Genomic DNA, 56,114 nt, shown 5'->3' with positions numbered 1-56,114 from the left:
CGCCGCAGGATCGACTCCGCCGACCACGTGGCGGCGGCGGTCCGCGAGTCGCCCGCGCGGTCCGGGTGCATCAGCGCGGCCTCGGACCCGGTCTTGGTCACCAGGGCGTCGCGGTAGAAGCCCGCCAGGTCCACCAGGGCCATGTCGAGCGAGTCGCGCTGGGTCCGGGTGGCCCGCGACTTCTGCCGCTTCTCCAGGTCCTTCAACGCGCCCTTGGCGCCACGGGTGGCGGCCGCGGTGCCCTTGCCGGTGCCGCCGGCGCCCATCGCGGTCTCCAGGGCCTCGCGCTCGGCCTCGTTGCGCGCCTCGTTGGCCGTGGAGGCGTCCTCCTCCGCCGCCTTGATCAGCTCGTCGGCGCAGGTGAAGACGTCCGCGGGCCGGCGCAGCGCGAGCGGGATCCGCAGCACGGACTCGCGGCGGGCGCGGGACTGCTCGTCGACGGCCAGCCGCCGGGCCCTGCCGACGTGCCCGCCGCACACCGAGGCCGCCCACTGCGCCATCTCCGGCGGGACCCCGTCCACGTGCTCCAGCGCCGAGGCGATGGCCGCGAGCCGGGGCGAGCCCAGCGACACGAGCCGGCACCGCGAGCGGATGGTCACCGACACGTCGTCGGGGTGGTCGGATGGCGCGCACAGCAGGAAGACCGTGCGCTCCGGCGGCTCCTCGACGGCTTTGAGCAGGGCGTTCGCGGCGCCTTCGGTCAACCTGTCGGCGTCCTCGATGATCACCACCTGCCAGCGTCCCGACGTGGGGCGGCGGGCGGAGATCTGCACCAGCGACCGCATCTCGGCGACCGAGATCGACAGGCCCTCCGGCGCCACGACCCGCACGTCGGCGTGGGTGCCGTGCAACGTCGTGCGGCAGCCGTTGCACTCGCCGCAGCCCGGGCGGTCGTCGGTCACCACGCACTGCAACGCGCCGGCGAACGCGCGGGCGGTGGACGAACGGCCGGAGCCGGGCGGGCCGGTGAAGAGCCAGGCGTGGGTCATCACGCCGGGGGCGGGAGTGCCTCCCGCGACGATCACGGCCGCGGCTTCGGCCGCCGCGGACAGGGTCGCCACCGCCTCGGGCTGGCCGACCACCTCGTCCCACACGCTCATGGGTCCAGTCTCCCAGCGGGCGGACGGGTCACAGCGTCGGGGCGGCGGCTTCGGGGACCGGGCGCTTGCGCGTCGCGAGCAGCGGGAGGACGGCCGAGCGGACCCGGTCGGCGATGGCGTCCGCGTCGCCCTCCGCCTCCACCACGACGTAGCGGTCGGGGTCGGCGGCGGCCATCTCGCTCAGCAGCCGCTGGACGCGCCAGTGGTGCTCCAGGCCGATCGCCCTGCCGTCGGCGTTGGGGCGGTCGAGCAGGATCGTGAGGTCGGGGCGCAGGCGGCCGGTGGCCCAGTCGACCAGGCCTTCGAGCTCCTGGTGCTCCAGCGTGGAGGTCGCGCTGAAGTGCGCCAGCGGCGAGTCGACGTAGCGCTCCATCACGACGACGGAACCCTCGTCCAACGCCGGACGCACCTGCCGTTCGACGACATCGGCACGCACCGCGGCGGCCACGAGGGCCTGCGCGCGCACGCCCGCCAGTTCGGCGGAGGACAGCATCGTGCGCAGACGGCGTTCGTCGTGCTCGGGATCGGCGGCCAGCAGCACGTCGAGGCCCTCCGCGCGCAACGCCGCGGCCAGACGGCGGGCCTGCACGGACGTGTCCTCACGGGTGTCGCCCTCGACCGCGATCAGCAGGCCCTTGGTGGACCGGCGGCCGCGCAGCGCCGCGAACAGCGACGACAGCACCGGCTCCTCCCGGCGGTCGTCCATCTGCCGGTACGCGACGAGGCCCAGGACGATCGCGATCGCGGCGCCGCCGAGCATCACCGGACGGGTCGCGTCGACCTCCATCGGGTGGCCGAAGACGCTGATCGTGCGCTTCTGCAGCAGCGCGACCAGCAGCGGGGCACCGGCCGAGGCACCGAACAGCACGACCTTGAGCAACGACTGGATCAGCGCGACCGTGCGGCCGCGCATGTCGTCCTCGACCTGCGAACCCACGATCGTCAGGCCGGTCAGGAACGCCACGCCGGCGCACGCGCCGACCAGCATCACCATCAGCAGCGCGATCCACAGGTGCGGGGCCAGCGCGACCAGGACCAGCGTGACGCCGGCCCCGACGATCGTGACGCCGAACAGGCGGTTGTAGGCCAGGCGGCGGGCCAGGCGCGGCGCCGTCGCCATGCCGATCGCCAGACCGGCGAACACGGCCACGAAGAGCAGGCCGAACGTCGACGCGCCGCCCAGCAGCGACTGGGCGTAGAGCTTCGCCGTCGCGATCACGACACCGGCCGCGGCGAACGCGCCGATCATGCCGATGACGAGGCCCCTGACCAGCGGCGTCCGGCCGGCGAACCGCAGGCCGTCGCGGAACATCGCGACGAAGCCGGGCTTGTCGGCGTCGATCTCCTTCTTCTGCGCCGCCACGCGGCCGGAGAGCTCGGGCAGCCTGGTCGCGATCAGGATCGCGGACGTGAAGTAGAGCAGGCCGTTGATGATCACCGCGATCGTCGCGATGCGGAACTCGAGGTTCCCGCCCTGCATGTTCAGGTAGCCGGGGATGCCCGAGATCAGCGAGTACAGGCCGAAACCGCTGATGGTGGAGATGCCGTAGGTCATCACCAGGCCGAGCTGGTTCGCCGACTCGACCTGGTCGGGGCGGCGCAGCAGGTTCGGGACCGCCGACTCCTTGGCGGGGATCCAGAGCATCGCGCAGCAGCCCACCAGGAAGTTCGCCACGAACAGCCAGACCGGCGAGCCGATCAGCGCGATCGAGATGAACAGCGACCCGCGCAGGACGTCGCAGACGACCATGACCTTGCGGCGGTCGAACTTGTCCGCGAGCACGCCGCCGATGGGCGCGAAGAGGATGCCGGGCAGCAGCTGGGTGAGCACCACCAGCGACAGCGCGAACGACTGCCACTGGTAGCTGTTCATCATCTCGGAGACGAGGCCCGTCAGCGCGAGCAGTGACAGCCAGTCACCGACGCTGCACAGGTACGTGACCAGCCACAACCTGCGGAACGGCCTGATGGCGAGTACCGAGCGAAGCCGGTGGACCGTGGACACGCTGGACTGGGCCTGCCCTGCCTGGCCTGCCTCGGTCACCGGTGTGTCCGCGTCCTGAATTTCAGTCACCCCTATCAGCCCAACCCCGTGCGGTCAGCGTAACCGGATGTGGTGGGTGAAGTCGGCGGACTCTCAGCGTTACCCGCCGAAGATCGCCCCGAGGATGACCAGCAGCACCAGGACGAAGAACCCGATCACGATCAGGCAGCCGATGAACGCGGCCACGCCGCTGGCGGGTTTGACCTGCTGTTGTTGTTGCGGCGCAGGCACTTGCGCCATCGGAGCCCACTGCTGCGGCGGTGGGCCCGGCTGCCGCTGGGGAGCTCGCTGCTGCCGGCCGCGCGGGCGGCCCCGCTCCTGCTGCATCTGCGCCCAGAGGGCCTGGCGCACGTCCTCGGCCGGCTCCGGCGGTGTCGGCACGGACACACGTGACGTCGGAGACGCCGCCGTCCACTGCGGAGCGACCCACGTGGAGGCGGTCACCAGACCCGCCAACGGGTCGGGGTACAGCCGGGGAGGCGGCGGGGCCTGTGTCCCGTCCGGACCGAATTCGGAGTTCGGCACCGCCACCTCCTGGCAGCTCAGCTCTTGGACTTCGCGGGAGCCTTCTTGGCCGCGGGCTTCTTCGCGGTCGTCGTGGCCTTCTTGGCCGGGGCCTTCTTCTTGACCGGCCCCTTGGCGCGCTTCTCGGCCAGCAGCTCGGCCGCCCGCTCGTCGGTGATCGACTCGACGCTGTCGGTCTTGCGCAGCGACGCGTTCGCCTCACCGTCGGTGACGTACGGGCCGAACCGGCCTTCCTTGATCACCATCGGCTTGCCGGACACCGGGTCGTTGCCCATCTCGCGCAACGGCGGTGCGGCGGCCGCGCGACCGCGCTTCTTCGGCTCCGAGTAGATCTTCAGCGCCTCTTCGAGCGTGACGGTGAAGATCTGCGACTCGTCCGTGAGCGACCGCGAGTCCGTGCCCTTCTTCAGGTACGGGCCGTAACGGCCGTTCTGCGCGGTGATCTCGGCGCCCGTCTCCGGGTCCTTGCCGACCACGCGGGGCAGCGAGAGCAGCTTCAGCGCGTCGTCGAGCGTCACCGAGTCGAGCGCCATCGACTTGAACAGCGAGCCGGTGCGCGGCTTCGGGGCCTTCGCCTTCGACTTCGCCGTGCCGTTCTCGGCGGGCTCGGGCAGCACCTCGGTCACGTACGGCCCGAAGCGGCCCTCCTTGGCCACGATCTCGTTGCCCGAGACCGGGTCGGTGCCCAGGGACCGGCCCTCCTGCGGCGTCGAGAAGAGCTTCTCGGCGATCTCGCTGGTCAGCTCGTCGGGCGCCAGGTCGTCCGGCAGGTTCGCGCGCTGCGCGGCCTCGTCGACCTCGCGCTCCAGGTACGGCCCGAACCGGCCGACCCTGACCACGACCGTGCGGCCCTCGTCGTCGCTGAACAGCGGGATCGAGTTGACCGCGCGCGGGTCGATGTCCTCGACGCCCGTGCCGACCAGCTTCTTCAGGCCGCCGGAGCGGCCGATCGAGCCGTCCGGGCCGACGCTGCCGCCGAAGTAGAAGCCGGACAGCCAGTTCGTGCGGCCCTGCCGGCCCGCGGCGATGCCGTCGAGCTCGTCCTCCAGCGCGGCGGTGAAGTCGTAGTCGACCAGGCGGCCGAAGTGCTGCTCCAGCAGCCCGACCACGGCGAACGCGACCCAGGACGGGACCAGCGCCGCGCCCTTCTTCCACACGTAGCCGCGGTCCTGGATGGTGCTGATGATCGACGAGTAGGTGGAGGGGCGGCCGATGCCGAGCTCCTCCATCGTCTTGATCAGCGACGGCTCGGTGAAGCGCGAGGGCGGCGAAGTGGTGTGGCCGTCCGCGGACAGCTCCGCGATCGTCAGGTCCTGGTCCTTGACCAGCTGCGGCAGGCGCGACTCGGCGTCGTCGGACTCACCGCCCGCCTCGGCGTCGACGGTCTCGACGTAGGCCTTGAGGAAGCCCGCGAACGTGATCGTGCGGCCGGACGCGGCGAACGTGACCTCCTGGCCCGTCGCGGCCGTGCCCTGGATGCGCACGCTGGTCGTGTTGCCCCGCGCGTCGGCCATCTGGGACGCGATCGTGCGCTGCCAGATCATCTCGTAGAGCTTGAACTCGTCGGAGTCGAGCTCGGAGGCCACCTGGCCGGGCGTGCGGAAGACCTCTCCCGCCGGCCTGATCGCCTCGTGGGCCTCCTGCGCGTTCTTGACCTTGCGCGTGTACTGGCGCGGCTTGTCCGCGACGTACTGGGCGCCGTAGAGATCGGTGGCCTGCGTGCGGGCGGCGTTGATGGCCGTCTCCGACAGCGTGGTGCTGTCGGTTCGCATGTAGGTGATGTAGCCGTTCTCGTACAGCTTCTGCGCCGTGCGCATCGTGCGGTCGGCGGAGAAGCGCAGCTTGCGGCCCGCCTCCTGCTGCAGCGTCGAGGTCATGAACGGCGCGTACGGCTTGCGCGTGTACGGCTTCTCCTCGACCGAGGAGACCTTGACCGGCGCGTTCTGCAGCCCGGTCGCGATGGCCCTGGCCTGCGCCTCGTCCAGCACGACCACCTCGGCCCTGCCGGTGAGCTTGCCGTCGGAGCCGAAGTCGCGGCCGGTGGCGAGACGGGTGCCGTCGACGGCGACGAGCCGTGCGCCGAACTGGCGCGGCGTGGCCTTCTCACCGGCGTCCATCTGCGCGGAGATGTCCCAGTAGCTCGCGCTCACGAACTTCATGCGCTCGCGTTCGCGCTCCACGACCAGCCGGGTCGCCACGGACTGCACGCGGCCCGCCGAGAGCTTCGGCATGACCTTCTTCCACAGGACCGGGCTGACCTCGTAGCCGTAGAGGCGGTCGAGGATGCGGCGGGTCTCCTGGGCGTCGACCAGGTCCTGGTCGAGGTCGCGGGGGTTGGCGGCGGCGGCCTGGATCGCGGACTCGGTGATCTCGTGGAACACCATCCGGCGGACCGGGACCTTCGGCTTGAGCGTCTCCAGCAGGTGCCACGCGATGGCCTCGCCCTCGCGGTCACCGTCTGTCGCGAGGTAGAGCTCGTCGACGTCCTTCAACGCTTCCTTGAGCTCGGTGACCAGCGACTTCTTGTCGGCGGAGACCACGTAGAGGGGCTCGAAGTCGTGGTCGACGTCGACGCCGAGCCGGGCCCAGGCCTGGCCCTTGAACTTGGCGGGGACGTCGGCGGCACCGCGCGGCAGGTCCCGGATGTGTCCCCTGGAGGACTCCACGACGAAGTTGGCGCCGAGGTAGGAGGCGATCTTGCGCGCCTTCGTGGGCGACTCGACGATCACCAATCGCCGGGTCGCACCCGCTCCTCCGCTGCTCTTTCTCGTTCGTGTCGATCCAGCCACTCGCCGTCCCGCTCTCTTCCAAACCCGGTTCCCAGGCCCGCCAGTGTTGCCCAGCGTCGGCCGAAAAGCACACCATCCGCGCCGCCTGTACGACGAGACAGAGTGACACAACCATGCCTGACGGCCCGTTCAGGCCGCCGGCCAGGTGCTGCACGCCACCCCGTGCGGAGGGCTTCCGACCAGCTCAGCGAGCCGCGCCAGCCTCCGCCGGCCCGTCACCCGCAACGCCGGAGCCCCCACCAGGGTGCACGGAAGTCCGGATGCGAGCAGGGCATTTTGCAACGGCAGGTGTGTCTGCGGCGCGTTGGGGTCCAAACCGAGGAGGTACGCGGACTCCATCCAGCTGCCGGCCGCTAGTGCCCACACGCGCAGCACTGCTCCGTTCAGCTCGAACTCGTCCGGCACGGTCTTGGTCGATCCGTCCAGCCAGCGGGCGGCCAGAGGGGTGAGATCGGTGCGGAACGGCGTGCGGACGAACCGCGTGCCCTCCTCGTTCACGCACAGCTCGGACGTGACGCCGCGCTCGTCGCACGCCTGCTTGAGCGGCCGGTAGCGCCACTCGTCGCGCAGCTCGACGTACACGCGGGCCGCCGTGCCGCGCGCGAAGCTGACGGCCTGGCCCGGCCCGCAGAGGAAGCCGGCGAGGTCCGCCTTGGCCGGCGTGCGCGCCTCGGCCGAGAAGAAGGACAACTGCCCCACCACGGCCCACAGGGTAGAACAGACGTTCGACTGTGACCAGTGGTGCGCTTGGGACTGCGCCGAACGAGCGGTCAGCTCTGGCTGCCGGTCTGCAGCTCCTGGCACGACTTCGTCTTGCCCATCGCGGCCGCGTACTTGGGCGACTTCTCGAGCGCGTCGAACGTCGCCCGCAGGTCCTCCGGCTTGCTGACCTGCGACGTGTCGGCCAGGACCTTCTCGGCGGCGTCCCAGAACCCTGCGTCGGGCTCGAGCGCCTTCACCGGGGCCTCCGCGGCCGCGTAGGACCGCGCGGACTCCCCGACGTACTTCGTCAGCCGTTCGTGGACGTCCTTCAGTTCGTCGGAGGGCGGGCCGAGTTCGCCGAGCTTCTTCCCGGCGGCGGTGAGCGCGGTGGAGTTGGCCGTGACGAGTTTCAGGTAGGCGGTCTTGACCGCCGCCGGGTCGGCCGGGTCCTGCGCCGTGAGCTCCTGGCCGGCCTTCTTGCCGGGCAGCAGGCCGGTGCAGAACGCGTCGACCCAGCCGGCCTGGGCGTCGGAGAGCGGTTCGTCCTCGTCCGAACCGCAGCCGGCCAGGACCAGGGTGGCCAGGACGGCTGCGGTCAGTCGTCGTGCGGTCATGAGGTCGGTGCCGAGGACGCCGAGAGTTCCAGGTCCTTGCAGTTGCCCGCCTTCTGCGCGGCCGCGGCGAGGCCCGTCTCGCCCAGCTTGCGCTGCACGTTGGAGGCCTGTGCGTCCATCTCCGAGGCCTTGGTGGCCATCTCGGTGAAGGCGGTGACGATCTGCGTCTCGTCGGCCGCCGAGTCGACCCTCGACTTCGCGTCCGCGAGCAGGGTCCTGACCTGCCCCAGGCCGCTCTCGGCCGTGCCGACCAGCTCCTTCGACTTCGGGTGCGGACCGTCCTCGAGCGCCTTGAGCTCGTTGATCGACTTCTCGACCGAGGACACCTTGGTGCCGAGCCAGTCCGACAGGCCGGACTTGAGCGCGGCCTGGTCGGTCAGGTCGAACTTCGGCTCGTCGGCCAGGAGCTTCGAGGTGGGGCCGACCGCGGCGCAGACCTTGTCCATCCACGCGACGACGTCGGCCTCGCCGGGAGCCGACGAAGGCGTGGACGAACCCCCGCCGGTGCAGGCGGTGAGCGTGAGCAGGCACCCGGACACGAGTGCGGCGGCTGTGCGGCGCATCAGCTCGTGGGCGTGACGTTGAGGCGCTGCATCTCCTGGCACTTCGGTGCCGTCTGCGTGGCCTTCTGCAGCTCGGGGACGCCCTTGAGGTCGCGCAACGGGTCGGCGAGCTCGGAGAGCTTCGCGATGGCCTCTCCCGCGGCCTGCAGGCCACCGGTGGCGTTGTTGGCGTCGGCCTGCTCGATCTTCGCCTTGGAGTCGGCGAAGACGGCACCGAGCGAGGTGAAGGTCTCGGCCATCTTGTTCACGGCCTCCTCGCCGCCCGCGACGGGCGACGGGCCGACGTTCTTCAGGCCCTCCGCGGACTTGGTGAAGGCGTCGGCGAGCTGGCCCATGTAGGCGGCCATGTCGGCCTTGAGCTTGGTGGAGTCCGTCGAGTCGAGCTTCGGGGCGGTCTTCTCGATCTTGGCGAACTCGGAGGCGGCGCCGCAGACCTTGTCCATGTAGGCGACGGCGTCGGCGGAGGCGGCGCCGCTGGTGGGCGTCGCGGAGGTGCCGGAGTTGCCACCGTTGGTGCACCCGGCCAGCGCGAGGGCGGCGGCAACGGCAGTGGCGACGAGGCTGCGCCTCATGTCGGAACTCCTAGGTCGGGGTACGTCGGGGGAAGACCCGAACGTACCCCGATCCCAGGTGCGGGACTAAGCGGCGCCGTTGCTCACGGTCTCCGCGGGGGTGTCCGTGATCGAGGTGCCGCGGCGCTTCGACACGACGACCGCGCCGACGATGATCAGTGCCGCGACCACGGCGATCGCGATGCGGATCGGGTCGGACGCGCTGTCACCGATCGAGAAGGTGACGATGGCGGGCGCGATCAGCACCGAGACCAGGTTCATCACCTTGAGCAGCGGGTTGATGGCCGGGCCGGCGGTGTCCTTGAACGGGTCGCCGACGGTGTCGCCGATGACCGTCGCGGCGTGGGCGTCGGAGCCCTTGCCACCGTGGTTGCCGTCCTCGACCAGCTTCTTCGCGTTGTCCCAGGCGCCACCGGAGTTGGCCAGGAACACCGCCATCAGCGTGCCGGTCGCGATCGCACCGGCCAGGTACCCGGCCAGCGGGCCGACGCCGAGGCCGAAGCCGACGGCGATCGGGGCGAGCACGGCCATCAGGCCGGGGGTCGCCAGCTCGCGCAGCGAGTCCCTGGTGCAGATGTCGACGACCTTGCCGTACTCCGGCTTCACCGAGTAGTCCATGATGCCCGGGTTCTCGCGGAACTGGCGGCGCACCTCGAACACGATGGCGCCGGCGGCGCGCGTCACGGCGTTGACCGCGAGGCCCGAGAACATGAACACGACGGCGGCACCGATGGCGACACCGACCAGCACGTTCGGGCTGAACACCAGGTTGCTGAACGACACGGGCAGGTCGCCCGCGACGTTGCCGACCTTGACCAGGGCCTGCGTGATCGCGTCCTGGTAGGACCCGAACAGCGCCGTCGCGGCGAGCACGGCCGTCGCGATCGCGATGCCCTTGGTGATGGCCTTGGTCGTGTTGCCGACCGCGTCGAGCTCGGTGAGGATCTGCGCGCCCTCGCCGTGCACGTCACCGGACATCTCGGCGATGCCCTGCGCGTTGTCGGAGACCGGGCCGAAGGTGTCCATCGCGACGATGACGCCGACGGTCGTGAGCAGACCGCAGCCGGCCAGCGCGATCGCGAACAGCGCCACGACGACGGAACCGGACAGCAGGAACGCGCCGTAGACGGCGGCACCGATGACCAGCGCCGTGTAGACGGCCGACTCGAAACCGACCGAGATGCCGGACAGGATGACCGTGGCCGCACCGGTCAGCGAGGTCTCGCCGACCTCCTTGACCGGCTTGTGGTCGGTGCCGGTGTAGTAGCCGGTCAGCCAGAGGATGACGCCCGCGAGCACGATGCCGATGATCACCGCGACGGCCGCGATCAGCTGCGGGTTGCCGCTGGTGGCCTTGACCGCGTCGCTGACGCCGCGGAGGTCCGCGAAGGAGCTCGGCAGGTAGGAGAAGGCGGCGATCGTGCACAGCACCGCGGAGATGACCGCGGAGATGTAGAAGGAGCGGTTGATGGCCGTGAGGCCGCTCTCGCCCACCTTCGCCTTCGTCGTGTAGACGCCGATGATCGCGGTCAGCACACCGATCGCGGGGACGATCAGCGGGAACAGCAGGCCCTGCACACCGAACGCGACGGTGCCGAGGATCAGCGACGCGACCAGCGTCACGGCGTAGGACTCGAAGAGGTCCGCGGCCATGCCGGCGCAGTCACCGACGTTGTCGCCCACGTTGTCCGCGATGGTGGCGGCGTTGCGGGGGTCGTCCTCGGGGATGCCCACCTCGACCTTGCCGACGAGGTCGGCGCCGACGTCGGCGGCCTTGGTGAAGATGCCGCCGCCGACGCGCATGAACATCGCGAGCAGCGCGGCGCCGAAGCCGAAGCCCTCCAGGACCTTCGGGGCCTGCCCCGTGTACACGAACACGACCAGCGCGGCACCGAAGAGGCCGAGGCCGACCGTGGTCATGCCGACCACGCCGCCGGTGCGGAACGCGATCCGCGTCGCCTTTTCGCGACCGCCTTCTTCGTTCGCGGCGGCGGCGACACGAACGTTTGCGCGCGTGGACAACCACATGCCCAGGTAGCCGATAGTCGCCGAGAACGCTGCACCGACGATGAAGAACAAAGATCGACCGATTCGCTCGGCCAGATCATCTGCCGGAAGCGCGAACAGCAGTACGAACACGACCACGACAAAAATGCCGAGCGTGCGGAACTGCCGGTTGAGGTAGGCCGCTGCGCCCTCCTGAACCGCCTTGGCGATGTCCTGCATCTTCGGGGTGCCCTGGCCCGCGGCCAGCACTTCCCTGAGCAGCACATACCCGACGGCGAGAGCAGCCAGGGCGACCACGGCGACCACGGCTACGACGCCGCGATCACCCCCGGAGAGCTCGAAGCTCTCCGCGAGGAATTGCCGGGACATCCGTCCTCCTGGTGAGTTGCCATGTGCAGCGCCAAGGCAGACCAGCCGCCCTCGCGCGACGTGACGCATCCCTCATTGGATGCGATGAGCGGGGAGTCTAGGGGTTGCTTGCAACGAGGCAACGAACCGTTCCGAAGCGTGCACACACCGTTATCCGCCCTGGAAGTCGCGCACGCCCGGCCGGAAGTGTCGGTGCCGTGTGCGAAGCTCGCTCCCGTGGTGGATCAGGGACGGCGGTTGCTGGACCGCGTGCTGGCGGGAGTGCCCGCCGGGGAGTCACCTCTCACACACGCGCGCGATCTGCCGTTGCGGCAGGCTGATCACGTCGAATGGCCTTCGTGGGCGGCCCCCGCGGTCGTCGGGGCGTTCGCGGAGACGGGTGTGCGCGAGCCGTGGCGGCACCAGGTCGAGGCGGCGTCGCTCGCGTGGTCCGGCCGGCACGTGGTGCTCGCGACGGGTACCGCGTCGGGCAAGTCGCTCGCCTACCAGCTTCCCGTGCTTTCCACTCTTTTGGCGGACACGAAGGCCACGGCGCTGTACCTGTCCCCCACCAAAGCCCTTGGGGCGGACCAGCTCCGGTCGCTCGAGGAACTGGGGATCAAGGGGGTGCGCGCGTCGGCCTACGACGGTGACACCCCGATGGCCGAACGCGACTGGGTCAAGGCCCACGCGAACTGGGTCTTCACCAACCCGGACATGCTGCACCGCGGAATCCTTCCGCAGCACCCGAAATGGCTGCGGTTCTTCCGGCGGCTGAAGTACGTGGTGATCGACGAGTGCCATTCCTACCGCGGCGTTTTCGGGTCGCACGTGGCGTTGTTGATGAGGCGGCTGCGCCGGGTCGCGCGGAAATACGGCGCCGATCCGATCTTCGTTTTGGCATCGGCCACAGTGGCTGATCCTTCTTCTTCCGCCGAACGCCTGCTCGGTGTTCCCGTTTCCGCTGTCGTGGACGACTTCTCGCCGCGTGCGTCGCGCACGGTCGCGTTGTGGGAGCCGCCACTGACCTCTCTGGAGGGTGAGAACGGCGCGCCCGTGCGGCGCTCGGCCGGCGCCGAGACCTCGCGGATCCTCGCCGACCTCGTCGTCGAGGGCGCGCGGTCGCTCGCCTTCGTGCGGTCCCGCCGCGGCGCGGAGCTGACGGCGCTCGGCACCCAGCGCATCCTGTCCGAAGTGGACGGTGAGCTGCCGCCGCGGGTGGCCGCCTACCGGGGCGGGTTCCTGCCCGAGGAGCGACGGGAGCTCGAGAAGGCGCTGTCCACGGGCGACCTGCTCGGCGTCGCGACCACGAACGCGCTGGAGCTCGGCGTCGACATCGCCGGGCTGGACGCCGTGGTGGTGGCCGGTTTCCCGGGCACGCTGGCGTCGTTCTGGCAGCAGGCGGGCCGTGCGGGCAGGTCGGGCGACAGCGCGCTGGTGGTGTTCGTGGCGCGCGACGACCCGTTGGACACCTACCTCGTGCACAACCCGGCGGCGGTGCTGGACCGCCCGGTCGAGGCGACGGTGCTCGACCCGCTGAACCCGTACGTGCTGGGCCCGCAGCTGGCGTGCGCGGCGTCCGAGCTGCCGCTCACGCCCGCGTGCCTGGACGACTTCGGCGGCCCGCTCGCGGAGTCCGTGCTGGCCGAGCTGGTGGCCGAGAAGCTGCTGCGCCGCAGGCCGGCGGGCTGGTACTGGGCCTCGCACGACCGCCCGCACGCCGGGGTCGACATCCGCGGCTCCGGCGGCGACCAGGTGGCCGTCGTGGAGGCCGACTCCGGCCGCATGCTCGGCACGGTCGACCCGGGATCGGCCTGCTGGCAGGTGCATCCGGGCGCCGTCTACCTGCACCAGGGCCGCGCGTACGTCGTCGACGAGCTCGACCTGGACAGCGGCCTGGCCCTGGTGCACCGCGAAGACCCGGAGTGGACGACCCAGCCGCGCGACTGCGTGGACATCACGGTGGTGCGCGAGCTCGAACGCACCGATTTCGACGGCGTGTCCGTGTCGCTGGGCGAGGTGGAGGTGACGACGCAGGTGGTCGGCTACCTGCGCCGCCTGCCGTCCGGCGTGGTCCTCGACCAGATCCCCCTCGACCTGCCGGAGCAGTCGCTGCGGACCAGGGCGGTCTGGTACACGGTCGACGAACAGCTCCTGGTCTCCGCGGGCCTCGAACCGAAGCGGGTCCCCGGCGCCCTGCACGCCGCCGAACACGCGGCCATCGGCCTGTTGCCGCTGTTCGCGACCTGCGACCGGTGGGACATCGGCGGCGTGTCGACGGCCGTGCACCCGGACACGGGCATGCCGACGGTGTTCGTCCACGACGGCCACCCCGGCGGCGCGGGGTTCGCCGACCGCGGCCACTCGGCCCTGAGGGCGTGGCTGTCGGCGACTCGCGCGGCCATCAGCGCGTGCGCGTGCCCGATGGGCTGCCCGTCGTGCGTGCAGTCGCCCAAGTGCGGCAACGGCAACGACCCGCTGGACAAGGCCGGCGCCGTGCTGGTGCTCGACGTCGTGCTGGGCAAAATCGCCTGACCCGGCGGCGTCGCGCTGGGCAAATCGCCTGACCGGCGGCGTCGCGCTGGGCAAAATCGCCTGACCGGCGGCGTCGCGCTGGCTACGGTGCGCGGGTGCCCACGCCGTTCCCCGAGCTGAACGCGCTGCTCGCCGACTTCGTCTCGTCCGTGCGCGAGATCCTCGGCCCCACCTACGTCGGCGCCTACGTCCAGGGCTCGTTCGCCCTGGGCGCCGGTGACGAGCACAGCGACTGCGACTTCGTCGTCGCCTGCACCGCACTGCCGTCCGGCGCCCGTGAGGCGGGACTGCGCGCCCTGCACGACGAGATCCCGCTGCGCCCCGGCCGGTGGTCGACGGAGATCGAGGGGTCGTACGCCGACGTGGAGTCGCTGCGCTCGGTGGCGGGCCTCGGGGTTCCGTGGCTGTTCAACGACCACGGCACCCGCACCCTGGTCTGGGACACCCACTGCAACAGCCCGCACGCCCGCTGGATCCTGCGCCACCACGGCATCGTGCTGGACGGCCCGCCGATCACCTCGCTGGTCGACGAGGTGCCGGGTTCCGTGCTGCGGTCGTCGATGCGCGCCGAGCTGCCGCACGTCCTCGACGGAATCCGCGAGTGGGCGCCGATGGGCAACGCCTGGACGCAGCGCTACATCGTCTCGACGTACTGCCGCACGCTCTACACCCTCCACACGGGAGAGGTGGAGTCGAAGCGCGGCGCCCTGCTGTGGGCCTTGAATGTGCTCGATGAGCGGTGGCACCCGCTCATCGAGCAAGTCCTGCTGGACCGGGACCTCGGCTGGAACGCCGACGCGGTCCCGCGGCCCGGATCCCTCGAGGAGACCTTCGCCTTCGCGGCTTACGCGGAAGGCCTCTAGGGCTCCTGCTTTTCGTGGGCGCGGCGGGGGCTCACGGGTTCCCCCGCCGCGCTCTCCACGTGCCGAACACTGTTTTCCCGCCTGCTACCGCTTCGCGACCGGATCCCGTGGAAACATCGGCGGAATCTGGTTCGTTCGTCTCGACAGGACACGCGGGAGGCGTCGGTGTCCACTGTCCGCTGACGAACTCCGGGGAGGAGCCGGCTTCGCCGACCGCGGCAGAGCTGGTGCCCTGCCACTAACGTTCCTCGGTCCGGTCACTGGTGCGGGAGGCTGTCCTTCGGGGTGCGTGTTCGGCTTTCCGCCCGTTCCTGCGCGGTCCCCGACGTGCGGGGTGCGGGAACCGATCACCGGATCGGGCTGGGGTTGGAACGGCCGCGCAGGGCATCGCCTTCGGGGTTGTCGGGGAGAGTCCACGACGACACCCAGCGCGGCCGGGCTTGGAGTTGTGGGTCAGACGGTTTCGAGCTGGTAGCGCGCCGGGGCGTGCAGCGCCTCGACGAGCGCGTCCTGCACGACGTGCGCGTCCGGCAGGTTCCAGCCGCAGACCTGCGGCTTGACCCGCCAGTGCACGACACCGTGCGCCATGGTGGTGGGGGGCAACGGGATGTACTCGCCCTGGGCGTAGTGGTGCACGTCCGGGTTGCCGGCCAGCTCGGTGTTGAGCTTCGAGCCGGACTTCACGAGGAACATCCAGCGGCCGGACGGGGTCGCGGCGATCGGCACGGGAACACCGATCGTCCGCAGTGCGACGGCCGCGCGCCGGCCGAGGTCGGTGCCGACCTCGATCGCGTCGACGACGTGGCCGGTGGCGACGAGAAGGCTGTAGGAAGCGCCCGCCCACCAGGTCGCGACCTGCTCAGGACGCGTGCCGATGCGGTCCACCCAGTCGCGGTGCACCGGGATGGGGCCGTGGAGCTCGAGGCCGCTGCGGCCCGCCCACTGGGTGACGCCGTTCTCCGAACCGGCCGGGTAGGTGCCGGGCAGCACAGGCCAACCGCGGTACGCGAGGCTCACGGCCTCGGCACGCAGTTCGATGCGGAAGGCCCCGCGCCAGCTGTCCGACCAATCCATCTTCCGTCGCCTTCTTCCTGGTGTCTTGCTCGACATCGACGTGGTGCCGGTGTTCCTGGGACACCGCGTCGGTGCCGCCACTACAACTAACGACACCGGCCCCGGGCTTGGTAACCCCCGTCGCGACAACTGGTAGCTCTGGGACGGCGAACGCGCTGCGACAGAACGAGCCACCGAACGCCGCGCGTTTGGTTCGATCACCGTTCAGCATGTCCGAACCCCGGTGTGAGTCCGCTCACCGATAGGTTTCGACCGCTCATCGTGCTCCAAACGCTGCGATCTTCAGCCGGACCTGCCCTGGCACGGGCGTTCACCGGGCCGAACGGTGTAGCCGCCGAGACCTCGACGACCACCTCCTCACCGCTCACCGTGCAGCGCCGGCAGGTCGCGCCGTTCGCCGCCGCCACGAGTTCTGCCTGCTCACAAGCACTTCCACCGCCGTCGGCGAGACGAGCTGCAGCCGCCAGCGCCGCCAGATCGGCGGCGCCGGTCACCCGGTGCCGCACGACGACGGCCGCGCCGACCTGCGCACCGGTCACCGCCACGATCATCAGCAGCACCATCGCCACCACACCGCTCAGCGCGGCCGAACCCCGCTCGCAGCCGGCCACCGCGCCGTTCGCCGCTCTGCTCGTCGCGCCGTTCACCGCGGCTCCAGCACGGCGAACGCCACCGCGGTGAGCGGCAGGCCCAGCGGTCCGCGTTTGCTGACGACCACCCGCACGCCGTCCGCCTCGCCGCTGATCACGACGGTCGCCCCCGCCGCGATCTCACCGGCCACCTGCTCACCGCGCTGCCGTTCACCGCGCGCGGTGAGCCTCGCCGCCTCTCTCGCGGCGTCGGTGCACTGCATCTGCTCGATGACCGCGGTGAGCCCAGCGGCCCCCAACGCCATGACGACGAGCAACGCGCACACGGCGATGGCCGCCTCGATGGTGACCATGCCCCGATCGTCAGACCGCGGACAGCGCACTCTGTATCAGCCCTTGCAACAGGTCCTTGACGAAACCACTGGTCGCCACCGCGTAGAGCACCCCGGCGAGCGCGGCCACGGCCAGCGTCCCGATCGCGTACTCCACGGTGCTCATGCCGCTGTCGTCCTTCAACAGGTCCATGTCTCTCCTTAGACGAGGAATCGATCGGCCAGCCCCAGCACCACCGGCACGACGCCGAGGCACAGGAACGCCGGCAGGAAGCACAGCGCGAGCGGCGCCGCCACGAGCACCGCGGCCCGCTGTGCGGCGGCCTCGGCGTCGTTCACCGCCCCGGCCCTGGTCCGGCGGGCCAGGTCGGTGGCCTGCCCGGCCAGCGCGGCACCGGACCGCGCCGTGCGCCGGGCGGCCCTGGCCAGCGGTGCGGTGGCGGGGTCGTCGAGCGCGGACGCCCACGTCGTGACGGGATCTGCGCCGAGCCGGAGCAGTTCGGCGACCCGGCTCAGCTCTCCGATGCCGGCCGCCTGGACGGCCGTGGGCACCGGCAACCCCGCCCGGAGGCAGGCGGCCAGCAGGTCCCAGGCCGCGGCCCGCTGGAGCGGACCAGCGGCCTCGGCCTTCGCCCGCGGCGGGTCGTGGGCCCGCGGCCGGAGGCGGTCGATCGCCCGTGGCGCCGGTGATGCCAGGACGGCCAGCGCGAGCAGGAGGAACGTCACGGCGCCACCTCGGTGATCTTCCGTGTCCACCACAACCCCGCCGCCAGCAACAAGGCGCCCAGGACCAGCAGGAACTGCCCGGCCGACGTGTCCGTGAGCACGTGGACCGGTCGCGCGCCGCTGAGCTCTCCGAGGAGAAGTCCCAGCACCGGTAATGCGGTCAGGACCGCGGCACTGGCCCGTGGCCCGGCCATGCGCGCGCTGACCTGTCTCGCGAAGGCCGCCTGTTCGTCGAGGTCACGTCTGGTGGCGTCCAGGACATCGGCCAACGCCACGCCGTGCTTCGCCGACACGTGCCACGCCTTGGCCAGCTGGTCCGTGGCGGTCCGGAGCAGGGGTTGGCGCAGGCCGCGCAACGTCCGTTCGACGTCGCCGCCGAGCCTCGCCGTCGCCGCCGCGGCTTTCAGCACTTCACCGGCCGGCGCCGGGGTGTCCTGCGCCGCGCCTTCGGCTGCTGCGGCGGGGTGGGCGCCGGCCCGCAGTTCGTCGACCACGCCACCCAGGCCGTTGCTGAGCGCTTCGGTCGCCGCCCTGATGGTCTTCGTGCGCTGGTTCTGCTTGACGCCCCGGCTGATCACCGCTGCCAGGACCGCCGCGGCGATCAGTCCGCCGATGCCCGTGGCGATGTGGACGACTGCTGCCGACGCGGCGAACCAGACCACCCGCGGCACCACGATCTCGCGTGCGCCTTCGGGTCTCAGACGGCGGACCGACCTGAGTCGCGGCCACACGAGCAGCGCTGCGGCCAGGAGCAGGAGGCTCAGCACAGCTCCTCCTCCCACCCGCCCGCTTTCGTCCACAGTGGACGTACTTCCAGGCCGGTCCGCGTCCGTTCGATCGCGCCGATCTCGTTGAGGTACCTGGTGTTGTCGTCGCGGCGCATGTGCAGGACGAGCTGGACCGCGGCCGCGACCTGGCTGTGCAGCGCTTGGGGACTCAGGCCGCCCAGGGCGCCCAGCGCTTCGAGCCTGGCCGGGACTTCGCCGGGCGAGTTGGCGTGCAGGGTCCCGGCGCCGCCCTCGTGGCCGGTGTTCAGGGACGTGAGCAGCTCGCGCACCTCCGCGCCCCTGACCTCGCCGACGACGATCCGGTCGGGCCGCATCCGCAACGCCTCCCGCACCAGTTCCCGGACGGTGATCTCGCCCGCGCCCTCGACGTTCGCCGGCCGCGCCACCAGCCGCACGAACTGCGGGTGGTCGGGCTGCAGCTCACCGGCGTCCTCCACGCACACGATGCGTTCGTCCGCCGGCACGCAGCTCAGCAGCGCCGACAGCAACGACGTCTTGCCGGAGCCGGTGCCACCGATGACCAGGAACGCCTTGCGCCGACGGACGATCGTGCGCAGTGCCTCGGCGATCTCGGCGTCGAACGTGCCGAGTCTCCGCAGCGCGGCGAGGTCGTGGGTGGCGGGTCGCAGGACCCGCAGGGACAGGCAGGTGTTGTCGGCGATCGGCGGCAGCACCGCGTGGAGCCGGACCCCGCTGCCCGGCAGCCAGCCGTCGACGCACGGACAGGCGTCGTCGAGGCGTCGGCCGGCGGCCACCGCGAGGCGTTGGGCGAGGCGCCGCACGGCGGCTTCGTCGGTGAACGTCACCGCCGTGCGGCGCAGGCCGGTGGTGCCGTCGACCCAGACCTGGTCGGGTGCGGTGACCAGGACGTCGGTGGTGCCGGGGTCGTCGAGCAGCGGGTCGAGGGGCCCGGTGCCGCTGAACTCCTGGCGGAGCACCTGGAGGGCTTCGAGGACGTCGCCGTCGGCCAGGACACCACCGGCTTCGGAGCGGACCGCGTGCGCGACCACGGCCGCGGTCATCTCCGCGTCGGTGCCGGCGAGGCGGTGGCGGACCCGGTCGATGAGGGACGAGGTCATGCGGCCGCCGCCGTCCCGGGACCGCGGTGGCGGCCGCGGGTGATCTCGCGGCCGATCAGGCGGAGCCAGGTTTCGGTGCACCAGATGAGGAAGCGATTCACTTCGGCTCCTTGCGGAAGATGTAGCGGGGCGGGGTGGGGCGGCCGTGGACGAGGAGGTTGCGGAGCATCCGGCACCAGACCCGGAGGTAGGTGACCGGCGGGGAGTCCTCGGGGTGGGCGGGGTTCCGGCGCGGTGGGGAGTCGTTGGGGCGTGCGGGGTTTCGGCCCCGTGGGGAGGTTTTGGGAACCGCGGGATCTCGGCGCGGCAGAAAGTCCCTGGAAGCCGCGGAGTTTCGGCTGGGTGGAGAGTTGGTGGGCCGCGCGAGGGCTCGGCCCGGCGGGGAGTCCCCGGGAGCCGCGGGATCTCGGCACGTTGGGGAGTCGTTGGGCCACGCAGGGTTTCGGCCGGGTGGGGAAGCCTTGGTAGCCAAGGGATCTCGGCCGGGTGGGGAGCTGTCGGGCCGCGCGGGATCTCGGCCCGACAGGGAGGCCTCGGGAACCGCGGAGTTTCGGCCCGGCAGAGAGTCCCTGGAAGCCGCGAGATTACGGCCGGGTGGGGAGTCCCTGGGCTGCACGGGATTTCGGCGTGGCGAGGAGTCCTCGGGACCGCTGGGGTCTTGGCCGAGCGAGAGGTCGCTGGGGCGTGCGGGATTCCGGCTCAGCGGGGAGTCGTCGGACCGCGCGGGGTCGCGGCCGGGTGGGCTGGTCACGGGCACGGGTCCTTTCGCGGGTGGGGGATGGTGATTGCTTCCGGCCACACGGAGAGCGGGCGGCGCGCCGTCGGGCGGGGTTGGGGGCGCGAAGACGGGCGGGGTTGCCGGGTGGGATGGGTCTGCGGCGCATGTTCCGGAGTCCGGGGCGGCGCGGGTGGGGACGAGGTCGCGGGCTCGGGGCCTGGCCGGACCGCAGGATGTGGCCGGACCGCAGGATGCGGGCGAGCCGCTGGATGTGGCCGGGCAGCAGGATGCGGGCGAGCCGCGGGATGCGGGCGAGCCACGGCCTGGGTGGGGTGCGGTGGCGTCGGGCCGAGGTGCGGCGCGGGGTGGGCGGCGAGGTCGGTGCACGGGAGCGGGTCGCCGTGGCGGTCGTGGTTCGGAGGTTTCACGGGCGGAGCTCCTTCAGGACCTGGCGGGCCGCCGTGGCCAGGGGGCCCTTGGCGTTGCGCGGGAAGCGGCCCCGTTCGAGCACCTCGGCGAGGCCCGGTTCCGGGCGCATCTGGGTCAGGAGGGGGACGCCGATCACCTCGGCCATCTCGGCGGCCTGGAGGTTGCCCGGGGACGGGCCCCGCACGACCAGGCGGACGGTTCTGCCCTGGGCGAGGAGGTGGGTCGCCACCCTGCCGGCCGCCGCGGTCGCCCTCACCTCCGCCGGGACCACCAGGACCGTGAGGTCCGTGCGGTCCAGGGCGGCTGCGGCGGCCGGTGTCGGGTGGCGGGGGAGGTCGCAGACCACGGTGCTGCCCGCCCGGCGGCCGGCGTCGAGGACCGCTGCCACGGCCGCGGGTTCCGGGTCCGGGCCCGCTCGGTCGCAGGCCAGGACGCTCAGGCTGCCCGCGGCGGGGAGGGCCGCCTTCAGCGCGGACATCGGGACCTTGCCACCGCTGCAGTGCACGCCCGGCCAGCGGGCGCCCTCGGCGGACTCGGTGCCCAGGGCCAGGTCCAGGCCACCGCCCAAGGGGTCGCAGTCGACGAGCATCGCCTCGCCGCCGCCGGCCACCGCCTCACGGCCGCAGGCCACGGCGAGGACCGACGCACCGGCGCCTCCTCGGCCTCCGACGAAGGAGACCACCCGGCCGCGGTCCGAGGGCGGGCCCTCGCCCAGGTCGCTCAGCGCGCCCACCAGGGTGCGGCCCTCCACCGGGAGCTCCAGCACGCCGTCCGCGCCCAGGGCCACCGCGGGCGCCCAGGGCGGGTCGCCCCCGTGGACCACCAGGACGCCGGACCGCCGCGGGAAGCCCGCGTCCAGGCAGGCCAAGACGCCGGCCGGGTCGAGCAGGACCAGGGGTGCGGTGTGCCACTGGGCGCGCAGCGAGGTGACGTCCGGGGCGCAGTGCAGCGGGCAGTCGGCCGCGGCGGCGACCCGGAGGACCTCGTCGAGGAGGTCCGGGTCCGTGAGCAGGGCGGCGGGGTTGGTCATGGGGTCCACGGTGGTTCGTCGTGAGGAACGACACAACGAGCGGAGATCCAGCTGTGGACAACTCGGCGGGTGTGGACAAGTCGCGATCTTGAACGCCCTGCGGACCGGGAACTGTCGGTCCTGTGTGCGACTCTGGAGAGTTGGGCACCGGAACGCCGGCACGAGGCGGCAGAGGTCCAGTCGTGCCCGTGCGGAAACCTGGTCCGGATATGGGACGACCCCCGCCAGGGGGGAGGGACGGGGGTCGTCAATGGTTCAGTCCCGGGGGGTCGGACTGAACCCGTCCGTCGAACCGGACTCTCCTACTGTATCCCCATGCGCCAGTGCCGCGCGCAACTTCGGCGACAGCCGAGGGGCAAGTTTCGGTAACCGTGCAGCACAACGGTTTCGTACACGGTCGAAATGCCGCCCGAACGGCCTACTGACCAGTACACCTAAGCTGACGTCCATGAGTCGGATCGCCGCCTTCTTCGACCTCGACAAGACCGTGATCGCGAAGTCGAGCACGCTGGCGTTCAGCCGTCCCTTCTTCCAGGAGGGGCTGATCAACCGCCGCGCGGTGCTGAAGAGCGCTTATGCGCAGTTCGTGTTCATGCTGGCAGGCGCGGACGCCGACCAGATGGACCGCATGCGCGCGCACATCACGGCGTTGGCCGCGGGCTGGGACGTGGAGCAGATCCGCAGCATCGTCAACGAGACGCTGCACGACATCGTCGACCCCCTTGTGTACAAGGAGGCGACTCAGTTGATCGCCGACCACAAGGCGGAGGGCCACGACGTCGTCATCGTGAGCGCGTCGGGCGAGGAGCTGGTGGCGCCCATCGCGCAGATGATCGGCGCGGACTACAGCGTCGGCACGAAGATGGTCGTGCAGGAGGGCCGCTACAGCGGCGAGGTCGACTTCTACTGCGCCGCCGACAACAAGGCGGTCGCCATCAAGCAGCTCGCCGCCGAGCACGGCTACGACCTCGCCCAGAGCTACGCCTACTCGGACAGCGTCACGGACCTGCCGATGCTCGAGGTCGTCGGCCACCCGACCGCGGTGAACCCGGACCGGGGCCTGCGCCGCCTGGCCACCGAGAAGGACTGGCCGGTGCTGCAGTTCGTCGACCCGGTGAGCCTGCGCGGCCGCTTCCCCACGCCGTCGGGCAGGACGGTCGCGGTCACGGCGATCAGCCTCGGCGCGGTCGCGGCCGCCGGCGCGGCCTGGTACGGCCTGCGGCGCAAGCGCGGACGCGACTGAGTCAAGGCCTTCCGACGCAAGAACCCGAAGGTGGCCCGGTACCGGCGAGTAGCGGCAACGGCGCGCGCACGGGCCGCCCTGGCGTGTGCGCGGCACCGCCCCGTCGGCGGTACCGGAACGCGAACACGGCCTCACAAATGCTGAAACCGCAACGCTTTCCTCACGGAACGTGGCTTGACCGGTGCACCCTTCCGAGCCCTTGCTGTGACCGGGCCCACGGACTTAAATAGGTGGTGCGGACCTCGGGTCGGCCAGGGACCTGGCGAAGAGAAGCCAGACTCCACCCCGGCAGGGCTCCGTGCGCGGACTTCGAGTACCCACGCGCAGCACGCCGCGGGAGGCTTGTCGTCTAGGGCCTGCGTACCGGGACGCCGGACGCCGAGGCCAGGGTTGTACGACACGAGTTGCACGCTTGGTAACTCGCTGGCCCGCGCTGTCGACGGGGCACCCTCTCGAGGGTGCCCCGTTTGCTCTTTCCGGGGAAAGTGCCACCGAACGGCACAATGGGCTCCCGTTGACCCACCACGCAGCCGTGAGTAACTTGCGAAATACGCGAGGTACAGGTGGGAACATCACCGGGAGGCACGGACAAGTGCGGAAGTTCGCCGCGTTGACGCTGGTCACAGCCATGGTCGCCCTCACGCCGGTGGCGAGAGCGGACGCCTCGGTGACCACGCTCCGCGGGATGTCGCTGGAACAGAAGGTCGGCCAGCTCTTCGTCACCTACGTCAACGGCCAGGCCGCCGACGTCCCGCACCCCAAGAACCAGACCGACTTCGGGGTGGCCACCGCCGCCGAGATGGTGCGCAAGTACCAGCCGGGCGGGGTCATCTACTTCAACAACTCGAGCCGCGACAACATCGACACGCCGAAGCAGATCGCGCGGATGTCCAACGGCCTGCAGAAGGCCAGCAAGGTCCCGCTGCTCATCTCGACCGACCAGGAGATGGGCCTCGTCACGCGCATCGGCCCGCCGGCCACGCAGCTGCCGGGCAACATGGCCCTCGGCGCCGGCCGCAGCACGAAAGATGCGGAGGAGGCCGCCAGGATCACCGGCCAGGAGCTCCGGGCGATGGGCATCAACCAGAACTTCGCCCCCGACGCCGACGTGAACTCCAACCCGGCCAACCCGATCATCGGCGTGCGCAGCTTCTCGAGCGACCCGGAGCTCGCGGCGGACATGGTGCAGGCGCAGGTCCAGGGCTACGAGGGCCGCCGCTGGTTCGACCCCGACTCGGTCACCTCGACCGCCAAGCACTTCCCCGGCCACGGCGACACGTCCGAGGACAGCCACACCGCCCTGCCGGTCTCCAACCGCAGCCTGGAGCAGTGGCGCCAGATCGACGCGCCGCCGTTCAGGGCCGCCGTCGCCGCCAAGATCGACTCGATCATGACCGCGCACATCCAGGTGCCGCAGATCGACCCGTCGGGCGACCCGGCCACGCTCAGCCCCAAGATCATCACCGGTCTGCTGCGCGAGGAGCTGAAGTACGACGGCGTCGTCGTCACGGACTCGCTGGAGATGGCGGGCGTGCGCAAGCTGCACACCGACGCCGAGATCCCGGTGCTCGCCATCAAGGCGGGCGTCGACCAGCTGCTGATGCCGCCGAACCTCGGTCTCGCGATCGACAGCGTCGTCAAGGCCGTGCGCAGCGGTGAGATCTCCGAGCAGCGCATCGACCAGAGCGTCCTGCGCATCCTCAAGATGAAGCTCCTGCGCGGCGTCATGCTCTCCGCCGAGGTCGACGAGAACAAGGTCGACCAGGTCGTCGGCTCCAACGCCCCGGCCGCCCAGGCGATCGCCGACCGCACCATCACGGCCGTGCGCAACGACGAGCAGGCGCTGCCCCTCAACGCCACCGCTCCCCTGGTCGTCGGCACCGGCGACGCGCAGGTGGCCGCCCTCGCCACCCGGATCAAGGGCGCCAAGGTCGTCACGGCGACCAGCCCCACCCCGGCGCAGGTCCAGCAGGCCGTGGCCGCCGCGGCGAACGCGGACAAGATCGTCGTGCTGACGAACAACGCGAGCACCCGGCCAGCCCAGGTCGACCTGGTCAACCAGCTGGTCGCCACCGGCAAGCCGGTCGTCGCGGTCGCGACGGCCAACCCCTACGACGTGGCCTACGGCAACGCGAAGACCTGGCTGGCCACCTACTCGACCACGACCGTCTCGATGGAGGCGCTGGCCAGGATCCTGCTCGGCGAGGCGAAGCCGCAGGGCAAGCTCCCCGTCGACGTCCCCGGTCCGACGCCCTACCCGTTCGGGCACGGGGTGACGTGGTGAGGCGGCGCAGCTTCCTCACCGCGACCGCCCTCTCCGTCCCGCTCGTCAGCGCCTCCCAGGCCACCGCGGCCCCGAAGCTCGCCACCGCCGCCCAGCAGCTCGCGGACGACGGCTGGCGCAAGCTCAAGGGCCGCAAGGTCGGCGTGCTGACGAACCCGACGGGCGTCCTCACGGACCAGACGCACATCGTCGACTCGATGGTCGCCCACGGCGCCAAGCCGACCGCGGTGTTCGGACCGGAACACGGCTTCCGCGGCACCGCACAGGCCGGCGGGTCCGAGGGCAGCTATCAGGACCCACGCACCGGCATCCCGGTCTACGACACGTACGGCGCCGATGCCACCAAGATCCGTGCGATGTTCGTGAAAGCGGGCATCGACACGGTCGTGTTCGACATAGCGGACGTGGGCGCGCGCTTCTACACCTACATCTGGACGCTCTACACGGCGATGCAGGCCGCGGCGGACCTGGACTTCCTCGTCCTCGACCGCCCGAACCCCATCGGTGGCACCGCCAACGGCCCGCAGCTCGACCCGGCCTACGCGACCTTCGTCGGCCTGAAGCCGATCGTGCAGCAGCACGGCATGACCGTCGGTGAACTCGCCCGCTTCTTCGTGGGCGAGTTCGGCGTGCGGACCCGCCTGGACGTGGTCGACGTCCGCAACTGGCGCCGCGACCAGCTCGACACCGGCCTGCCGTGGGTCCCGCCGAGCCCGAACATGCCGACCGGGGACACGGCGTTCGTCTACCCCGGCACCTGCCTGTTCGAGGGCACGGTCCTGTCCGAGGGCCGCGGCACCACCCGCCCGTTCGAGACCGTCGGCGCGCCCGGCGTCGACTGGCGCTGGGCCGAGGAGCTCAACGCCCTGGGCCTGCGCGGGGTCCGGTTCCGCGAGACCTGTTTCGCGCCGACGTTCGCCAAGTTCCAGGGCCAGAACTGCGGCGGTGTCACCCTGCACGTCACCGACGCGGCGCAGTTCGACGCCATCCGGGCCGCGGTGGCCATGCTCATCACCGCGAAGTCGCTCTACCCGGACGTCTTCGCGTGGCGTCCCGACAACTGGATCGACAAGCTCAGCGGCTCCGACCGGCTGCGCACGATGATCGACGCGAGGGCCCCGCTGCACGAGGTCGTCGGCGCGTGGCAGCAGGAGCTCCACCAGTTCCGCCGCACCCGTCAGCCCTACCTGCGCTACCGGTGAGGACGCCATGCTCATCCCTGCCCTGGCCGCCGCACTCGTGACGGTCGCGATCCCCGGCCACTTCGACCAGCCCCAGAACGGTTTCGCGCCACCGTGGACCACGTTGCGCGAGTCCAGCCCGCACCGGGCGAACCTCGATCCGGCACCGGTCGACGCCGCACTGCGCCAGGTCCGCGACTTCACGAAACCGCAGGCCAACGGCAAACCGCTCTTCGCCGGCGCCGTCACGATGTACGTGCACGACGGCAAGGTCGTCGCGCACGACCGAACCGGTTACGCGGTCCTGTACCAGGACCAGCAGACCCAGCTGCCCGAACGGGAACGCGTCCCGATGCGCGAGGACACGATCTTCGACTTCGCCTCGATCTCCAAGCTGTTCACGTCGATCGCGGTGATCCAGCAGGTCGAGCAGGGGCGCATCCGCATCGACGAACGCGTCGCCACCTACCTGCCCGAGTTCGGCGTGAACGGCAAGCAGGACATCACCGTCAAGCAGCTCCTCACCCACACGAGCGGCCTCGAGCCGTTCATCCCCCTGTGGCAGAAGTACCCGGACATCCCGTCACGCATCAAAGCCGTCATGGACGTGGCGCCGAAGTCCACGCCCGGCACGACGTACGTCTACTCCGACCTGAACCTGATCACGCTCGGCGAGCTGGTGTTCGAGGTCAGCGGCAAGCGCCTCGACCAGGCGGTGCGCGACGGCATCACCCGGCCGCTCGGCATGAGGGACACCGGCTACAACCCGAAGGCCAGGGACCGCACGGCCGCCACGGAGTTCCAGACGGCTCCCCCGCGCGGCATGGTCCGCGGTGAGGTGCACGACGAGAACGCGTGGTCCCTCGGAGGAGTGGCCGGCCACGCCGGTGTGTTCGGCACGGCCGCGGACCTCGCCGTCCTCGGCCAGACGATCCTCAACGGCGGCACGTACGACGGCCACCGGATCCTCTCCGAGCACTCGGTCGAGCTGATGCTGACGAACTTCAACCAGCAGTTCCCCGACAACGCCCACGGCCTGGGCTTCGAGCTCGACCAGCGCTGGTACATGGGCGCGTTGAGCGGGCCGGGCACCGCGGGTCACACCGGCTACACCGGCACGTCGTTCGTCATCGACAAGGCCTCGCGGTCGATCGCGATCCTGCTGACCAACCGCGTGCACCCGAGCCGCGACTGGGGCAGCGTGAACCCGGCGCGGCGGGCGGTCGCCGACGGCCTCGCGAAGGCGCTCGCGGTGCAGTCGGGCGGAAAGCAGTGGCGTGCCACGACTTCCGGCGGCACGCTCACCGCGGAGCGCCCGGTCGAGGTCTTCGTCGACGTGGACAGGGGCGACAAGCTGACGGTCCAGCACTGGGACGGCACCCAGTGGCAGGACGTCCGCACGATCACCACCACTGAACGCCGATGGGTTGCCACGGAACAGAAGAAGTCGCGATTCATCTACACCAAGGCAGGCCAGTACGACGGCCGTGGTGTGTACGTGCACGCACGGGGCGACGTCACGGCTGAAGGCTGGTCAGTGGCACGCCGCTAGCGCCTCGGCGAAGAGCGGGAGCGCCCGTGGGAACGCGGGCGCCCCGAAACTCACGACCACACCGGAACGGTCGTCGGTGCTCAGCGCGTGCCGGAACCACGAGAGAGCGCTGACCGCGATCCCCCGTTCTCGCGCGGCTTCCACGATCGCGTCTTCGTGCGGGGTCTCCAGCACGGCGTGCATCCCCGCCGCGATCCCGGACACGGACGCGTACGGCGAAACAGCCTCAACGAGCCGGTCGCGCCGCCGTTGGTACTTCAACCGCATGCGGCGCACATGGCTGTCGTACGCACCCGACGCCAGGAAGTCCGCCAGCGCCAGCTGGTCGAGCATGCTGACGTGCTGCTCGCGGTCGGTCTTCAACGCCAGCACCGAGTCCACGAACCGGTCCGGCAGCACCATCCACGCGATCCGCAACGCCGGCGACAGCGCCTTGCTCGACGTCCCCAGGTACACGACGTGCTCCGGGTCCAACCCCTGCACGGCGCCGACGGGCTGCCGGTCGTACCGGAACTCGCCGTCGTAGTCGTCTTCCAGCACAACGCCACCCACGCGCCGTGCCCACTCCACGGCCGAAGCGCGCCGCCTCGGGTGCAACGGACCGCCCAACGGGAACTGGTGCGCGGGCGTCAGCACGCAGGCACGCAGGTCGTCGGGCAACTGCTCGGTGTTCGCGCCGTGGTCGTCCACCGCCAGCGGCACCGTCGACTTCCACAACGACCGGTGGAACTCCAGCCCGTACTCCTCGACCACGACCGGGCCGCGGAGCAGCTTGTCGAACATCTGCACGGCGCCGCCGAACCCCGAGCACACCACGATCCGTTCGGGGTCCGCCCGCACGCCGCGGGCCCGCGCCAGGTACTCGGCCAGCGCCGTCCGCAGCTCGACGCGGCCCTGCGGGTCGCCCGGCCCGAACGCCTCCGACGGCGCCGCCATCACCGCCCGCCGCGTCGACCGCACCCACTCGGCGCGCGGGAACTCCGTGACGTCCGGCGTCGACACCGTCAGGTCGAACCGCACCTCGGCCGGCGGCGCCGCGCGCGTGACCGGCGCTGGCGGCGCGACCCGTTGCGCGACAACGGTTCCCGAACCTTGACGCGCGGTCAGCCACCCCTCGGCCACGAGTTCCGCGTACGCCTCGGCCACGGTGTTGCGCGCGATCCCGAGGTCGGCGGCGAGCGACCGCGAGGCCGGCAGCCGCGTTCCGGGAGGCAGCCGCGCCGACCGCACGGCCTCGCGCAGCGACGCCGTCACCCGGTGCCGCAGCCCACCCGGACCGGACAGGTCGAGGTGGAAGTCCAGATTGGCCCATGATTCCACGACTGGATTGCACCACGCCGGGAGCCAATCAGCGCCCTAGATTTCCAGTCGTGACGAACCGCATCGACATCGCCAAGAAGGCCCCGAAGGTCTACCGCGCCATGATCGCGCTCGACGCCGCCGCCCGCGAGGGGCTGGACGAGCAGCTCGCCGAGCTCGTGCGCATCCGTGCCTCGCAGCTCAACCACTGCGCCTACTGCCTCAACATGCACACCGTCGACGCCCGGAAGGGAGGCGAGACCGAGGCCCGCATCTACCTGCTCAACGCGTGGGAGGAAGCGGGCGACCTCTACACCGCCAAGGAGCGGGCGGCGCTGCGGCTCACCGAGGCCGTCACGGTGCTGAGCAGCCACGAGTACGTGAGCGACGAGGTCTACGAGCAGGCCGCGGAGCACTTCGGCGAGGAGGAGCTCGCGCAGCTCATCGCGCTGATCTTCACCATCAACGCGTGGAACCGGATCGCCGTGTCGACCCGCAAGGTGCCGGACATCAGGTGATACCGCGTGCCGGGAGGGTGACTTTCGGACACACTCCGTTGACCCTCGCAGTGGCGGTTAGTAAGTTTCCCACGTGTCCACTGAGAGCAGTGCCGAGTCCAGTCCGCTGGTGAAGATCCGGTCGTTGCTGCCGGGGCTCGCGCGCGCCGAGCAGCGCGTCGCGAAGGTGGTGCTGGAGAACCCGGCGACGGTCGCGCACCGCAGCATCACCGAGGTCGCCGAGCAGGCGGGCACCAGCGAGACGACGGTGACGCGGTTCTGCAAGGCCATCGGCGTCGGCGGGTACCCGGAGCTGCGCATCGCGCTGGCCGCGGACACGGCCCGCAGCCAGGCCAGGGCCAACCACGACATGGGTGGCGACATCGGCCCCGGCGATGACCTGCGCCAGGTCGTCGGCAAGGTCGCGTTCGCGGACGCCCGCGCCGTCGAGGAGACCGCCGAGCAGCTCGACGTCGAGGCGCTCGACAAGGTCGTCCAGGCGGTCGCGGGCGCGCGCCGGGTGGACGTCTACGGCTTCGGCGCGAGCGCTTTCGTCGCGTTCGACCTGCAGCAGAAGCTGCACCGCATAGGGCTGACCTGCTTCGCGTGGAACGACACGCACATCGCGCTGACGTCGGCGGCCGTGCTGACCGGTGCGGACGTCGCCGTCGGCATCTCGCACACCGGCTCCACGTCGGAGACCGTCGAGGCCCTGCGCGTCGCCCGCGAGACCGGCGCCACCACGGTCGCCCTCACGAACTTCCCGCGTTCGCCGATCACCGAGGTCGCCGACCACGTGCTGACCACCGCCGCGCGCGAGACCACGTTCCGCTCGGGCGCGATGGCGAGCCGCATCGCCCAGCTCACGGTGATCGACTGCCTGTTCATCGGCGTGGCCCAGCACCACGTCGACACGGCGAAGACGGCACTGGAGGCCACCTACGAGGCGGTGTCCGGGCACCGGCTCGGCGCCCGGCCGGACGGCAGGCGACGGCCGCGGGAGACGTCTAAATGACCTCTCCCCGCAACGGTGTGGCGGTGCGGGTGGAGTCCCCGACCGAGGGGCGGAACCCCCGCACCGCGGACATCGACCGGGTCTCCACGATCGACGTGCTGCGCATGATCAACGACGAGGACCGCAGGGTCCCGGCCGCGGTGGCGCAGGCCCTGCCGGAGCTGGCCCGCGCGGTCGACCTCGGCGTCGCCGCGATCTCGGGCGGCGGCCGCGTCCACTACGTCGGCGCCGGCACGTCCGGCCGGCTCGCGACGCTCGACGCCGCCGAGCTGGTGCCCACGTTCAACGCGCCGGCCGACTGGTTCGTCGCCCACCACGCCGGCGGTTCGGAAGCCCTCGTCCGTGCCGTCGAGGAGGTCGAGGACCACTCGGGAGCGGCCCAGATCCGCCGCCACGCGGACGAGAAGGACCTGGTCGTGGGCGTCACGGCGTCCGGGCGGACGCCGTTCGTGATCGGTGCGCTGGAAGAGGCGCGGGCACTGGGCGCCCGCACCGTGCTGGTGTCGAACAACGCGTCGGTGCCGTTCACCCCGGACGTCCTGATCGCGCTGGACACCGGTCCGGAGGCGATCGCCGGCTCCACGCGGATGAAGGCGGGCTCGGCCCAGAAGCTGGTCCTGACCTCGTTCTCCACCGCGGTGATGGTGAAGCTCGGCCGCACCTACTCGAACCTGATGGTCAGCATGCGCGCCACGAACGCGAAGCTGCGCGGCCGCACGATCCGGATCCTGCACGAGGCCACCGGCCTCCCCGCCGCCGACTGCGAGCAGGCGCTGGCGGAGGCGTCCGGCGACCTCAAGGTGGCGCTGGTCCACCTGCTCTCCGGTGTCCCGGCCGACCGTGCCGCGGAGGCGTTGCAGGAGGCGAAAGGCCACGTCCGCGACGCGTTGGACCAGCTAGTCGGCTGAGATGGTGTCGGGGCCGAAGACCTCGTAGTGGATGTCGGTGACCCCCGCCGCGAGCAGCTGGGACCGCATCGCGCGCAGGAACGGCAGCGGCCCGCACAGGTAGGCGGTGGCGCCGGCGGGGACGGGCACCGCGGTGAGGTCGACGAACCCGGTCCGGTCGGCGGGCCACTCGCCCATCGGCTCCTCGTAGAAGACGTGCGCCTGCGCGTCCTCGAGCTTGGCCACGAGCTGCGCGAGCTCCGCGCGGAACGGGTGGGTGAGCTGGTCGCGGTCGCCGTGCACCGCGACGACCTGCCGGGACGAGTCGGTGGCGGCCAGCTCGGCGAGCATGGAGATCATCGGCGTGCAGCCGATGCCCGCCGACGCGAGCAGCACCGGGCCGTCGCCGGGCTGCAGCGTCACGTCCCCGGCCGGCTGGCTGAGCCGGATGGTGCTGCCGACCGGTGTGAAGTCGTGCAGCTGGTTCGACACCTCGCCGTCGCGCTTCACCGAGAACTGCAGCGCGTCGTCGGTCCGCCCGGAGAGGCTGTACTGGCGGATCTGCCGGGCGCCGTCGGGCAGCGGGACGTGCACCGACACGTACTGGCCGGGCTTGCTCGGGGCGACCGGGCCGCTGGTGGGTCTGACCACGAACGTCACCACGTCCTCGGTCTCCTGGAACCGGGCGATCACCCGGTGCTCCTGCATGCCCCTGGGCAGGAACCGCTCCAGCCCGATCAGCGTGTCGGCCATCAGCCAGTAGACCTCGCTCCAGGCCGCCGCGACCTCGTCGTCGACGTCCAGGACCTCGGCGATGGCGCCGAGGAGGTGCTTGTGCACCAACGCGTACTGGCCGGAGGTGACGCCGACGGAGACGTGCTTGTGCGCGATCCGGCGCAGCATCCCGTCGGGCGTCTTGCCGGCGAGCAGGCCGGACGCGAAGGCGGCGACCGATCCGGCCAGCGCCTGGGCCTGGGTGCCGTTGGCCTGGTTGCCGCGGTTGAACAGGTTGCGCAGCAGCACGGGGTGTTCGGTGAACATGCGCTGGTAGAACAGCGCGCTGATCTCACCGATGGAGGCGCCGACCGCGGGCAGGGTGGCCTCGACGAGCTCGGTGGACTTGGGGGACAACATCGACGACTCCTCACCTCAGCCCGAGGCTGAGCAGGACAGGTCCGGTGGGTTGGGCGACGAGGTCATCGACGCTGAGCGGATCGAGCGAGGCGTAGAAAGCTTCCTGGGCCTGGCGCAGCGCGCGGCGCAGCCGGCAGGCGGAACTGAGCGGACACGGCACTTCGCCTTCGCAGTCGACGACGTCTCCGTTACCTTCCAGCTCCCGCACCAGGTGTCCGATCGAGCCGGACCGGCCCGCTTCGGTGAGCGCGAGCCCACCTCCGCGGCCGCGCCTGGCCTCGACGACACCGAGGTGCTGGAGCCGGGCGACGACCTTCGCGGCGTGCGTGTACTGGACGGCCATCGCGTCGGCGACCTCACGCGTGGTCGGGTTCGTCCGGACGTCGACGACGGCCAGCCTCATCACGATCCGCAGTGCGATGTCGGTGCTCTTGGTCAGCCTCACAAGATCGAGGCTAGCTTAATTGGTATCTGAGATGCGTGTTATCCCGGACACTCTCAGTGAGCCACGAGGTGTGCTGTGGCCTCCCACAAGCGGCGCTCGCGGGCGCGGTCGTGGGCCACCGGCAGCACCTCGGTCTCCTTCGTCTTCACGACGAACGCGCCGTCGCGCAGGTGCGCCCACCGGTCGTCGAGGGCCTGCGCCGCCAGCAGCGGTCCCGAGCGCTGCGGCGTCGACACCCCGGGGATCCGTCCCAGCAGCCGGCTCACGGCCCGGGCCGCCGCGGGTGCGCCACGCCCCAGCGCGGTGCCGGGCATCCAGCCGGGCTCGAACACGGACACGTTCACGCCGTCACCGACGTGCCGCTGCAGTTCGTGGGCGTAGTAGAGGATCGCGAGCTTCGCGGTGGAGTAGGCGGTCATCGCGTCCTCGCCGGACGCACGCGCCAGTTCGGCCGGGTCGGCCCACCGCGCCGGCGCCACGCCGAGCAGCTTGCGCCAGAAGTTCTGGTGGTAGGTGTTCGACCCGATCAGCACGATCCGCGCGGGAGCCGTGAGCGCGGGGAGCAGGTCGCCGATCAGCCGGGCGTGGGCGAGGTGGTTGACCGCGAACGTCAGCTCGTAGCCGTCGGCCGAGGTCTGTCCCGCCGAGACCAGACCGGCGTTCGCGACCACCGCGCGCAACGGCCGCACGGCGCCGCTGTCCACCAGGTCGCGGGCGGTGGCGGCGGCAGCGCGGACCTCCGCCAGGCTCGCCAGGTCGCAGCTGATCTCCCGGACGGTGGCGCCCAGCGCGCGGGCCTCGCCGGCGACCGAGGCCAGGTCGGCTCCCCCGCGCCCGAGCAGCAGCAGGTCGGGCCGCTGCCCGGCCGGGCGGCGGGCCATCGCCAGCGCGGCGTGGCGGCCCAGGTTGCGGGTCGGACCGGTGATCAGCACAGTTCCCGTTTCGCTCATGGCCCCGACACTCCGCCGCCCGCCGGGCACCAGCCAGCCGACCGGTTTTCCTGGGACTGACGTGCCCAGGACAACGTCCGCGGACCCGCGCACACTGGATCGCGTGGAGACGTGGGAGTTCGGGCGGACGGTGCGGCGCTGGCGCGACCGGGTGGCGCCGGAGGCCGCCGGGGTGCCCGCCGGCCGGCGCCGGCGCGCGGCCGGGTTGCGGCGCGAGGAACTGGCCGCGCTCGCCGGCATCTCCGCCGACTACCTGACCCGGCTCGAACAGGGCCGCGCGACCGCGCCGTCGGAGCAGGTGGTCGAGGCGCTGGCCAGGGCCCTGCGACTGGCCGACGCCGAACGGGACCTGCTCTACACGCTGGCGGGGCACGCCACACCCGGCCGCGACGTCGTGCCGACCCGGATCACGCCGGGCGTGCGGCGGCTGCTCGACCGGCTCTCGCACACCCCGGTGGTCGTCTACGACGCCAGCTGGACGCTGGTGCTCGCCAACGCGCCGTACGACGCCCTCATGGGCGACACCACCACCTGGAGCGGACTGGAGCGCAACGGCGTGTGGCGCAACGTCACCCGCATGCCCACACGGGTCATGCACTCGCAGCAGGACCAGGAGGAGCACGAGGCGCGGCTCGTCGCCGACCTCCGGCTGACGGCCTCGCGCTACCCCGCCGACCTCGCCCTGAGAAGGCTGGTCGCCGACCTGCTCGCCGGCAGCGAGCGCTTCGCCGGGCTCTGGAACGCCGAGGTCCCGCCCACGGCCACCGAACCGGCCCGGCACAAGACGATCGACCACCCGGCCGCCGGCCTGATCACGCTCGACTGCGACACGCTGGTCGTCGCCCAGGACGAGCTGCGCATCACCGTCTACACCGCGGAACCGGGCACCGAGGACGCCGACCGGCTGGCGCTCGCCCTCGTCGTCGGCACCCAGTCGATGGCCTAGCCCGGCAGCACCGGACGCCACGGGATCGGCGTCGACAGCACCATCGCGCTGGACGTCTCGCCGTGCGCCGCCAGCCGGACCAGCAGCCGTTCCAGCTCCACGATGGACGTGGTGACGACCTTCACCACCGAGCAGATGTCGCCGGTCAGCCGCACGACCTCGACCACCTCGGGCAGGTCGTCGAGCAGCTGGGGGTGCACGGTGATGCACCTGGGGCCGTAGCACTTCATGCGCACCAACGCGACGACCGGACGTCCGACGACGGTCGGGTCGACCACGGCCCGATAGCCGGTGATCGCGCCCATGTTCTCCAGCCGCCGCACCCGCTGGGCGACCGTCGGCGGGGAGACGTGGACCCGGCGCGCGAGCTCGTTGAACGACAGGCGTGCGTCCTCTTGGAGGGCCTCCAACAGGGCCTTGTCCACGTCGTCCAGCATGAACGCAAAGCTACCCGGCGATCCGGTTTGCGTTCGGAAGAAGTTCGGGGCGAACGCCTTTCGTCACCCATTCAGGTGGCGGGCAGTTCCGGCGACGATTTACCCATGAGCTGCCCGGTCTCCCCCAAGCTGGATTTCGGTGGCACCACGCCGTACGAGGACTACGTGCACGCGTCGGTGCTGCACACCCTCCAACAGCAGTGGTCCAAGGACCCGCGCGAGATGTCGTTCCTGGTCATCACGCAGGTGATGGAGCTGTACTTCGGCCTGCTCTGCTTCGAGTGGCGGCAGGCCCAGACCGAGCTGCGCGCCGACGACCTGCGCGCGGCCGTGAGCACCCTGCGGCGTTCGGACCTGCACCTGCAGGCGCTGTCCGCGGCCTGGCGGCCGATCGCGCGGATGACGCCGACCGAGTTCAACTCGTTCCGCGACGCGCTCGGCGAGGGCTCCGGCTTCCAGTCGGGCATGTACCGCGAGATGGAGTTCCTGCTCGGCGAGAAGTCCCGGTCGATGCTCGTGCCGCACCGCGCGGTGCCCGCGATGCACGACCGGCTGGAGGAGTCGCTGTCCAAGCCCTCGCTCTACGACGACGTGCTGGCCGCGTTGCGGCGCAGGGGTTTCGCCATCCCGCAGGAGGTGCTCGACCGCGACCTGACGCAGGCCTACGAGCCGTCCGCCGAGGTCGAGCAGGTGTGGGCGGCGATCTACCGCGGCGACGACCGCGACCTGCTGGAGCTGGGCGAGGCGCTGACCGACATCGCCGAGGAGTTCGCGCGCTGGCGCTACGACCACCTGCTCGCGACCCGGCGGTCGATGGGCGCGAAGGTCGGCACGGGCGGCTCCGCTGGTGTTGCATGGCTGGAGAAGCGCACCCAGCGTGCGGTGTTCCCGGAGCTGTGGACCGCGAGGAGCTACGTGTGAGGCGGGAGCTGTTCGACATCCCCGAAGGCGTCGTCTACCTGGACGGCAACTCGCTCGGCCCGCCCCCGAGGCACGTCGCCGCGCGGATGCAGGAAGTCGTTGCGCACCAGTGGGGCGAGCGGCTGATCCGGTCGTGGAGCGAGGGCTGGTGGGAGACGCCGCAACGGGTCGGCGACCGGGTCGGCCGGCTGGTCGGGGCCGCGGAGGGTCAGGTCGTCGTCGGCGACTCGACGTCGGTCAACGTCTTCAAGGCGTTGATGGGCGCGGTGAAGGGCACCGGCCGCGCGGAGATCGTGTGCGACGAGTCGACGTTCCCGACCGACGGCTACATCGCGCAGTCCGTGGCATCGTTGACAGGACTGGAGATCCGGGCAGCGCATCCGTCCTCTTTGGACCTCACGGAGAACACCGCCGTGGTGCTGCTCAACCAGGTCGACTACCGGACCGGCGAGCTGCACGACATGAAGGCGCTCACCGAGCAGGCGCACGCCGTCGGCGCGCAGGTGGTCTGGGACCTCTGCCACAGCGCGGGCGTCCTGCCGATCGAGCTGGACGCGCTCGGGGTCGACTTCGCGGTCGGCTGCACCTACAAGTTCCTCAACGGCGGGCCGGGCGCACCGGCGTTCATCTACGTGCCGCGGGCGAAGCAGGCGACGTTCGAGAACCCGCTCTCGGGCTGGAACGGGCACCGCGAGCCGTTCGGCATGAAGTCGTCGTACGAACCGGATCCCGGCATCGCCCGCGCACGGGTCGGCACGCCGGACATCCTGTCGATGCTGGCGCTCGACGCCGCGCTGGACGTGTGGGACGACGTCGACCTCGCCGAGCTGCGGCAGCGCGGCCTCGCGTTGACCGCGTCGTTCCGCGAGCAGGTCGAGAAGCTGACCGCGCTGGAGGTCATCACCCCGGAGAACCGCGGCAACCAGATCTCCGTCCGCTGCCCCGGCGCGAGGGCCGTGATGGACGAACTGATCGCGCGGGGCGTCATCGGCGACCACCGGCCGCCGGACATCCTGCGGTTCGGGTTCGCGCCGCTCTACGTGACCGACGAGGACGTGGTCACGGCCGCCGAGGCGCTGGCGGACATCACCCGGTGAGCGCGGCGTCCGCGATGCTCTTCGCCTCGCGGGCGCCCGCCTCCATCGACGAGCAGACGAACAGGATCCACTGGGCGAGGCCGTCGAGGGTCCCCGACGCGAACGCCACGGACGCGGCCTCGTACTCGGAGGACCGGCGCAGGCACGCGACCTCCGGCACGCCGAGGCCCTTGGGGTCGAGGCCGCTGGAGATCGACGTCATGCGGGCGGCGGCACGGGCCACCACGCCGTTCGCGACGTCGAACGGCGCCAGCCCGAGCAGTTCGCCGTGCACGACGGCGACGAGCACCGGCGCGGGCACGGACGTCCCGCCGGTGACGAGCGAGCCGAGCAGGTCGAGCCGCTGCGACACGTCCGCGGAGACCCGCGGGCGGCCGACTTCGGTCGTCAGGTCGGCGGCGGCGAGCACGTGCAACCGCGCGAGAGCCTGCAACGGCGCGCGTTGCCACGTCGCGACCAGACCACCCAACGCCTCGGCGACCCGCAGCGACCCGGCCAGCACGGGGTCGCTGACCTCGCCGGAGGAGGGGATCTCGGTCGGACCGCCCTCCAGCGCCGCCGACGCACGGGCCGCGCGGACGGACGCCTCCGCCGCCGTGGTGGCCCAGCCGCGCAGGTTCACCCGGTGCCGGTGCACCTGGAAGACGGCGTCCTTGGCGGCGTTCGCGGCATCGGCCACGCCGGGCAGGGACAGCAGCGGGGCGAGTGGATCGGTCACGGTCGCGCAGAGTACCTGACCAGGTGAAACGGGTGATCCAGCTCACTGGGTGAACCGTTGAGCGCGCAACTGCGCCCGTTCAACGCCCCACACGTGCCTGGACCAGACAAAACGGGTTACACAGTGACAGCCGTGTAACCGAACTCCTCAAAATTGGTCTGAACCTTTTTTGAGAAGGAACCTGTTGGAGTGAACTGGCTCGCACTACGGTCAGTACCCGCATCCCCGACAGGTCTGGACTTTCCAGGAGGTCTCGCACCATGACGCAGTCGCCAGGCCAGGGCAACGCCCTGGACAACCTGCTCACGGAGAGCAGGACGTTCCCGCCTTCCGACGGGTTCGCGGCACAGGCGAACGCACAGCCCGCGCTGTACGAGGAGGCGAAGGCCGACCGCGAGGCGTTCTGGGCGAAGCAGGCCGAACGGCTGCACTGGGACACCAGCTGGGACCAGGTGCTCGACTGGTCGGACGCGCCGTTCGCGAAGTGGTTCGTCGGCGGCAAGCTCAACGTCGCCTACAACTGCGTCGACCGCCACGTCGAGTCCGGCCACGGCGAGCAGGTCGCGATCCACTGGGAGGGCGAGCCCGGTGACTCCCGCGCCATCACCTACGCCGACCTGCAGCGCGAGGTCTCCAAGGCCGCGAACGCGCTGACGTCGCTGGGGATCGGCGCCGAGGACCGCGTCGCGATCTACATGCCGATGGTGCCCGAGGCGATCTTCGCGATGCTCGCGTGCGCCCGCGTGGGCGCGCTGCACAACGTCGTGTTCGGCGGTTTCTCCGCCGAGGCGCTGCGCACCCGCATCCAGGACTCCGAGGCCCGGCTCGTGATCACGACCGACGGCCAGTACCGCCGCGGCAACCCGGCCCCGCTCAAGCCCGCCGTGGACGAGGCCGTCGCCGGCGCGCCGTCGGTGGAGAAGGTCATCGTCGTCAAGCGCACCGACACCGAGGTCGCGTGGACCGACAAGGACGTGTGGTGGCACGAGCTGGTGGACTCGCAGTCCGACCAGCACACCCCCGAGGCGTTCGACTCGGAGCACCCGCTCTTCATCCTCTACACCTCGGGCACCACGGGCAAGCCGAAGGGCATCCTGCACACGTCCGGCGGCTACCTCACGCAGGCGTCGTACACGCACTTCAACGTCTTCGACCTCAAGCCGGAGACCGACGTCTACTGGTGCACCGCGGACATCGGCTGGGTCACCGGCCACAGCTACATCGTCTACGGCCCGCTGTCGAACCGCGTGACGCAGGTCGTCTACGAGGGCACGCCGAACACCCCGGACGAGGGGCGCCACTGGGAGATCGTGCAGAAGTACGGCGTCTCCATCTACTACACGGCGCCGACGCTGATCCGCACCTTCATGAAGTGGGGCGCGGACATCCCGGCCAAGTACGACCTCGGCTCGTTGCGCGTGCTGGGGTCGGTCGGCGAGCCGATCAACCCCGAGGCGTGGATCTGGTACCGCGAGAACATCGGCGGCGGCAAGGCCCCGATCGTCGACACGTGGTGGCAGACCGAGACCGGTGCGATCATGATCTCGCCGCTGCCCGGCGTCGTCGCGACCAAGCCCGGTTCGGCGCAGCGCCCGCTGCCCGGCATCGGCGCGAAGATCGTGAACGACGAGGGCGTCGAGGTCCCGCACGGCGGCGGTGGCTACCTGGTGCTCGACGAGCCGTGGCCGTCGATGCTGCGCGGCATCTGGGGCGACGAGGAGCGCTACAGGGACACGTACTGGTCGCGCTTCAAGGAGCAGGGCTTCTACTTCGCCGGTGACGGCGCGAAGTACGACAACGACGGCGACCTGTGGCTGCTCGGCCGCGTCGACGACGTGATGAACGTGTCCGGCCACCGCATCTCGACCACCGAGGTCGAGTCGGCGCTCGTGTCGCACCCGACCGTGGCCGAGGCCGCCGTCGTCGGCGCGTCCGACGAGACGACGGGCCAGGGCATCGTGGCGTTCGTGATCCTGCGCGGCGGCGCGGGTGACGACGCCGGCGGCGCCGAGGCGATCAAGGCGCTGCGCGACCACGTGGCGAAGGAGATCGGCCCGATCGCGAAGCCGCGGCAGATCATGGTCGTGCCGGAGCTGCCGAAGACGCGCTCGGGCAAGATCATGCGCCGCCTGCTGCGCGACGTGGCGGAGAACCGCGCGGTCGGCGACGTGACGACGCTCGCGGACTCGTCGGTGATGGACCTGATCTCCGCGGGCCTGCAGTCGGGCAAGTCCGAGGACTGAGCCTGATCTGCACGAACGTGACGGGCGCCCTCTGCGGAGGGCGCCCGTTGCCGTTAGGATCACGTCGAGGTGAGCCGGGAAGTCTGGTCGGCACGGATTTGTCATGCCTGCTGACTTGGGAGTCCTGTGTCGCGCAAGAAGAAGACCGTCGTCGCCGACTTCGCCCGTTACCTGCGCACCGAGACCGTCGGTGGCACGGTGCTGCTCATCGCCACGGCTGTCGCACTGCTGTGGGCGAACTCGCCGCTGTCCCCCGCCTACTTCGGACTGCGGGACTTCCACCTCGGGCCGCTGTCCGTCGGCGACTGGGCCAAGGACGGGTTGCTAGCGATCTTCTTCTTCGTCGCCGGTCTCGAGCTCAAGCGCGAACTCGTCGTCGGTGAGCTGTCCACCGTCAAGGCCGCGACCCTGCCGGTGATCGCGGCCGTCGGCGGGATGATCGCGCCGGCGCTGATCGCGTTGACGGTCGGGTGGGGGCAGCCGGGCATCGAGAAGGCGTGGGCCATCCCCGTCGCCACGGACATCGCCTTCGCGCTCGGGGTGCTCGCGCTCACGGCGTCCGGACTGCCGTCGAGCATCCGGGTGTTCCTGCTGTCGCTCGCGGTCGTGGACGACCTGGGCGCGATCGTCGTGATCGCCGTGCTGTTCACCTCGACGTTCGACCTGCTCGCGGCGGGCGCCGTCGTGCTGCTGCTGGCGCTGTACTGGTTCCTGCAGCACAAGAGGATCACCAGCCCGTGGCTGTACGTGCCGATCGCGCTGGCCACCTGGTGGTTCATGCACGAGTCGGGCGTCCACGCCACGATCGCGGGCGTGGCGCTCGCGCTGCTGACCCGCGTGCGGCGCGACCCATACGAGCAGGAGGCGCCGGCCGTGCGGCTGGAGCACCGGCTGCAGCCGTTCTCCGCCGGAGTGGCGGTGCCGGTGTTCGCGCTGTTCGCGGCGGGTGTGCCGGTGGGCGCCGAGGCGTTCGGGAAGCTCTTCTCCGACAAGATCGCGCTCGGCGTGGTCGCCGGGCTCGTCGTCGGCAAGGTGGTCGGGATCGTGGGGGCGTCGGCGCTCGCGGTGTGGTTCAGGGCGGCGGTCTGGCCGTCCGGGGCGGGGCCGCGCGACGTCGTGGCGGTGGCCGTGCTGGGCGGGGTCGGGTTCACCGTCAGCCTGCTCATCGCGGAGCTCTCGCTGGCCGATCCGGACACCGCCAAGGCCGCCGTGCTGATCGCCTCGACGATCTCGTCGCTGCTCGCCGCGGTGTTGCTCATTCGCCGCAGCCGGGCGCATGGCACGATGTCCGGGTGACCACCAGGGAACACATTGCGTCGATTCCGCTGACCGCAGACGACCCGACCGCCGAGGCCTCGATCGGCGGCCTCGTCCGCGACGCGACCGCGCACGTGTCGACCTTGGTCAGAGCGGAGGTCGAGCTCGCCAAGGGCGAGATCGTGGCCGAGGTCAAGAAGGGCGTGAAGGGCAGCGTCTTCTTCATCGTCGCCCTGACGATCCTCTGCTTCAGCCTGTTCTTCTTCTTCATGTTCCTCGGGTTCGGGTTCGCCCAGTGGTTCGGCTGGCCCACGTGGGCCGGGTTCCTCCTGGACTTCGGGGTCATGATCGTGACCGCCGCGCTGTTCGCGTTCCTCGGCTACCGCAAGGTGCGCAAGATCCGGGCGCCGGAGAAGTCGATCGCGGCCGCGAAGGACACGGTCGCGGCGCTCACCCACCGCAAGGGTGACTCCGACTGAGCCGCAAGCCCGATCCGTCGGTGGTGCGGGTCGCGGGGCCGTGGACGCACCGCGACGTCTCGGCCAACGGCATCCGCCTGCACGTCGCCGAACTCGGCGAGGGGCCCCTCGTGCTGCTGCTGCACGGGTTCCCCGAGTTCTGGTGGTCGTGGCGGCACCAGCTGACGGCGCTGGCGGAGGCCGGGTACCGCGCGGTCGCCGTCGACCTGCGCGGCTACGGCGACTCGGACAAGCCCCCGCGCGGCTACGACGGCTTCACCCTCGCGGGTGATGTCGCGGGGTTGATCAAGGCCCTCGGCGCCCAGCGCGCCCACCTGGTCGGCAGCGCGTGGGGCGGCGCCACGGCGTGGACCGTCGGCGCCCTGCACCCGCGCGTGGTCTCGTCGATCTCGGTGCTGTCCGCGCCGCACCCGCTCGCGATGCGCCGCGCGTTCCGCCGCCACCCCCGCGTGAACTCGCACGTGCTGCGCTTCCAGCTGCCGATCTACCCCGAGCGCTGGCTGACCGGCGAGAACGCCGTGCAGGTCGCGAAGCTGCTCTCGGCGTGGTCCGGCCCGAAGTGGCGGTCGGCGCCGGAGTTCGACGAGGTCCTGCGCCGCTGCCGGCAGGCGATGACGGTGCCGGGCGTCGCCCACAGCGCGATGGAGTACTACCGCTGGGCGGTGCGCTCCCAGGTCCGCAGCGACGGCCGCCGGTTCACCGAGGCCGTCGACAAGAAGATGCAGGTGCCCGTGCTGCAGATCCACGGCGCCCTCGACCCGATCACCCTGGAGTCGTCGGCGCGCGGGTCCCTCGAGTGGCTCGGCCCGGAGTCGGAGTTCCGCTACCTGCCCGAGGTGGGGCACTTCCCGAACCAGGAAGCCCCCCACACCACGAGCCGGCTGATCACCGAGTTCCTGCAGAAGTCGCGCTGAACGCCGACTCCAGCGCGCCCGCCGGGTCGTCCGGCAGGTCTGCGGAGCGCCAGGCGACGTAGCCGTCCGGCCGGACCAGCGACGCGCCCTTCTCGGACAGTCCGAACAGGTCCAGCTGCTCGACGCGTTCGCACGCGACGCCCGCCCGCTGGGCCGCCTCCTCCCACTGCGGGTGGTCGGCGACGAGCACCCAGCCGCGCTGGAACAGGTCCAGTGTGGACTTCCTGGGCTCGATCCAGGCGTGCGGGGCGCGCGTGCCGGGCTGGCCGTTCCACTGCTCCGGCAGCCGGGCGGGCGGCAGGTCCTCCCCCGCACCGAGCACGGCGGCCGAGCGGTAGAGGACGCCGAAGTGCATCGCGTTGTTGTCGTACAGCGTCGCCTCCTCGGCCTCGCCGTCGCGGTTGTGGCCGTCGTTGCGCGCGAAGATCTGCTGGTGGCAGAGGGTCGCGACGGGCCGCCGTTCCGCGTCGTAGGTGTCGAGCAGCTCCGCCCGCGACTCGCCCGCGAGCACCGCGGCGAGCTTCCACGCCAGGTTGTGGGCGTCCTCGATGCCGACGTTCGCCCCGAACCCGCCGCGGCTCGGTGGCAGGGTGTGCGCGGCGTCGCCCGCGAGGAAGACCCGCCCGGCGGAGAACCGGTCCGCGACCGACGCGCTGATCGTCCACTTGCCCGTGGTGACGATCTCGACGTCGAGGTCGTCGCGGCCGATGGCCTGGAAGATCTTCCGCCGCAGCTCGGCCTCGTCGTACTCGCCGTCGTCGAGCATCAGCACCCACCGGCCGTCGCCGTAGGTGGTCAGGAAGCCGACGTCGTCGATCACGAACTGGCCGATCCCGTCCTTCAGGTACTGCTGCAGCTCCGCGCGGAACAGCACGCTGCGGGAGGTGTGCATGTACCCGCGCCCGGTGCGGGTGATGCCGAGCTGCTCACGGACCGGGCTGCGGTGGCCGTCCGCCGCGACCAGGTAGTCCGCCCGGATCTCGTACGGCTCACCGCCGTCGCCCTGCACGACCGCCGTGACGCCGTCGTCGTCCTGCGAGAACTCCAGCATCCGGGTGCTCATGCGGATGTCCGCGCCCAGCTCGCGGGCCTTGTCCCGCAGCAGCGGCTCCATCCGGTCCTGCGCCACGCCGACGCCCCTGACCGGCGAGTACTCGACGTCGGAGAGCTCGGCGGGCGGCGTCCAGAACGTCTCGTCGTACTTCTCGCCGACCAGGCTCTCGGCCCGGACCCGGCGCACGCCGAAGCCCCGGGACATCCTGCTCTCCGGCAGCTCGTCCTCCAGCCCGACCGCGCGCAGCAGCTCGCCCACCCGCGCGTTGAACCCGACCGCCCGCGGGTGCGGTGAGCTGCCCGGATGCTTCTCGACGAGCACCACGTCCACCCCGCGCCACGCCAGGAACAGCGCGGCCGACGTCCCCGCCAGTCCGCCACCCACGACCAACACCGAGGTCTTCACGTCCGTTGCCTTCATGTCCGTCCCCTCTCGATACGGCGTATCGCTCGATACACTGTATCGCGCACAGACGCTGTATTGTCCAGTCCGATGTCGAACGAACTCGTGTGGGACCGCCCAGAGCCGCCCAGCAAGCCGTCGCCGACCCCGTTGAGCAGGGACTCGATCGTGGCCGCCGCGATCGGGCTCGCCGACGAGGGCGGGCTCGACGAGGTGTCGTTGCGCAAGGTCGCCGCGGCGCTCGGCGCCGGGCCCATGCGCCTCTACGGCTACATCGAGACGAAAGACGAGCTGCTCGACCTCATGGTCGACGCGGTCTACGGCGAGATCGCGCTGCCGGAGCCGGGCGCCGGGTGGCGCGCGGGCCTGACGGAGATCGCCCACGGCATGCGCGCGGCGGCGCGGCGGCACCCGTGGTTCGTCGACCTGCTCGGCGGCCGCCCCCACCGCGGCCCGAACTCGCTCGCGCACATCGAGGCGACCCTGACGACCCTCGCCGGCCTGCCGGAGTTCCCCGCCGTCGACGACGTGCTCGGCGCGGTCGGCGCGGTGATGGCGTTCGTGCACGGCGCCGTCCGCAACGAGATCACCGAGGCCCGCGAGGAGCGGTCCAGCGGCCTGACCGAGGAGCAGTGGCAGGCGGCGTCCGGCCCGTACATGCAGCGGATGCTGGACACCGGGAAGTTCCCGATGCTCGCCAGGGTCATGTACGAAGCCGAGCAGACGAAGGCGTCAGCGCGGTTCGACACCGGTCTGGGCTACGTGCTCGACGGCATCGCCACCAGGCACGACCTCTAGCTGGCGCACCCCTGGGTCGACGCCCGGCGGGTCAGCGACGGCGCCTTCTGCACCATCGACTGCACCTGCTGGGACGTGAGCACGAAGCCGGTCTCCGGGTCGTCGACCGCGGCACCGAAGACCACGCCCATGACGCGGCCGTTCGGGTCGACCAGCGGGCCGCCGGAGTTGCCGGAGCGGACCTCGGCACGCACCGTGTAGACGTCGCGCGTCACGGTCTGGGCGTCGTAGATGTCCGGGCCGCGCAGCAGCGGGATCCGCTCGCGGACGCGGGCCGGCGAGGCCTTGTACGGGCCGTCGAGCGGGTAGCCGAGCACGATGCCGTCCTCGCCCGGCTGCACCTCGTCGGAGCGGAACTGCAGCGGCGTGGCCTCCAGGTCCGGCACCGCGAGCACGGCGATGTCCGTGCGCGGGTCGTAGGAGACGACGGTGGCGTCGAACTGGCCGCGGCCGACCTCGACCGTCACCTCGTTGGTGCCGGCGACGACGTGGGCGTTGGTCATGACGCGTTCCGGCGCGATGACGAACCCGGTGCCCTCCAGGGCGCGCGAGCACGACGGCGCCCGGCCGCGGACCTTGAGCACGCTCGCCTTCAGCCGGTTCGCCACGGGCGAGTTCGCGAGCTGGCCGTCCGGCGGCTCGACCTCCTTGAGCGGCGTCCGGTTGAACGGGTCCATCGCCTGCGGGAAGCCCGAGACGTCGAAGAGCTTCTGCAGGTCGCCCGACAGCACGCGGGCGGCCTGCGGCATGGTCTGGTCGACCTTGCCGAGGATGACCGACTGCTTGAGCGACGACGTGAGGTCCGGCAGGCCGACGACCGAGGTGAGCGGCAGCGCGATCATCCACGCCACCACGAACACGACCAGGCCCTGCACGATCGCGCCCAGGGCGTTGTCCGCGCCGCGCAACGGCGACGCGTTGACGCGCGCCTTGATCGTCCGGCCGATGTAGACGCCGATCGTCTCGCCCAGCGCCACGAGCAGCACCACGATGCCGACCGCGAACACGACCTTGGTGACGACGTTCTCGAACTGGGACACCAGCAGCGGAGCGATCTGCGTGCCGAGGATGAGGCCGACGAGCACACCGACGAAGGCGGGCAGCGCGACGACCATGCCCTGCCTGGCCCCGGACACCGCGGCTATCGCGGCCAGGCCCAGCACGAGCAGGTCAACCCAGTTCAACCCAACCTCCGCCTCACTGTGTAGCGCGCAACGCTAGTTCAAGATCGCGCACATCGGTCGCATCCCACGGCTGTTCCCAGCCGCCGAGTGCGATCAGGCCGTTGATCAACCCCGCGGTGAAGCCCCACACCAGCATGCCCGGCGCGGAGAACGCCGCGCTGACGTAACCCGCGGGATGGCGCACGCGGAACCTGTTGGCGGGGTCCGCGAGGTGTGCCACGGGCACGCGCGCGACGGCGGCGGTCTCCGCCGGGTCGACGGGTGCGACGGGGCTCGGCTGTTCCCAGTAGGCGAGCACGGGCGTGACCACGAACCCGGACACCGGCACGTACAGCTCCGGCAGCAGGGCGAGCGGTCTCACTCCTGTCCCAAGTACACCGGTCTCCTCGTAAGCCTCGCGTAATGCGGTGGCCACGGGCCCGTCGTCGTCCGGGTCGGACGCCCCGCCGGGGAACGCGACCTGGCCGGGGTGCGAGCCGAGCGTGTCCGACCGGCGCAGCAGCAGCACGTCCGGCCCGTGCTCCTCCGACTCGCCGAAGAGCATCAGCACGGCCGCGGCCCGGTAGGAGCGCGTCGGCGTGCGGGGGTCGCGCATGAACGTCTTCGCGTCGATCTGCTCGGTGGCCTTGGCCAGGCGCTGCATCCAGTCGGGTGGCTGGACGGCCTCCGTCTCGGCTGCCTCCGTCATCGAACCGCCTTCTCCACCTGCTCGGGCGCCGTGAACAACGGCGGGTCCGTGATCTGCCGGACCTGACCGTCCGCTGTCACGTAATACGTGGCGGGGAGCGTGTTCGGCGCCTTGACCCGCTTGCGCAGTTCGTCGGCCCCGTCGTGGACCGAGGGCAGCCGCACGCCGAGCCGCGCGAGCAGCTCCAGGCCGTCCGCCTCCGTGCTCTCCACGAGAACTGGGACGACCGGGACGGCACCGGGTTGCTTCGCGTAGGCGTCCAGGACGGGCAGCTCCTTCTGGCACGGCTGGCACCAGGTCGCCCAGAAGTTGATCAGGACCGGCCCTCGGAGCGCGAGGGCCGTCCGGGTGCCGTCGCCGAGGCACGTGACGCCGACACCGCCCTCACCAGCCGGTTCGCAGGCCCGGAGCTGGGCCTGCGAGCGCAGCGCGGCCACGTCCTGCGTCTGCCGGGTGGGCGCGGGTGGTGGCGGGCCCTCGTCACGGGGCCACAGCGCCACGACACCCGCCACGCCGAGGACGAGCACGACGACGAGCCAGCGCGTGCGGTTGTTCACCCCACCAGTTTCTCACCGGCCCGCACCCGGTCGGCGAGCTCGAGCAGGTGCGGCTTCTCGTCGCCCTTCACGAGCTTGGCCGCCTTGTCCGGGTCCTCGGGCCCCAGGCCGTAGGACGGGCAGTCCTTCATCAGCAGGCAGGCCCCGCACGCGGGCGTCTTGGCGTGGCAGACGCGGCGGCCGTGGAAGATGATCCAGTGCGAGGCCATCGTCCAGTCGCGCTTCTCGATCAGCTCGCCGATCGCGTGCTCGACCTTGACGGCGTCCTCGAGGTCGGTCCAGCCCCAGCGGCGGACGAGCCGGCCGAAGTGGGTGTCCACTGTGATGCCGGGCACATCGAACGCGTTGCCGAGAACCACGTTGGCGGTCTTGCGTCCTACACCGGGGAGCTTGACCAGCTCCTCGAGAGTGCCGGGGACCACGCCGTCGTACTGCTCCACGAGAGCAGCGCCGAGGCCCAGCAGGGAGGTCGCCTTGTTCCGGTAGAAGCCGGTGGGGCGGATCATCTCCTCGAGCTCGGTCCTGTCGGCGCCGGCGTAGTCGGCGGCCGTGGGGTACTTGGCGAAGAGAGCGGGAGTGACCTCGTTGACCTTCTTGTCGGTGCACTGCGCGGAGAGGACGACCGCCACGACGAGCTCCAGCGGCGTGGTGAAGTCCAGCTCGCAGTGCGCGTCGGGGTATCCCTCGGCCAGCACGCGCACCATCCGGCGGGCCCTGCGGGTCAGGCCTAGCTTGGTTTCCGGCTTCTTGGTTGCGGGCACTGATCCAGCGTAGTCAACACGCCGGAACCGACCCCTAGATCCGTACTCGAATCCCTCATGCGCCACACTGCGGAGCATCATGACTGCCTGGCTTGTGATCGTCGTTCCGATCGTGATCATGTTCTTCGCGCTCTTCATGGAGCGCGTGGAAGCGAAGCTCCGGCACGTTGCCGTGCAGGAGAACGAGGTCGAGGAGTTCCTGGAGTCCGCCAGGCCCGAAGAGGTCAAGGCGCTCTACGGACACGGCATCGGTCGCGCACTCGACATGTTCCGCCTCCGTCGCCGAGGCCGCGGCACCCCGCGCAAGCGCGTCAGGTGACCGGCCCGCGCTGACACACACCCGAATGGCGTAGACTGGTTCGTTGGGCTCTGGATCGAATCAGTCTCGTTGTTCCCTTTGAGACGGCGAGCCGGGAGGCGATCCACAAGAGAGCCCTTAGACTGCAACGCAGTGATCGGCGGCACGGCGCTGACTCCACCAAAGATGGTGGTAGGCGTGCCGTCGCGTCGATTAGGAGGGACGAGGTGGACGAGACCCTGGCGCGAGCGGGCATCTTCCAAGGGGTTGACCCGGCGGCAGCGGAGGCGCTGGCGCAGACCCTGGAGACGGTGGAGTTCCCGCGTGGCCACGTGATCTTCGCGGAGGGTGAGCCGGGCGACCGCCTGTACATCATCCAGTCCGGCAAGGTGAAGATCGGCCGCAAGTCGCCGGACGGCCGCGAGAACCTGTTGGGGATCTTCGGGCCCTCCGACATGTTCGGCGAACTGTCCATTTTCGATCCCGGCCCCCGCACGTCCACCGCGACGACGGTGACCGAGGTGCGCGCGGTGTCCATGGACCGCCCCGCGCTGCGCCAGTGGATCACCAACCGGCCGGAGATCGCCGAGCAGCTGCTCCGCGCGTTGGCCCGCAGGCTGCGCCGGACGAACTCGATGCTGGCCGACCTGATCTTCACGGACGTGCCCGGCCGCGTCGCCAAGGCGTTGCTGCAGCTCGCGCAGCGCTTCGGCTCGCAGGAGGCCGGTCTGCTCCGCGTCACGCACGACCTGACGCAGGAGGAGATCGCGCAATTCGTCGGCGCGTCCCGCGAGACCGTGAACAAGGCGCTCGCCGACTTCGCGCACCGCGGCTGGCTGCGGCTCGAGGGCAAGAGCGTGCTGATCCTGGACCCGGAGCGCCTCGCGCGCCGCGCCCGCTAGAAGCACCACCGGTGGCCGTCGGCCGCCGAACACAAAGGACCGGGCGCCACCCCCGACGTGGCGCACCGGTCCTTTGCGTTGCACGGCCCATCCCCCGACGAACCGTGCTTCCCAGCCCTCTGGCGTGCAGGCCCCGACCCTCGAGCCAGAGGTTGGACTTCAGCCGGCCGAGCCCGAGATGTCTCGGTCGACGAGTCAACTTTCGCACGTCGCAACCCCGACCACTCAAGCCCTTTCACCCTCAAGGACCCCAGGTGTGGCCGATTCGTTGCATGTTTCACCCGGTCATCCCATTCTCGTGACCCGATCGTCACCATCGTGACACCGCGCACCCGATCTGGTACATGCGTACCACGTTTGGCATACTGGTACACATGTCCCACTCTGCCCGCCTGTCCGACTACCGCGCTGCCCTGACGACCCCCGGCATGCGCGGCCCCGTGGTCGCGTCGCTGCTCGCCCGCCTGCCCATCGCGATGGTCGGGCTCTCGCTGCTGCTCTACGTCGAGCGCGCGACGGGGTCGTTCGCGGTCGCCGGCATGGTCTCGGCGGCGGCACTGGTGGGCGTCGCGCTCGGCTCCGTCGTCCAGGGCAGGCTGATGGACCGCTTCGGTCCCACCCGCCCGCTGATCGTCACGACGGCGCTGTTCTCCTTCTTCGTCACCGTCTCGGTGCTCGCCGTCGAGGCGGGCTTCCCGGTGTTCGTGCTGGTCCCGCTGGCTCTCGGCGTCGGCGCGGCGGAACCGATGGTGGGCTCGGCGTCGCGCGCGCTGTGGGAGCGCATGGTGCCGACCGGCCCGACCCGGATGGCGGCCTACGCCTACGAGGCCATCAGCATGGAGGTCTTCTTCATCCTCGGCCCCGGCCTCGCGGGCCTGCTGCTGGCGGCGCCGTGGGCCGGCACCGGCGTCGTGGTCGGCGCGGTGCTGATGGTCGTGGGCGCGCTGTGGTTCGCCCTGAACCCGGTGGTCCGCGCCTGGGGCGCCGCCGAGGTCACGCACCGCCCGCTGCTGGGCGCGTTCGCCTACCCCGGCATGCGCACGGTGGCGCTGGCCGCGCTCGGCTTCGGCGTGACGATCGGCTTCGTCGAGGTGGCCGTGCCGGCGTTCGCGAAGGCCGCGGGCCAGGCCTCGATGGGCGGCCTGATGCTGTCGCTGTGGTCGATCAGCTCGGTGATCTTCGGCGTGCTCTACGGCATGCGCCCGTGGCCGCGCCCCATGCACCTGCGCCTGCCGGTCCTGCTGGGCGGCTTCGCCCTGCTCGCGTTCCTGCTGGCCGTCCCCGCCACGCTGGTCGGCCTCGCCGTGGCGCTGTTCCTGGTGGGCACGCTGATCACGCCGCAGTCGACCGCGCACTCCGCGGCGATCGAGCAGGTCACGCCCAACGGCATGGCCGCGGAGGCGTTCGGCTGGGTGATCACCTCGGTGACCGTCGGCCTCGCCATCGGGCAGGGCCTCTCGGGCCAGCTGATCGAGCACTTCGGGACGCGGCCCGCGTTCATCGCGTCCGGGGTGGCGGGTCTGCTGATCGCGCTGGCGGTGTGGCTGCTGCGCGGAACCGTGCGGCGCGGGGTGCCGGCGGAGGTGCCGGCGAAGTCGGAGCTGGACCTGGCGGCTCGCTGAGCCGGCGGTGGTGTGCCGGTGGTGCCGTGCCGGCGCGGCTGGTGTCAGGGCGCCTGGCGCCAGCGGCGTCGGAGCGATCCGGTTCGCTGTTGTCGGCGCGCTTGCGGACCCGCTGGTGGCAGCTGGTGTCAGCACGATGCGGCACCACCCCTCGGGCGACCCGGTCCGCTGCGGCCGGCGCGCCTGCAGGATCGCGAGGCAGCCAAGTTCGCGGCAGCCGGGGCCTCTCGACCAGAGGCCAGCTCAACCGGCACCCGCTGACAGCGGCCGGTGCCAGCTCGACCTGACACCAGCCCTCGACCCATCCCAGCCCACCGGTCGCACCCCCGCTCCCCCCGCGGTGAGACGACCAAAGCCCGGCCGAAAGCCTGGCCGGCTCAGGAGTTCTAAGCCACCGAGCGCATCGGCACCACGAGGTAGGTGAGTTCCACCCCGTCCTCGCCCGGCGTCGACGTCAGCACCGTCGAGCGGAGGCCGTCCTGGATCTTCAGCTCGATCCGGCGGCCTGCGAAGGCCTTCAGGGCGTCGGCCAGGTAGCGGGCCTGGAAGGTCTTGGTCAGGTGGTCGCCCTCGACGTCCGCCTTCACGAACTCCTCGGACTCGCCCTGCTGCGGGTCGCTGCCCTTCACGCGGATCTCCGCGTCCTCGACCTGGATGGTGACGGCCTGGTGCGGGCCGCCGTAGGGCGTGGCTCTGCGGACGGCGCGCGCGAGCGAGTCCGCGTCCACCAGCACGGTGCTGTCGATGACTGCCTCCAGGAGTCGGCGCGCCCGGTCGTCCGGGAACGGAGCGGCCAAGAGTGCGGTGGAGATCGAGTTGCCGCCCCAGGCGAGGGCGATGCGGTCGGCGTCCGCGTGGAGCGCCACCCGGCCGGTGGCCTGGCGTGCGGCTTCCACGAAGGGCTTCGCAGGTACCAACAGGTCCAGCTCGCCCGCTTGTTCCCACGGGGATGTGGCGTACGCCATGCGGTAGCGGTCGGTCGCGATCACGTGCAGCTTCTCGGCGTCGGACTGGATGCGGACGCCGGTGAAGATCGGCAGCGCGTCGTCCTTCGAGGCGGCGCCGGCCACCGCGGCGACCGCGCGGAGGTTCGCCGCGTCGACGTGGCCACGCAGGGGCGGCAGCCCGGGAACGCCGGGGTGGTCGGCGAGCGAGAGCAGCGGCAGCGCGAACCTCGACGTCGGGGTGCGGACGGCCAGGCGCTGGCCCTCCACCTTGAGCCTCACCATCGGGTCGTCCAGCGCCTGGAGGGTGGCGGCCAGCGGCTTGGCGGGCACGAGCACCTCCCCTTCGGTGTGGACGACCGCGTTGACGGACAGGCGCACGCCGTGCTCCTGGTCGCTGCCCGCGATCTCGACGTCCTGCCCTGCTGTCAGGCGGAGCCCGGCGAGCACCGGGTCGAGCACACGGGTCGGCAGCAGTCGCGCCACCTCTGCGGCGGCACCGGCGAGCTCTGCTGTCGTGGCGGTGAGGTCCATGGTTCTGGACGTTAGCGGGGACCCCTGACAATTCCGGGTGCCCTGAGCGACTGGAGAACGCTAGCGGTCTTCACCACGCCGCGGAAGCGCGCTGTCTCATTCGGTGGCGGTGTCATCCCCCTGCGCGCAGGTGCTCCAGCTGGGCCCGCACGGACCACTCCGCGGCCGGCCACAGCACGCGGTCGACGTCGGCGTACACGACCTCGACGACCTGGCGCGGCGAAGGCGACCCGCCGAGGGAGGCGACGGCGGCACGGACCTGTTCCAGCCGCTGGGTGCGGTGCGCGAGGTACCTGCGCGCGGCCTCGCCCGCGTCCGCGAGCTCCGGGCCGTGACCGGGCAGCACGGCGGTGTCGGGAGGCAGCTCGGCCAGGAGCCGCAACGACTCGAAGTACTCGCCGAGCTTGCCGTCCGGGTGCGCCACGATCGTCGTGCCGCGGCCCAGCACCGTGTCGCCGGTCAGCACCGCCTCGCCGTCGAGCACGAAGCACAGCGAGTCGCTGGTGTGGCCGGGCGTGCCCAGCACGCGCAGTTCCAGGCCCGAGCTCGTGACCACGTCGCCGTCCGCCAAGCCCTCGGAGCCGAACGTCAGCGTCGGGTCCAGCGCGCGCACGGGCGCACCCACCAGCTCACCGAACGAGCGCGCGCCCTCGGAGTGGTCGGGATGGCCGTGCGTCAGCAGGATCTCCGAGACCGGCCCGACCGACGCGATCCGCTCCAGGTGCGCCGGGTCCAGCGGCCCGGGGTCGACCACGACGTACGACGACGCGTCCGGGGCCTTCAGCAGCCACGTGTTCGTGCCGTCGAGCGTCATCGGCGACGGGTTGTCCGCCAGCAGCACGGCGGCGTGCGGCGTGACCTGGCGCAGCTGCCCGTACAACGGGTGCGCGGCGCGGGCGCCGATCAGCGGCGACCCGCTCACGGCAGCACCACCCGGATCACGTCGCCGTCGCGGATCAGCTTGGGGATGATCTTCTCGACGCTGCGCTCCTGCGCCATCACCTTCTCGACGCTGCCGAGCGCGCCCACCTCGTCGAGCGTGCGCCAGGTCGGCGGCATGAGCATGCGACGACCCTCCGCCACGTCCCGCACGGCCGAGGCGGGCGTCTGCCACGACGCCTCCGACGCCTCGGTCGTCTCGCCGTCCGCACGTTGCCCGGACGGCAGCGCGGCGACGAAGAAGCGCGTGTCGTACCGGCGCGGTTCCTCGAGCGGGGTCACCCAGTTCGCCCACGGCCGCAACAGGTCCGCGCGCAGCACGAGCCCCTCGGACGCCAGGAACTGCGCCAGCGAGAGCTCCCGGTCCACCAGCTTCTGCCGCGCGCCCGCGTACGCCGAGGTGTCCGCGACGACCGACGCCGGGTCCGGCCCGGCGAGCAGCACGCCCGACTCCTCGAACGTCTCCCGCACCGCCGCGCACACGAACGCCCGCGCCGTCAGCGGGTCGACTCCGAACACCGACCCCCACCACTGCGGCGACGGCCCGGTCCACGCGACGGACGTGTCCGCGTCGCGCGGATCGACGCCACCGCCGGGGAACACGGTCATGCCGCCCGCGAACGCCATGCCCTTCACCCGGCGCAGCAGGAACGCCTCCACGCCTTCGGCCCCGTCCCGCAGCAGCACGACGGTGACGGCGTCGCGGGGTTCGACGGGCTGGGCGGCCGGCCTGGTGGGGACCAGGTTTCCCGGCAAGGTCATGTCGTCGGGCATCCTGCGAGCGTACGACCGCGCTGACTCGAGGATGGTGTGATGGCGACGAACGTCTCCGGCTGCCTGGTGAAGATCCTGCTGTTCCTGCTCGGAGCGGTGATGGGCACAGGCCTGACCGCGGTGGCGGGCGTGGTGATGTTCGTGCCGGACCGCACGACCGTGATCAGCGTCGACCCGACGTCCACGTCTCCCGGCGTGTACGTGAAGAAGGTCGAGCAGCTGGTCGGCGGCACCCACTACGAGATCTGGCTCGGCTCCGCGCCGGACCACGGCCACGTGGTGACCGTTCCCACCGGCTGGGAGCACGACCCCGAACGCGAGACGACCGGCGATGGCCTCCGCCTGAAGTTCGACAACGGCGGTGAGATCTTCGTGCCCAAGGCCAGCTACTCCTGAGGCAGGATGGGCGAGTGGACGAACAGTTGCGCGTAGGACTCGTCGGCGCGGGCCCGTGGGCGGAGATGGTCCACGCCCCCGGCATCGCGAACCACCCCGGCACCGCGCTGACCGGTGTGTGGGCCCGGCGGCCGGAGGCGGCGCAGGAGCTCGCGCACGCCCACGGCGCCGAACCGTTCGCGGACTACGCGGCGATGTTGTCCACTGTGGACGCCGTCGCGTTCTGCGTGCCGCCGGGCGTGCAGGGCCCGATGGCGATCGAGGCGGCGCGGGCGGGCAAGCACCTGGTGCTGGAGAAGCCGGTCGCCGAGACGGTCGAGGTGGCGCAGGAGCTCGTCGACGCCGTCGAGGCCGCGGGCGTGGCGTCGCTGGTCGTGCTGACCCGCCGCTACGCCCCGGAGACCAAGGAGATGCTGGCCCAGCTGCACCGCACGGGCGGCTGGACCGGCGCCGACAGCCGCTGGATCTCCGGCGCGCTGCTCGACGGCCCGTTCTCGAACTCGCCGTGGCGGCACGACAAGGGCGCGCTCGACGACGTCGGACCGCACGCGTTCGACCTGCTCGACGCGGCGCTGGGCGAGATCACCGACGTGCTCGCCGCGAACGTGACGGACACGGGGCTGTGGCAGCTGATCCTGCAGCACGAGGGCGGCGCCACGAGCACGGCGTCGCTGTGCCTGTCGTTGCCGTTGCAGCCGCCGTTCGCGGACTTCACGGTCTTCGGCACGCACGGCGCGCGCACGCTGACGAACCGGGACACCCCGGCCCTGGAGTGCTTCACGAACCTGCTCGACGACTTCGTGGCCATGGTGCACAGCGGCACCACGACCCACGAGTGCGACGTGCGGCGCGGACTGCACCTGCAGCGGATCATCGACCTGGCCCGGCGCAGGGCCGGGGCCTGATCGACGAACCGGCTACGGCGTCTGGTGCCCGTTGTTCGAGGCGCCGAACGCCGGCCGCGACGAGCGGTCGAGCTGCCAGCGGCCGCTGTCGGCCGTCTTCGACCCGATCTGCTCGCGCTGCGCCAGCTCCTCGTGGAGCTGTTGCAGCAGGGCGCGTTCCCGTTCGCTGAGGTTCGCGTCCACCGAGGACGGTTCGGCGGGCGCCTCGGCCAGCGCGGCCTGCAGCGCGGCCAGCTCGTCGCCGCGGATCTCGGTGGTCACCTCGGCCCGGTTGATCGGGGTCGGTTCGGGGAGGGGGAAGACCTCCGCCTCCGCTTCCGGCTCCGGTTCGGGGACGGCGACGGGTTCCGCGGCCGCCTTCGGGATGCGCTTCACGGGCTTGGGCGGAAAGGGCTGCGACCCCTCCAGCGCGGTTGTTCTGCTGCGACG

The 56,114-nt window shown here is 71.3% G+C and carries 53 protein-coding genes and 1 pseudogene (1 of these 54 running past the window's edge); 22 read left to right on the top strand and 32 right to left on the bottom strand.

Annotated features, from left to right (window positions below; translation table 11 throughout):
* From ACFWGZ_RS07780 to ACFWGZ_RS07740, 9 genes are all read right to left on the bottom strand, one after another.
* On the bottom strand, positions 1 to 1,100 hold the 5' portion of the coding sequence (locus tag ACFWGZ_RS07780) for a DNA polymerase III subunit delta' (RefSeq protein ID WP_382450690.1). It extends 97 nt beyond the left edge of the window; the window shows 1,100 of its 1,197 coding nt (coding positions 1-1,100); its start codon is at positions 1,098 to 1,100; the stop codon falls past the left edge of the window.
* Positions 1,101 to 1,128: 28 nt separating this feature from the next.
* Complete coding sequence (locus tag ACFWGZ_RS07775; RefSeq protein WP_382450689.1) at positions 1,129 to 3,174, bottom strand: bifunctional MFS transporter/dTMP kinase; 2,046 nt, start codon at positions 3,172 to 3,174, stop codon at positions 1,129 to 1,131.
* Between the two features lie 69 nt (positions 3,175 to 3,243).
* Positions 3,244 to 3,669 (bottom strand): hypothetical protein, encoded by a 426-nt coding sequence (locus ACFWGZ_RS07770; RefSeq protein ID WP_382450688.1) that lies wholly within the window; start codon positions 3,667 to 3,669, stop codon positions 3,244 to 3,246.
* A 17-nt stretch (positions 3,670 to 3,686) separates the two neighbouring features.
* On the bottom strand, positions 3,687 to 6,458 hold the full coding sequence (gene topA, locus ACFWGZ_RS07765) for a type I DNA topoisomerase (RefSeq protein ID WP_382450687.1): 2,772 nt from the start codon (positions 6,456 to 6,458) through the stop codon (positions 3,687 to 3,689).
* Between the two features lie 129 nt (positions 6,459 to 6,587).
* The gene (locus tag ACFWGZ_RS07760; RefSeq protein WP_382450686.1) at positions 6,588 to 7,160 is read right to left on the bottom strand and encodes a hypothetical protein; all 573 of its coding nucleotides are present in this window, start codon (positions 7,158 to 7,160) and stop codon (positions 6,588 to 6,590) included.
* A gap of 68 nt (positions 7,161 to 7,228) precedes the next feature.
* Entirely contained in the window at positions 7,229 to 7,774 is a 546-nt protein-coding gene (locus ACFWGZ_RS07755; protein ID WP_382450685.1) for a hypothetical protein, read from the bottom strand.
* Positions 7,771 to 8,337, bottom strand: coding sequence for a hypothetical protein (locus tag ACFWGZ_RS07750; protein WP_382450684.1), 567 nt, complete (start codon positions 8,335 to 8,337; stop codon positions 7,771 to 7,773). The genes ACFWGZ_RS07755 and ACFWGZ_RS07750 overlap by 4 nt, the downstream gene beginning before the upstream one ends.
* Positions 8,337 to 8,909 carry a hypothetical protein gene (locus ACFWGZ_RS07745; RefSeq protein ID WP_382450683.1) on the bottom strand — a complete coding sequence of 191 codons (573 nt, stop codon included), beginning with the start codon at positions 8,907 to 8,909 and terminating at the stop codon, positions 8,337 to 8,339. Before ACFWGZ_RS07745 ends, ACFWGZ_RS07750 begins: the two co-directional genes overlap by 1 nt.
* Positions 8,910 to 8,975: 66 nt before the next feature.
* Positions 8,976 to 11,285, bottom strand: coding sequence for a sodium-translocating pyrophosphatase (locus tag ACFWGZ_RS07740; protein ID WP_382450682.1), 2,310 nt, complete (start codon positions 11,283 to 11,285; stop codon positions 8,976 to 8,978).
* 216 nt (positions 11,286 to 11,501) lie between these two features.
* Here ACFWGZ_RS07740 and ACFWGZ_RS07735 point away from each other — a divergent pair, with 216 nt between their 5' ends.
* Positions 11,502 to 13,799, top strand: a complete 2,298-nt coding sequence (locus tag ACFWGZ_RS07735) for a DEAD/DEAH box helicase (protein WP_382450681.1) — start codon at positions 11,502 to 11,504, stop codon at positions 13,797 to 13,799.
* A gap of 95 nt (positions 13,800 to 13,894) precedes the next feature.
* Positions 13,895 to 14,662 (top strand): aminoglycoside adenylyltransferase domain-containing protein, encoded by a 768-nt coding sequence (locus ACFWGZ_RS07730; RefSeq protein ID WP_382450680.1) that lies wholly within the window; start codon positions 13,895 to 13,897, stop codon positions 14,660 to 14,662.
* Between the two features lie 453 nt (positions 14,663 to 15,115).
* On the opposite strand, the gene ACFWGZ_RS07725 is transcribed toward ACFWGZ_RS07730, so the two are convergent.
* The 8 genes from ACFWGZ_RS07725 to ssd form a co-directional block, all read right to left on the bottom strand.
* Positions 15,116 to 15,736: a bifunctional DNA primase/polymerase gene (locus ACFWGZ_RS07725; RefSeq protein ID WP_382450679.1), complete on the bottom strand. Its 621-nt coding sequence runs from the start codon at positions 15,734 to 15,736 to the stop codon at positions 15,116 to 15,118.
* A 197-nt stretch (positions 15,737 to 15,933) separates the two neighbouring features.
* Positions 15,934 to 16,383 (bottom strand): Rv3654c family TadE-like protein, encoded by a 450-nt coding sequence (locus ACFWGZ_RS07720; RefSeq protein ID WP_382450678.1) that lies wholly within the window; start codon positions 16,381 to 16,383, stop codon positions 15,934 to 15,936.
* The gene (locus ACFWGZ_RS07715) at positions 16,380 to 16,679 is read right to left on the bottom strand and encodes a TadE family type IV pilus minor pilin (protein ID WP_382450677.1); all 300 of its coding nucleotides are present in this window, start codon (positions 16,677 to 16,679) and stop codon (positions 16,380 to 16,382) included. Before ACFWGZ_RS07715 ends, ACFWGZ_RS07720 begins: the two co-directional genes overlap by 4 nt.
* A gap of 10 nt (positions 16,680 to 16,689) precedes the next feature.
* Positions 16,690 to 16,851 carry a DUF4244 domain-containing protein gene (locus ACFWGZ_RS07710; protein WP_382450676.1) on the bottom strand — a complete coding sequence of 54 codons (162 nt, stop codon included), beginning with the start codon at positions 16,849 to 16,851 and terminating at the stop codon, positions 16,690 to 16,692.
* 8 nt (positions 16,852 to 16,859) lie between these two features.
* Entirely contained in the window at positions 16,860 to 17,384 is a 525-nt protein-coding gene (locus tag ACFWGZ_RS07705; protein WP_382450675.1) for a type II secretion system F family protein, read from the bottom strand.
* A complete protein-coding gene (locus ACFWGZ_RS07700) occupies positions 17,381 to 18,151 on the bottom strand; it encodes a type II secretion system F family protein (protein WP_382450674.1) in 771 nt (256 codons plus the stop codon). The genes ACFWGZ_RS07705 and ACFWGZ_RS07700 overlap by 4 nt, the downstream gene beginning before the upstream one ends.
* Complete coding sequence (locus ACFWGZ_RS07695; protein ID WP_382450673.1) at positions 18,145 to 19,251, bottom strand: TadA family conjugal transfer-associated ATPase; 1,107 nt, start codon at positions 19,249 to 19,251, stop codon at positions 18,145 to 18,147. The genes ACFWGZ_RS07700 and ACFWGZ_RS07695 overlap by 7 nt, the downstream gene beginning before the upstream one ends.
* 1,142 nt (positions 19,252 to 20,393) lie before the next feature.
* Positions 20,394 to 21,428 carry a septum site-determining protein Ssd gene (ssd, locus tag ACFWGZ_RS07690; protein WP_382450672.1) on the bottom strand — a complete coding sequence of 345 codons (1,035 nt, stop codon included), beginning with the start codon at positions 21,426 to 21,428 and terminating at the stop codon, positions 20,394 to 20,396.
* Positions 21,429 to 21,876: 448 nt separating this feature from the next.
* Between ssd and ACFWGZ_RS07685 the strand changes: the two genes are divergently transcribed.
* The 4 genes from ACFWGZ_RS07685 (at position 21,877) to ACFWGZ_RS07670 (ending at position 27,688) form a co-directional block, all read left to right on the top strand.
* Positions 21,877 to 22,671, top strand: coding sequence for an HAD family hydrolase (locus tag ACFWGZ_RS07685; protein WP_382450671.1), 795 nt, complete (start codon positions 21,877 to 21,879; stop codon positions 22,669 to 22,671).
* A gap of 628 nt (positions 22,672 to 23,299) precedes the next feature.
* On the top strand, positions 23,300 to 24,955 hold the full coding sequence (locus ACFWGZ_RS07680) for a glycoside hydrolase family 3 N-terminal domain-containing protein (protein WP_382450695.1): 1,656 nt from the start codon (positions 23,300 to 23,302) through the stop codon (positions 24,953 to 24,955).
* Complete coding sequence (locus ACFWGZ_RS07675; RefSeq protein ID WP_382450670.1) at positions 24,952 to 26,157, top strand: exo-beta-N-acetylmuramidase NamZ domain-containing protein; 1,206 nt, start codon at positions 24,952 to 24,954, stop codon at positions 26,155 to 26,157. Before ACFWGZ_RS07680 ends, ACFWGZ_RS07675 begins: the two co-directional genes overlap by 4 nt.
* Positions 26,158 to 26,164: 7 nt before the next feature.
* Entirely contained in the window at positions 26,165 to 27,688 is a 1,524-nt protein-coding gene (locus tag ACFWGZ_RS07670; protein WP_382450669.1) for a serine hydrolase domain-containing protein, read from the top strand.
* On the opposite strand, the gene ACFWGZ_RS07665 is transcribed toward ACFWGZ_RS07670, so the two are convergent.
* The gene (locus ACFWGZ_RS07665) at positions 27,671 to 29,008 is read right to left on the bottom strand and encodes a PLP-dependent aminotransferase family protein (protein WP_382450668.1); all 1,338 of its coding nucleotides are present in this window, start codon (positions 29,006 to 29,008) and stop codon (positions 27,671 to 27,673) included. The two genes, ACFWGZ_RS07670 and ACFWGZ_RS07665, sit on opposite strands and share 18 nt — an antisense overlap.
* On the opposite strand from ACFWGZ_RS07665, the gene ACFWGZ_RS07660 reads away from it, so the two are divergent.
* The 3 genes from ACFWGZ_RS07660 to ACFWGZ_RS07650 all read left to right on the top strand — a co-directional run bounded on the left by ACFWGZ_RS07660 (position 28,999) and on the right by ACFWGZ_RS07650 (position 31,407).
* The gene (locus ACFWGZ_RS07660) at positions 28,999 to 29,505 is read left to right on the top strand and encodes a carboxymuconolactone decarboxylase family protein (RefSeq protein WP_382450667.1); all 507 of its coding nucleotides are present in this window, start codon (positions 28,999 to 29,001) and stop codon (positions 29,503 to 29,505) included. The two genes, ACFWGZ_RS07665 and ACFWGZ_RS07660, sit on opposite strands and share 10 nt — an antisense overlap.
* Positions 29,506 to 29,578: 73 nt before the next feature.
* The gene (locus ACFWGZ_RS07655) at positions 29,579 to 30,499 is read left to right on the top strand and encodes a MurR/RpiR family transcriptional regulator (RefSeq protein ID WP_382450666.1); all 921 of its coding nucleotides are present in this window, start codon (positions 29,579 to 29,581) and stop codon (positions 30,497 to 30,499) included.
* Positions 30,496 to 31,407 carry an N-acetylmuramic acid 6-phosphate etherase gene (locus ACFWGZ_RS07650; RefSeq protein WP_382450665.1) on the top strand — a complete coding sequence of 304 codons (912 nt, stop codon included), beginning with the start codon at positions 30,496 to 30,498 and terminating at the stop codon, positions 31,405 to 31,407. The genes ACFWGZ_RS07655 and ACFWGZ_RS07650 overlap by 4 nt, the downstream gene beginning before the upstream one ends.
* On the opposite strand, the gene ACFWGZ_RS07645 is transcribed toward ACFWGZ_RS07650, so the two are convergent.
* From ACFWGZ_RS07645 to ACFWGZ_RS07635, 3 genes are read right to left on the bottom strand one after another with little or no spacing between them, the layout of a single operon-like run.
* Positions 31,396 to 32,520: a globin domain-containing protein gene (locus ACFWGZ_RS07645; RefSeq protein WP_382450664.1), complete on the bottom strand. Its 1,125-nt coding sequence runs from the start codon at positions 32,518 to 32,520 to the stop codon at positions 31,396 to 31,398. The two genes, ACFWGZ_RS07650 and ACFWGZ_RS07645, sit on opposite strands and share 12 nt — an antisense overlap.
* 10 nt (positions 32,521 to 32,530) lie before the next feature.
* A complete protein-coding gene (locus ACFWGZ_RS07640) occupies positions 32,531 to 32,965 on the bottom strand; it encodes an RrF2 family transcriptional regulator (RefSeq protein WP_382450663.1) in 435 nt (144 codons plus the stop codon).
* Positions 32,966 to 33,018: 53 nt separating this feature from the next.
* On the bottom strand, positions 33,019 to 33,915 hold the full coding sequence (locus ACFWGZ_RS07635) for an SDR family NAD(P)-dependent oxidoreductase (protein ID WP_382450662.1): 897 nt from the start codon (positions 33,913 to 33,915) through the stop codon (positions 33,019 to 33,021).
* A 103-nt stretch (positions 33,916 to 34,018) separates the two neighbouring features.
* On the opposite strand from ACFWGZ_RS07635, the gene ACFWGZ_RS07630 reads away from it, so the two are divergent.
* Complete coding sequence (locus ACFWGZ_RS07630; RefSeq protein WP_382450661.1) at positions 34,019 to 34,861, top strand: helix-turn-helix transcriptional regulator; 843 nt, start codon at positions 34,019 to 34,021, stop codon at positions 34,859 to 34,861.
* Here the strand turns inward: ACFWGZ_RS07630 and ACFWGZ_RS07625 are convergent.
* The gene (locus ACFWGZ_RS07625; protein ID WP_382450660.1) at positions 34,858 to 35,298 is read right to left on the bottom strand and encodes an Lrp/AsnC family transcriptional regulator; all 441 of its coding nucleotides are present in this window, start codon (positions 35,296 to 35,298) and stop codon (positions 34,858 to 34,860) included. The genes ACFWGZ_RS07630 and ACFWGZ_RS07625 overlap by 4 nt on opposite strands.
* A 105-nt stretch (positions 35,299 to 35,403) precedes the next feature.
* On the opposite strand from ACFWGZ_RS07625, the gene ACFWGZ_RS07620 reads away from it, so the two are divergent.
* Together ACFWGZ_RS07620 and kynU are read left to right on the top strand one after the other, a co-directional pair.
* A complete protein-coding gene (locus tag ACFWGZ_RS07620) occupies positions 35,404 to 36,219 on the top strand; it encodes a tryptophan 2,3-dioxygenase (RefSeq protein ID WP_382450659.1) in 816 nt (271 codons plus the stop codon).
* Entirely contained in the window at positions 36,153 to 37,316 is a 1,164-nt protein-coding gene (kynU, locus tag ACFWGZ_RS07615; protein ID WP_382450658.1) for a kynureninase, read from the top strand. Before ACFWGZ_RS07620 ends, kynU begins: the two co-directional genes overlap by 67 nt.
* Here the strand turns inward: kynU and ACFWGZ_RS07610 are convergent.
* Positions 37,306 to 38,034 (bottom strand): oxidoreductase, encoded by a 729-nt coding sequence (locus tag ACFWGZ_RS07610; protein WP_382450657.1) that lies wholly within the window; start codon positions 38,032 to 38,034, stop codon positions 37,306 to 37,308. The genes kynU and ACFWGZ_RS07610 overlap by 11 nt on opposite strands.
* Before the next feature lie 260 nt (positions 38,035 to 38,294).
* Between ACFWGZ_RS07610 and acs the strand changes: the two genes are divergently transcribed.
* From acs to ACFWGZ_RS07590, 4 genes are all read left to right on the top strand, one after another.
* On the top strand, positions 38,295 to 40,277 hold the full coding sequence (acs, locus tag ACFWGZ_RS07605) for an acetate--CoA ligase (RefSeq protein WP_382450656.1): 1,983 nt from the start codon (positions 38,295 to 38,297) through the stop codon (positions 40,275 to 40,277).
* A gap of 126 nt (positions 40,278 to 40,403) precedes the next feature.
* A complete protein-coding gene (gene nhaA, locus ACFWGZ_RS07600; protein ID WP_382450655.1) occupies positions 40,404 to 41,573 on the top strand; it encodes a Na+/H+ antiporter NhaA in 1,170 nt (389 codons plus the stop codon).
* The gene (locus tag ACFWGZ_RS07595) at positions 41,570 to 42,013 is read left to right on the top strand and encodes a phage holin family protein (RefSeq protein WP_382450654.1); all 444 of its coding nucleotides are present in this window, start codon (positions 41,570 to 41,572) and stop codon (positions 42,011 to 42,013) included. Before nhaA ends, ACFWGZ_RS07595 begins: the two co-directional genes overlap by 4 nt.
* Positions 42,010 to 42,927 (top strand): alpha/beta fold hydrolase, encoded by a 918-nt coding sequence (locus tag ACFWGZ_RS07590; RefSeq protein WP_382450694.1) that lies wholly within the window; start codon positions 42,010 to 42,012, stop codon positions 42,925 to 42,927. The genes ACFWGZ_RS07595 and ACFWGZ_RS07590 overlap by 4 nt, the downstream gene beginning before the upstream one ends.
* On the opposite strand, the gene ACFWGZ_RS07585 is transcribed toward ACFWGZ_RS07590, so the two are convergent.
* Entirely contained in the window at positions 42,899 to 44,401 is a 1,503-nt protein-coding gene (locus ACFWGZ_RS07585; protein ID WP_382450653.1) for an FAD-dependent oxidoreductase, read from the bottom strand. The genes ACFWGZ_RS07590 and ACFWGZ_RS07585 overlap by 29 nt on opposite strands.
* Before the next feature lie 72 nt (positions 44,402 to 44,473).
* Between ACFWGZ_RS07585 and ACFWGZ_RS07580 the strand changes: the two genes are divergently transcribed.
* The gene (locus tag ACFWGZ_RS07580; RefSeq protein ID WP_382450652.1) at positions 44,474 to 45,181 is read left to right on the top strand and encodes a TetR/AcrR family transcriptional regulator; all 708 of its coding nucleotides are present in this window, start codon (positions 44,474 to 44,476) and stop codon (positions 45,179 to 45,181) included.
* Here the strand turns inward: ACFWGZ_RS07580 and ACFWGZ_RS07575 are convergent.
* From ACFWGZ_RS07575 to nth, 4 genes are read right to left on the bottom strand one after another with little or no spacing between them, the layout of a single operon-like run.
* The gene (locus ACFWGZ_RS07575) at positions 45,178 to 46,365 is read right to left on the bottom strand and encodes a MarP family serine protease (protein ID WP_382450651.1); all 1,188 of its coding nucleotides are present in this window, start codon (positions 46,363 to 46,365) and stop codon (positions 45,178 to 45,180) included. The two genes, ACFWGZ_RS07580 and ACFWGZ_RS07575, sit on opposite strands and share 4 nt — an antisense overlap.
* Before the next feature lie 13 nt (positions 46,366 to 46,378).
* Positions 46,379 to 47,053: an NUDIX hydrolase gene (locus ACFWGZ_RS07570; protein ID WP_382450650.1), complete on the bottom strand. Its 675-nt coding sequence runs from the start codon at positions 47,051 to 47,053 to the stop codon at positions 46,379 to 46,381.
* Complete coding sequence (locus tag ACFWGZ_RS07565) at positions 47,050 to 47,610, bottom strand: TlpA family protein disulfide reductase (RefSeq protein WP_382450649.1); 561 nt, start codon at positions 47,608 to 47,610, stop codon at positions 47,050 to 47,052. The genes ACFWGZ_RS07570 and ACFWGZ_RS07565 overlap by 4 nt, the downstream gene beginning before the upstream one ends.
* A complete protein-coding gene (nth, locus tag ACFWGZ_RS07560; RefSeq protein ID WP_382450693.1) occupies positions 47,607 to 48,314 on the bottom strand; it encodes an endonuclease III in 708 nt (235 codons plus the stop codon). Before nth ends, ACFWGZ_RS07565 begins: the two co-directional genes overlap by 4 nt.
* 136 nt (positions 48,315 to 48,450) lie before the next feature.
* On the opposite strand from nth, the gene ACFWGZ_RS07555 reads away from it, so the two are divergent.
* From ACFWGZ_RS07555 to ACFWGZ_RS07545, 3 genes are all read left to right on the top strand, one after another.
* Positions 48,451 to 48,690, top strand: coding sequence for a hypothetical protein (locus tag ACFWGZ_RS07555; protein ID WP_382415549.1), 240 nt, complete (start codon positions 48,451 to 48,453; stop codon positions 48,688 to 48,690).
* Positions 48,691 to 48,896: 206 nt separating this feature from the next.
* Entirely contained in the window at positions 48,897 to 49,571 is a 675-nt protein-coding gene (locus ACFWGZ_RS07550; RefSeq protein WP_030469453.1) for a Crp/Fnr family transcriptional regulator, read from the top strand.
* Between the two features lie 374 nt (positions 49,572 to 49,945).
* Positions 49,946 to 51,193: an MFS transporter gene (locus ACFWGZ_RS07545; RefSeq protein ID WP_382450648.1), complete on the top strand. Its 1,248-nt coding sequence runs from the start codon at positions 49,946 to 49,948 to the stop codon at positions 51,191 to 51,193.
* A gap of 386 nt (positions 51,194 to 51,579) precedes the next feature.
* Here the strand turns inward: ACFWGZ_RS07545 and dnaN are convergent, their stop codons facing one another.
* The 3 genes from dnaN to ACFWGZ_RS07530 form a co-directional block, all read right to left on the bottom strand.
* The gene (gene dnaN, locus ACFWGZ_RS07540; RefSeq protein ID WP_382450647.1) at positions 51,580 to 52,671 is read right to left on the bottom strand and encodes a DNA polymerase III subunit beta; all 1,092 of its coding nucleotides are present in this window, start codon (positions 52,669 to 52,671) and stop codon (positions 51,580 to 51,582) included.
* 112 nt (positions 52,672 to 52,783) lie between these two features.
* Entirely contained in the window at positions 52,784 to 53,593 is an 810-nt protein-coding gene (locus tag ACFWGZ_RS07535; RefSeq protein WP_382450646.1) for an MBL fold metallo-hydrolase, read from the bottom strand.
* The gene (locus ACFWGZ_RS07530; protein WP_382450645.1) at positions 53,590 to 54,384 is read right to left on the bottom strand and encodes an NUDIX hydrolase; all 795 of its coding nucleotides are present in this window, start codon (positions 54,382 to 54,384) and stop codon (positions 53,590 to 53,592) included. Before ACFWGZ_RS07530 ends, ACFWGZ_RS07535 begins: the two co-directional genes overlap by 4 nt.
* Positions 54,385 to 54,423: 39 nt before the next feature.
* On the opposite strand from ACFWGZ_RS07530, the gene ACFWGZ_RS07525 reads away from it, so the two are divergent.
* Positions 54,424 to 54,780, top strand: coding sequence for a hypothetical protein (locus ACFWGZ_RS07525; protein ID WP_382450644.1), 357 nt, complete (start codon positions 54,424 to 54,426; stop codon positions 54,778 to 54,780).
* Between the two features lie 14 nt (positions 54,781 to 54,794).
* Positions 54,795 to 55,685, top strand: a complete 891-nt coding sequence (locus ACFWGZ_RS07520; RefSeq protein ID WP_382450643.1) for a Gfo/Idh/MocA family protein — start codon at positions 54,795 to 54,797, stop codon at positions 55,683 to 55,685.
* 12 nt (positions 55,686 to 55,697) lie between these two features.
* Here the strand turns inward: ACFWGZ_RS07520 and ACFWGZ_RS07515 are convergent.
* Positions 55,698 to 56,114 (bottom strand): annotated as a pseudogene (locus ACFWGZ_RS07515) (hypothetical protein); the annotation flags it as partial.

The sequence above is a fragment of the Lentzea sp. NPDC060358 genome, assembly GCF_042725365.1.
Taxonomy (GTDB): domain Bacteria; phylum Actinomycetota; class Actinomycetes; order Mycobacteriales; family Pseudonocardiaceae; genus Lentzea.
Note: the sequence above shows the minus strand (reverse complement) of the source record. Positions and strands in the feature narration are given on the sequence as shown.

Excerpts from the sequence above, each read along its gene's own strand:
- ACFWGZ_RS07715 (WP_382450677.1), bottom strand. The coding sequence starts at position 16,679 with ATGGTCACCATCGAGGCGGCCATCGCCGTGTGCGCGTTGCTCGTCGTC.
- ACFWGZ_RS07650 (WP_382450665.1), top strand. The coding sequence starts at position 30,496 with ATGACCTCTCCCCGCAACGGTGTGGCGGTGCGGGTGGAGTCCCCGACC.
- dnaN (WP_382450647.1), bottom strand. The coding sequence starts at position 52,671 with ATGGACCTCACCGCCACGACAGCAGAGCTCGCCGGTGCCGCCGCAGAG.
- ACFWGZ_RS07555 (WP_382415549.1), top strand. The coding sequence starts at position 48,451 with ATGACTGCCTGGCTTGTGATCGTCGTTCCGATCGTGATCATGTTCTTC.
- ACFWGZ_RS07680 (WP_382450695.1), top strand. The coding sequence starts at position 23,300 with ATGGTCGCCCTCACGCCGGTGGCGAGAGCGGACGCCTCGGTGACCACG.
- ACFWGZ_RS07580 (WP_382450652.1), top strand. The coding sequence starts at position 44,474 with ATGTCGAACGAACTCGTGTGGGACCGCCCAGAGCCGCCCAGCAAGCCG.
- ACFWGZ_RS07740 (WP_382450682.1), bottom strand. The coding sequence starts at position 11,285 with ATGTCCCGGCAATTCCTCGCGGAGAGCTTCGAGCTCTCCGGGGGTGAT.
- ACFWGZ_RS07685 (WP_382450671.1), top strand. The coding sequence starts at position 21,877 with ATGAGTCGGATCGCCGCCTTCTTCGACCTCGACAAGACCGTGATCGCG.
- ACFWGZ_RS07745 (WP_382450683.1), bottom strand. The coding sequence starts at position 8,909 with ATGAGGCGCAGCCTCGTCGCCACTGCCGTTGCCGCCGCCCTCGCGCTG.
- ACFWGZ_RS07670 (WP_382450669.1), top strand. The coding sequence starts at position 26,165 with ATGCTCATCCCTGCCCTGGCCGCCGCACTCGTGACGGTCGCGATCCCC.
- ACFWGZ_RS07710 (WP_382450676.1), bottom strand. The coding sequence starts at position 16,851 with ATGGACCTGTTGAAGGACGACAGCGGCATGAGCACCGTGGAGTACGCG.
- ACFWGZ_RS07525 (WP_382450644.1), top strand. The coding sequence starts at position 54,424 with ATGGCGACGAACGTCTCCGGCTGCCTGGTGAAGATCCTGCTGTTCCTG.
- ACFWGZ_RS07585 (WP_382450653.1), bottom strand. The coding sequence starts at position 44,401 with ATGAAGGCAACGGACGTGAAGACCTCGGTGTTGGTCGTGGGTGGCGGA.
- kynU (WP_382450658.1), top strand. The coding sequence starts at position 36,153 with ATGGCTGGAGAAGCGCACCCAGCGTGCGGTGTTCCCGGAGCTGTGGAC.
- ACFWGZ_RS07695 (WP_382450673.1), bottom strand. The coding sequence starts at position 19,251 with ATGACCTCGTCCCTCATCGACCGGGTCCGCCACCGCCTCGCCGGCACC.
- ACFWGZ_RS07545 (WP_382450648.1), top strand. The coding sequence starts at position 49,946 with ATGTCCCACTCTGCCCGCCTGTCCGACTACCGCGCTGCCCTGACGACC.
- ACFWGZ_RS07725 (WP_382450679.1), bottom strand. The coding sequence starts at position 15,736 with ATGGATTGGTCGGACAGCTGGCGCGGGGCCTTCCGCATCGAACTGCGT.
- ACFWGZ_RS07635 (WP_382450662.1), bottom strand. The coding sequence starts at position 33,915 with ATGAGCGAAACGGGAACTGTGCTGATCACCGGTCCGACCCGCAACCTG.
- ACFWGZ_RS07530 (WP_382450645.1), bottom strand. The coding sequence starts at position 54,384 with ATGCCCGACGACATGACCTTGCCGGGAAACCTGGTCCCCACCAGGCCG.
- acs (WP_382450656.1), top strand. The coding sequence starts at position 38,295 with ATGACGCAGTCGCCAGGCCAGGGCAACGCCCTGGACAACCTGCTCACG.
- ACFWGZ_RS07660 (WP_382450667.1), top strand. The coding sequence starts at position 28,999 with ATGATTCCACGACTGGATTGCACCACGCCGGGAGCCAATCAGCGCCCT.
- nth (WP_382450693.1), bottom strand. The coding sequence starts at position 48,314 with ATGGTGCGCGTGCTGGCCGAGGGATACCCCGACGCGCACTGCGAGCTG.
- ACFWGZ_RS07570 (WP_382450650.1), bottom strand. The coding sequence starts at position 47,053 with ATGACGGAGGCAGCCGAGACGGAGGCCGTCCAGCCACCCGACTGGATG.
- ACFWGZ_RS07755 (WP_382450685.1), bottom strand. The coding sequence starts at position 7,774 with ATGACCGCACGACGACTGACCGCAGCCGTCCTGGCCACCCTGGTCCTG.
- ssd (WP_382450672.1), bottom strand. The coding sequence starts at position 21,428 with ATGACCAACCCCGCCGCCCTGCTCACGGACCCGGACCTCCTCGACGAG.
- ACFWGZ_RS07620 (WP_382450659.1), top strand. The coding sequence starts at position 35,404 with ATGAGCTGCCCGGTCTCCCCCAAGCTGGATTTCGGTGGCACCACGCCG.
- ACFWGZ_RS07750 (WP_382450684.1), bottom strand. The coding sequence starts at position 8,337 with ATGCGCCGCACAGCCGCCGCACTCGTGTCCGGGTGCCTGCTCACGCTC.
- ACFWGZ_RS07625 (WP_382450660.1), bottom strand. The coding sequence starts at position 35,298 with ATGCTGGACGACGTGGACAAGGCCCTGTTGGAGGCCCTCCAAGAGGAC.
- ACFWGZ_RS07645 (WP_382450664.1), bottom strand. The coding sequence starts at position 32,520 with ATGTTGTCCCCCAAGTCCACCGAGCTCGTCGAGGCCACCCTGCCCGCG.